This window comes from Pseudoalteromonas rubra (assembly GCF_004212645.1).
GTDB classification, from domain to species: Bacteria; Pseudomonadota; Gammaproteobacteria; order Enterobacterales; family Alteromonadaceae; genus Pseudoalteromonas; species Pseudoalteromonas rubra_G.
The window spans coordinates 1-57,215 of the sequence record NZ_PPUZ01000011.1 but is presented as its reverse complement, the minus strand read 5'-3'; the positions used below and the strand labels follow the sequence as shown (position 1 = coordinate 57,215).

Below are 57,215 nucleotides of genomic sequence, written 5' to 3'. Positions count from 1 at the left end.
ATGGCGCAAAACAGGAAGATATTAAGCATTTATTATCCCCGCCATTCGGCGAATTGTCCTATTCAATGTCTCCTCATATTATCAAGCATTTAGAAGGTAAAACTGACATTAGCATGAGGGGAAGAAGCTTCAACTTCCTAGCTATGGCGGTACTTGGTATATCAGCCTTAAGAAATGCTAATTGCGATAGCAGTATTGAAACTATTGTCGTCCCTGAGAATGGCTATATTTCTATAAATCCACCGCTTACCAGAAGACGGATTGGTAGCCATAGTACTAGAACTACTCATCCTAATTTTCTAAGCAGGCTTGAATCTTTGCTTAGAGACACTGGGTTTCATGTCAAATTTGTAAACCCCTATCAATTCAAAACTAAAGGTGAAATGTTAGCGGAATGTGTTGATCAAGACGCAATTAGAAAAGCAGTTCCTCTGAGTGTTTCTTGTAGTCATTGGCACAGAGAGCATAAACAGTGTGGGCATTGTGTACCTTGCCTTATTCGAAGAGCGTCAGTTTTTCATGCTGGTTTTACACAAGATGCGCCATACAAGACAAAGCGGTTGAGAGGTCTTATTAAAGAAAAAGATACTCGCGATGATCTCCAAGCGGTTCAAACTGCCATTATCCGGTTGAAACAGACTGACAATTATCGTTCTTGGCTTCGAAAGTCAGGACCAATACCACAAGATAAAGATATACGAGAAAAACTAGAATCAACTATTAAGCGAGGATTAGCAGAGGTTGAATTATTTCTCCAAGCGGATAAATCATCATGATGGATCTTCATTGCCATGTTGATTTATATCCAGATCATAAAGAGGTATTGAACGACATAAAAAGCAGTAATTATTACGTGCTATCAGTAACTACGGTGCCTTCAGCTTTTGAAGGTACTGTTCAGTTAACAAGTGGCATAAAACACTGTAAAACGGCTTTGGGGCTTCACCCTCAACTTGCTCATTTAAGGAAAAATGAACTACCTCTATTCGATAAGCTAGTTGATAGAACTAGATATATTGGAGAAATTGGGCTGGATGGCTCAAAAGGTTATGCTGATTACTTTGATGATCAATTAGAGGTTTTCACGCATATTTTGAAAAAATGTGAAGACTTTGATAACAAAATACTAACTATCCATAGTCTTAATGCGACAGGTGAAGTACTTGAACAACTTAAGTTATACCCCAATGCTGGTACTTCTATTCTTCATTGGTTTTTAGGTACTAAGAAGCAAGTTCTAGAAGCCGTCGAGCTAGGCTGTTTCTTTTCTATTGGGCCAGCCATGCTTACTTCAGCCAGAGCTAAAAAAGTAATATCGTGGATACCTCAAGATAGGATTTTACTCGAAACTGATGGCCCTTTCGCCAAAGTGGCGGGGAATATTCTGTTTCCTTCAAGTGTTGGCACTGTTACTGAATATCTGGCTGAAATTTGGTGTAAAAATAAGGCTTCGATAATTGAGCAACTGTCAGCAAACCTTAGGTGTTTAACATCAGTCAAGTAACTAATTATACGTCACGTAATCTTATAACAATTTTATTCAGGTTTAATCGATTTGTTTGAAGTATTTGTATTAGCTATAGCACTCAGTATGGACGTGTTTGCAGTATCCATAGGCTTAGGTTCTAAAAAAGTAGCAAATGCTGAAAAACTCTTTATTAAAGCCGTTGCTTATTTTGGATTTTTCCAAGGCTTTATACCTCTTTTAGGCTATTACAGCGGTAAAGGATGATCATCTTGGATTGAAGATTATGCACCTTGGATAGCTTTTATTTTGCTATTATTTATCGGTGGCAAAAATGATTTATGAGTCCCAATCTGAAGGAATTGAAGAAGATATTGCTAATGTTACTCATCGTGTGCTATTTGTTCTTGCTATTGCCGCCAGTATTGATGCAATGGCGGCAGGTTATGCAATCACATTGCTTGAGGTAGATATAGCCGTAGCTTGCTTGATAATAGGCGTCACGACGTTTGCCTTTAGCTAGATTGGTGTGAATATCGGCGAAAGAAGTGGCGTATGGCTGGAGTCTAAAGCTGAACTATTTGGTGGTTTAGTGTTAATCGCAATCGCATTTAAGATATTACTTGGTTGGCACAGAACCACCGAATACTAGGCTACTTACCTGAGCAACATGCATTGCCTTCTTGAATAGGAGGACACTTAACTGTTCCATAAGAGCAGTAAACGCAACAATCACCTTTGAACGGTTTAAGTAGTGCTTTACAGCTTTCGCATTCGTAATACCATTGGCAAGCGTTTGTAGGCATGGTTTCAACTTTGCTAAATCCACATTCAGGGCAAGTTATCTTAGATTTTAATTCTATACCTTGCATACTGGTTCCTTAATGGGCTTAACAATATCTAAAATAGACATTACGACCATCCAAATGATCCCAAAGTAAAATAAGTAAGTGCTCCAGTCGTATTGCCATAAAGGATAAAGGGTCAGCAATACTGCAATTGGGCCAATGACACTTAAAATGCCTCTTAATGACTCTCGATGTTGATACCAATTATAGAAATTAACTAACAACGCTAGTGAAGCAAATAATGGCAATAAGGTGTTCACCGCTATCCCTTCAAAATGTGAAAGAAAACCTAACCCAAGAGCAGATGCCAATGAGCCGAGCGCAGGAAAACATGCTGTGCAACTAAGGGCGGCTAGCCAAACGCCACCAGAACCTACTTTATCTAGAATTTTATTGATCATAACTATCTACCTCAATTTTTAAGGTAGTATAAACTCCGTACATAAGTACGGGGTCAATAGCTATTTAAGTGAATTTATTACCGGGCAGGATTGAGGGTCTTGATTGGCCTTGCAAGAATCTGTCATATCTTGAATTACTTTCTCTAACCGCTGTAAATCAGCAATTTTATTACGGATGAGATTAAGTTTTTGCAATCCCATCGATTCTATATCAGCGCAACTGCCACTTTGTGACATCAGTGATTCAATTTCTTTCAGCGTAAACCCTAATGCTTTAGCTTTCAGAATAAATTTGAGTTGATTAGCGTGTGTCTCGTCATACTTTCGATAACCTGATTCGGGTTTTGGAGGCTGCTCTATTAAACCTTGGCGCTCATAAAAGCGGATCGTTTCAACATTGATATCTAAATCTTTTGCCAGTTTTCCAATGGTTCTCATAAACATACTCTTTAGAAGCAGAGACATCATTATACAATTAATGCGGATTGCCTAAACTCAATTTTATTGCATGAACGGGGTCGCTAAGCGTCCGCTTTGTAGAATTAAGTTCACATATCCAGATCACTCTGACCGTCTCTTGTTCGCTCTTGCTGCCTGTCAGGTGAAGTCTAAACCTAATCAACAAAACTGTAAGATGAGATATGAGCTACTACATCTAATCTATTGTTTCGTTGAAACTAATTCAATAATTTCACCAGTAGACGTATCCACTCTTATTTCTGTATGTTGCCCTGAGTGCTGAAGTTGATTTTTTAAATCAGCATTAATCAGTTTGAGCTTATCTATTTCAGCGTACATTTCTTGTAATCGCACCAGTAGCTTTTCAAAATCCTTATCGATTTCCTTAGGGTCAATCTCGTTTTTTTGCTTTTCTTTAGCAAGCTTGCTTTTTAGTTCGGCTACCTTTGTTCTGAGTTGTTTTATTAAATTATCTTTATTTTTTTCTTCCCAAGTTAATTGAGCTTTTTCAATATTTTCTCGTAACTTTACCCATTTTTCTTCTTCTTTAGATAGATTTGCAATATTTCTTTTAGCTCTCGTTGCTACTGCATTTTTGGTTATCTTGCTGCCATCAGATTTCATCTCTTCAAAAGCACGTTTTATATCATCGTATGCGCTACTCATGCTTGTTCTCCTTGGTTTGTATGCGCTTTGCCTTCATCTAATACATAGTCAGCTGCTGCTATATTATTTTTCCAGTGAATAGCAAATAGCTCGTAATCTTCTTGCTCTTCTTTGGTTAATGCCGCATATGCCTCTAGTTTCTGCGTTGCTTCTTTTTTTATTATTTGCCAATTGACCTTGTGGCGTTTGGTAATGATTTTACTACCACAATACACACAGCCACTAGGGATTCCTGCTCCTTTTATCTTGCAAGCTTCTCCCGCAGTGCAGTACCCCGTAGGTAAGCCACGTATGTTTTTAATATTTTTGACGAGAAATTTTTTCAGTTCTTCAATTGAACTGAAATGGATCTGCTTAATCACAGTCGAATCTTTACTTTGACTATCAGTAATACCTATTATCAGATCTTTAGATGTTTTATTAATTTGCTCACCAGCACCACCTTTAAGTGATTGTGACTCGGCTTCATCTATTAACTCTTCTGCAACACGGTCAATTAAAATCTCATTAAACTCTTCAGTAGTTTTAATTAAAGTTGTTGAGGCCAAAAATGCTCTTCGAGTATAAACAAACGTCATTAGGCTAGTTAAATGTTTAAATTGATATCTAATATCATCAAGCTCACCTAATTTATTGGCAATGACAAAGTAGGCCAACGTATGTCGAAACATGTGAGCGGTTAATCTAAACGTATCGCCTTCTTCGTATGGGACACCTCTATTCTCTCCTCTAACTTCTTTGTAGTTAGATTCAAGGCGTTCAAGCTCTGCTATATCATCATCGTCTAGAGTTAAGTCAAAAAGCTCAATGTTTTCACTGTTTTTAACCTCAAATTTTGTGAATCGCCCAGCATCGCTAAAACTAACACTACAGCTACTATGTGAAACCCCGAAAAGACGGTTTCTTTCTAACCCTTCTTTCAAATTGTGTGCTTGACTACTTGTTATATTGGCTCTGCATGAAGAAAGTACAGCTTTTGCCCTTTCTTGCATACCGATCACATATTTTTCGTAAATACCAACACACTCATGTACTTCAGCGTTTGAAAACCATTCCATCTCAACCTTACTGTTGTCGGTTTTGGTCATAATTGCCGTAATGTAATAAATATCATCTTTGTAATTGGCACAGCCAACCTTGCATGTAAGTACTTCGTTATATCTCATACCTGTATAGGCCAAGATATTAATGTATGTGGCTAATTTTAAATCTTCTAATTCTTCGGATAATTGAATGAATTCCTCTTCATTGGGTAAGTTTCTTACATGTTTTGCTATTAGCTCACCTGTATTCATTTTGGGCGGTGGTTCAATGGAGCCTTCATGTAAACTATCTATTAAGCGTGCATTTAATTCTAGCCATCGTTCTATCTTATCCTTAGAGTTTTCAACTATTTTTTCTGCAAACTTCAGAATTTTTTTCATTACTTTAGTAGGAATGACAGGGTGCGAATAAGTGACTGGTCTCGGATGGTGTAACTCGTTTAGTTGGTTAAGCACATCAATAAAAACACTACACACCTTAGGGCCAAAAAGACGAAAGCTTCGTTGCACGTCAAATAGTTTAGTAAATGAGTGTGATTGTCTGTAAATAGCTATTTTCCCGACTTCATATAAATAGTCTTTTATGAGATTCCTAATAACTAAGTCAGATTTGAACTCCAACTCATGAAATGAGTGATAACCTCTTTGTCTTAAGAAGGCTGCAATTAAATTTAGATATGTTACATCATTTTGAAGTGTAGAGATTTTTAGAGGTTTACCGCCTACAACATCACCATGTGTGAGTTTAATTAGTGAATAAATTCGAATTTGATATGCTAATTCATCAACACCTTTAAAATTCACATTTCTTTGCGTTTCTTCATAGCTTATCCAAGTGTCATCGCCAAAGTGAATAGTGCCATGTTTAGCAATATTCAATGCTCTGTTTTCCCACAAAGCAATCGAATTAAAAGCGCTAGTATCATCAACTTTAAAATCTTCTAACACCTGAACCAAAGGTTTTATAGTGATTTGACCTGTATGTGTTTTTACAACAGCGATATCAAGTAGTTTTGTTTTAGTTATCTCTTTGGTCATAGCAAACCTGTGTTTTTCCAATGAGGATGAATACCCTCTGTTCTCAATAATTCTTTTCCATCAATCACAGCTTGAGCATTAAGCTTGGCAATATCAGTTAATATTTCGTTAACTCTATTTTTCAACTGCTCTATGTTTTCCAGTTGCTCTGTTACAGAGTCAAATGTTGCGGCTGAGTTTTCCATATCAGCAACAACAAAATCCCGGTATGACAAAAGTTTCCAAACATGCAATGCGTCAGCAACACAGCGATAGAACGGACACCACAAGCATGCGTTAAAGTCGGCACATGCATGCTCGTTTGTATCTCGCTGGTCTAATAATTTCCTGTTTTGAGATTCGAATGCCACTACTGCGGATTTATCTTTTGAGTTAATGCATGTGCCATTCGGGACTTTTTTACCGTCTTCTGGTGGAGTCTGCAAAATGATTACTTTGTCGGTAACATCGCGAACAAAATAGTCTGCCATTGTTTTTGTCGCTCTGTTGATTGTCATTGCAACATCTTTGTTATCTTGCATTAAATAATGACGCAAGAACGTTTCATAAGAGTGCTTGCCAGCTTTTTGATACCACTTAAATTCTTTGGCAACTTTTCGGTAAATGTAGTTAAGCCCTGATTTTCTGATCTTTTGCGAATTAAATACGATATCACACCCAAGCTCAGTCAATATCCTATCTATAGTGGTCTTGAAACGTGATGCTGTTAATAATTGAATCTTTACTTCTCCAATACTATTTACTTTGGGAAAAACAAAAATTCTTTTTGATAGGTTCTCAATAGAAGGGCGGTAAATAGACGTAAGTCTAGTCGCAGCCTTAATATCAAATATTACTGGTTCGACAACGTCGCCGTATAAGACGCCTTCTTTTTCTAGATCTTCGGCTTTAATTTCAAATTTATGCCATTGAGTTTGATAATTAGCTCGGCGTTTAAATAAACGAAGAGCAGGAGTTTTACTTGAATGTAATGGCGTGTTAAAGAAAAATAAGTCGTCAGTATCAAGCTCTAGCGTAGGAGTTGAATTCCAACCAGTTTTCAATATGACTTTTGCTGCATAAAGTGTAACTTTGTCTTTAATTGTGAGTAAGGTCTCAGAAAGCCCTTTTTCTATGTAATATGCTAATTCTACTACTTCTCTATATGAGTAGAGTTTATCTTGATTCTGAGATAGTTGCTCTTGATGTTGTGCAGTTAATTCGGTGTTGACCGGAAAGCTTTTAATAGTATCTAGACCATAAAACGATAGTAATTTGTCGATAGCGCTCTGATATTGATTACCAACAAAAACCGACAAATCGCCTTGTTTTGATTTTAGTTGAATTGCCTCTCTTATAGCCTTTAGTATCTCACAGTTATTTTCAACAAAAGCATGAACCCCATGACTGGCAATAAGCTTCATTTGTTCATCTGTTAATGATGATGCATTTTCTTTCAATGCTCTAGCCATACTACCTATGTAACCTTTGAGAGTGACGATACCTATGCTCTCGCCATCAATTCGCTTTGTAAAAACTTTATGGTATTCGACTAGGTTTTGATAAAATTTATAGGCATTGTCATATACCCACTCATGCTTCTGCCATTCGGTAGTGTCACTTTCTTTAAGGTAATAGCCCAATGAGTAGGGTAATAAACTTTCCTTTGCGATTTTTTCACCCGTAACAAAGTGGTAAAGGTCCAATGCAGCGTTTAGTAGCAGTAAAAACTGCTGGTTATTTTGAGTTTCTTCTTGGTAATGCTTATAAAGGTATTTAAATCCCTGAAGGCCATTTTCTGCAAACCCTTGAATTCCACGCTCACTAAGCAGCTTAATTATTGGTGATGCTACGCTACCAGCACTATTCAACCACCTTGGAAATGATAAAGTTGAGGATCTAACTCTTGTTGTATTAGCTTCCGAAGCGCTTGCTATCTGATTTTTCAAAAAAGCATCAACTTCATTGCCAAATTTGGATGATATGCTTTGTGCATACCCTATTACTTCGGCTTCAGTTTTAAATTGATTGACTCTAGCTTTACCCCACACATCGGGTAGTATAAATTTTAAAAAAGTACGGAAGTTGTGATTGCATATAAATGATGAAACGAATTCCCTATCCTGTAATGTTGCCAATAATGGCAGTTTGACGCGTTCAGTATTCTTAAAAGTATCATGTAGACAAAGATTTATAATAGCTGTCGCAGTTTTGAGGATATTGTCCCTAATAGAAGAATCTTTGAGGCTTAATTCTGGAAGGACGAGATAGTCCAGATATTTATTTAGTAATTTACGAATCTCTTTTACTTGATGGAATTCAAGTTCGAATAATTTAGTTATGTCGATTGAAGTAGCCCCATTTACTAGCCTAAAAGGAGCGTTGATAGCGTTATCATAAAAATGAAACTTAGCTAAGTTTTCTAAGGCTTCTTCTATACGAGTAGCATAACTAGGTAGCTTGACATCATTTATTTCATTAATGCAAAAGTATTCCAGTTCTTGCCAAATTTCAAAGTCTGATAGAGCATTTAATCCCGAAGTTTGAATTGATGTCGCAGTATCTGTACTAACCTTATTAAGGGCTAGAGGAAGAGTGTGTTGTAAACTGACACAAGCATTCCGCAAGCGACTCATTGAAATAGCAGTGTCGTCATCTGCGCTAATATTGTTTTCTTTGTCATATGCCCTGTTAAATAAAACGTCTAACTGTTTGGCTAGAACAATTGAATGAGGTTTAAATCTAGCAGGAATACGATTGGACTTCCGCGTTTTAACTTGCTGCTGCATCTTCAGCCTCACGCATCAGTAATTCGTCAACATCACCGTAGATATCTTTCACCCACTCTGACATTGCTCCGTATGCATCCACTGCTACACTTTTGGCAAAGTCGATGTAACGTTTGGTTGTTTTAAAACTTTCGTGACTCATCAAGGTCATTAGTGTCTGTCTGATGGAACTCTCCGATTCACCTTTGTCAATTAGGTATTTAGCGACATAAGTAGCAAAGGTAGCGCGTAAGTCATGGAATGTGCGTAATAGTATTTCTAATCCCTGCTTCCTTTGTTCTTTTCTAACTATGGAAATAGTATTCCCCGGTGTATCTTCGCTTATCCGCGATCCTGAACTATTCATAAACAAAGGAAGCGGATGTTCACTATTGTCCATACCATGATTAGTCTCATGTTTGGTACGTCGCTTCATATTTTGAATTGTCAAAGTGTGATTGTACAAAAGCTTCATTAGAACTCGCGCTATTGTTAATCTCACTGGCTTATGTCCTTTTCGTACAATGTTCAATTTTGGAATACGTTTCTCGTTTTCTTTTTCATCAGGATCAAAAAGGTCTTTCTGGTCGATGGCTGAAATCTCAAAAGAACGAAGTCCACCTAGCAAAGCACATTGCAAATAAAGCTTATAAGTCTCTTTTTGAGCCGTATCCGTCTCCAGCAACTGTTTAAGTTCTTTTGGAGAATATGGTTGTAGATCTTTTTCGGGTGAGTCTTCCTTTTGTTTCAATGTATTTGGAATGCTCAAATTACTAACCCACTTCCATAAGCCTCCAGAACGTGTGTTGCTAGTAGGTAATTGAAACAATGAACTTACACTTGATTTAGCTTTCGATTTAATACGTACCTGTTTGTATTCAAGTGAGAAGGGGAGGCTATCTATAGCCCCGCGCTTATGGCTCCATATATAGAATGCTTTAACAGCTCTAATTCGTTCTTGAGCGCTGTTAAAGCTTATGCGTTTAGACTTATCTTTGGTTTCGACTCTTTCACATAAATGTTTGTGATATCTCCACACAGGTAACCTAGAAATATCATCATCTACAGATTGTTTTGAAAGTGGTGCAGCTATTACTTCAAAATAGGATGCATCATCTTTATCCAACCAATCTAAGAAAGCTTTTAAGTGCTTAGCTATACTGCAAACAGACTTAACATCTAATGGCTTTCCCGGTTGGCTGGCATGATAAGCGTCACTAAAAGCCTCATTGTCTATTTGATTCTTTTTGAGACTGAAATGACCTTCAAAGCGGTGCATTAAAAATAAGTTCATTTCTTGGCATTCGGTGAAGCGAGTCGGGTGATATAGCACTGGAAAATTAGGTTCTATTTTATCGTGCCTATATGAGTGAGTTCTGATGCCTTTTTCAGTCTTAATAGGTTGCCCTGATTTATCGAGGTGAAAAGACATTCCTTTTCCAAAGTTGACTGATGTTTTAATTATTTTAGTTTTTGTTGTATTTCGAAGTATCATTTTCGTTCACCTTTGATTCTTAGCTAGAGTATGTGTGTAAAAGCTTTTTTGTTCAAGTTTATTAAGGGTATGATAGTATTATATCAATTCGGGGGTGATCCTGGATGAAAGCCAGAACCTTACGGCCTCGCAACTGAAAACCATTATTACCCGCTGTGGTGAAGGCACTAAACTTATCTGTACTGGCAACCTGGCACAGATAGACAGCAACTACCTTACCCCGGTTACCTCGGGGCTGACCTATATCGTGGAGCGCTTTAAGGACTTTGAAGGCTCTGCCACCATTAACCTTAACGGCGTGGTAAGAAGTCGTCTGGCTTCATTTGCTGAGCAAAATTTATAACACCGGGCGGGCCAGAGTGGCCCGCTTTTTTCGCTTTGTGGCGAACCAAACTCACTTGAAAGATTGGCAACTGCTCGTTACTCTTGCTAAAACAAGGAACTAACGTCGAGCTGCTGCGTGCCGCAATTTCTCCCTCTTAAGAACTATCGTAAGGCGATCAGTATTGCCTTGCTGGTGCCTATGTTGCTGGCCGTGGTGCTGTGCTTCCACCTTTATCAGGTTAAGCTTGAGCGCCAGTATCAGGTCTATCAGGCGCAGTTTTTTGTGCTCGCCGGACAAGTTGAGCAGGAAACCCTGGCCGCACAAACTGTGATCACCAGTATTCGTAACAGCCTGGCAGAGCCTATCCGCTATGAGCTGGATGCCGATTGGCAGCAGAACATTCGCCAGCAGGCCGGTTATTTTTATCGTCAGCTGCCCGATAATGGTGGCGAGGTAGTCGGGCTTGGCCGCTTTGTCCCAACCCCGGAGTTGGTTGCGCAGTGGCAGCAGATCATGGCGCTGGGCCCCAGTTTTAACACCGCACTGGCACTGATCGATGAGCTCGAAGCGGTTGTTTTTGTTCAGGACAATGGGTTTGCCTTTGTGAAACGCCGTGATACCAGTCAGAGCAATCTGCTGACGGCCATTGTCGAGTCGCGCTTCACACCGCAATTCAGTCAGGGGATCACCGCCACTAGCATGCCAACCCGGGTTTTTGGTAACCGCTATTTTGCACTGGGTCAGCGTCTGGCCAGTGGCTCGCTGTCGCAAATTTTGCTGATTTACGATGTAGATAAATTGGCAGGCCGGTTGCAACATATGGCTTTTGGCGGTGGAGGGTTGGCGTTAAAGGGCACCCAGCCGGGTGTGGTACTGGCCACCAGTAAAGACTACCGGGAGCTCGAAGAAGCAGAAGTACGCGCGGCGAAATTGCCCTGGGACGGCGGTGTGCAGTTTAGTTATCGCCCCGCGGCTCAGCCGTTCACCCTGAACTTTGCGCAGGAAGAAGCCAGCTTTTCTGCACCGGCTCGATACGAAGCGCTGCTGGAGCTGGGCTTTCTGATCCTGTTTATTGTATTCACGTTCGCCGCTTATGTGTGGCTTAACGCGCAGGTGTTTATTCGGCCACTGAAGCATTTTGTCCGATATTTGACCTATCAGGAGAATACCCCCCAAGCGACCATGAATTATGCGGTTCCCAAAGACTGGCAGCCCTGGTTTTTAGAGATTAAGCGGGTCGTGACACAAAAGCGCGATGCGCTGCAACAATTGCAGGACAACAACGCAAAGCTGGATGAGCAGGTGCAGCAGCAGAAGAAAGCCCTGTCTCGCAGTTTAGAAGCGAAAGAGCGCCAGGCGGCTTTACTGAAAACAGTACTCAACTCAGTGCCTGATCTGGTTTACTACAAGAATATCGATGGTTCGTTTATTGGCTGTAACGAGGCCTTTGAGCGCTTTATCGGAGTTTCTCAGGTTGACCTGGTGGCCCGTGAACATCAGGAAGTGACTGAGCGACATCTGGCTTTGCTGGATCTGGAACAGACCATGAATCGCCAGGGACAGAGCCTGACCGATACCCTGTTGCTGGAGGGCAGTAGTTACCTGATCACGGTGTCGCCTTTGTATAATGACTTGCGCAAGCGCATTGGTACTTTGGGGGTTGCGCGGGATATCAGCGAGCAGCAACAGGCTTTGACTGCGTTGCGGGCATCGGAGCAGAATTTTAAAGCCGCTATTGAGTATGCGCCTAACGGGGTGATCTTATTGTCTGTCGATCGCCTGGTGCTTGAACTGAATAGGGCGGCGCGTAAATTATTCACGCGCGTTGAAGTTGGCAGTAGCCTGTATAGCGTGTTTGAGGATGCCGATGTGGAGGCGCTAAACGATGTGCTGGATCATTGTTTGCAGGAGCGCCAGGGCGCCAGCGAGCTGAGCCTGGCTCAGCAAGACCCAAAACGCTGGCTGCATCTGAGTGTCTCTTTGGTGTGGGACAAGCAAAAGAACCCCAAATATTTTGTGATTCACATTCAGAATGTGACCGCGCTGATCCGCGCCCGACTGGATGCTGAGCGGGCCAACCACGCCAAAAGTCGCTTTATTGCCAATATCAGCCATGAGATCCGTACACCCATCAATGCCATTTTAGGCATGGTGAGCATTCTAAAAAGCGAGCTGGACGCCAGCAAAGAGCAGCAGAAACTGGAGCAAATAGAGCGCGCCGCCCAGCAATTATTGGCGATGCTCAATGATATTCTCAATTTTGCCCGGCTCGAAAGTGGTCAGGGGAAGCCCAACAACCAGCCGTTTTGTCTGGTCGACTTGGTAACCAGCCTGAGTGGTTTTATTACCCCGCTGAGCAGTGCCAAACAGCTGGCATTTGAGATAGAAGTAGACCCGTTCATCTGGCCAAGATTGATAGGTGATGAAGCGCGTATCAAGCTGGTGCTGATGAACCTGTTGGGCAATGCAGTAAAGTTTACGGAACATGGCCGGGTTGGAGTAAGCCTGTCCTTACAGCCTGACTTACAAGCGTCCGGGCAGGCCATTAAATTTTGCGTCTGGGATACTGGCCCAGGGATCAGCGAGCGCGATCAGGCGCGTTTGTTCGATGCCTTTACACAGGGCAATGAAAGTAGCTCGCGAACTCATGAGGGGATAGGGCTTGGTCTGGCGATAGTGAAGCAGGTGATCCAATTATTGGGAGGGGAAATTACGCTATGCAGCAAGCCTGAGGTTGGCAGTCGCTTTGAGTTTACCCTGCAACTGGAGCGCGCCGCATTGCCCGATGATGAACATCACAAGTCCCTGTTTGTGATCTCAGACGAGCAGGCACCTTTGCCCTACCTGACACATCAGGGGAGCCGTCAGGGCAGTGTGGCTGATTTCAAGGCGCTCAGTGCACCGGCTTCAGTTCACTACCTGGCCTGTGACAATCCTGCCCATGTAGCGGCACTGAGTCAGACTGAGCCTGGCCTGAATGCACGCTGGCTGGTACCCGACACCGCCGCATGCACTGACGTTTTGCCAGCAAACACCGACGCTCTGAGGTTATTCGCTCCGGTGTTCTATCAAAGCCTGAGTACCTGTTCAATGGAAGCGCCCAGAGCGGCGCTGCCAGAACCCTGCTTGTTATCACCTTTGTTGTGTATTGTGGTCGATGACAACCCGGTGAACCTGGATATCAGTACCACAGTTTTGCAGCAGCGCGGTGCAACTGTGGTTGCGCTCAGCAATGCAGAGCAAATTGTCGATATTTGTCAGAAGCTGCGCCCCGATGTGGTGCTGATGGATTTATACATGCCCAATATCGATGGTTATGAAGCCAGCCGCCAGCTGCGTTGCTACTTTGACCGCGACACTTTGCCCATTATTGCCTTGACTGCCAATGCCCATGAACAGGAAAAGCAACAAGCCATGGCGACCGGCTTAAATGGCTTCCTGGTCAAGCCGGTGACCCCTGCGGACTTGTGTGCGGCGCTACAGGACTATGTGCCGGACAGCGAGATTATCTTTGATCACCCCTTTGCACTGGCCCAAATGATGGGGAAAGAGGCGCTGGTGCGCACTATGCTGGAAAAGTTTGCTAAGCTTTGTGAAGAGTATGTGACCACTTTGCACAACACACACAGTGCGCCTGAACTGGTTAGTCTGGCACATACCATTAAAGGCTCGGCAGCCGGACTGGGGTTGCGCCGTTTAGCTGCTCAGGCGCGGGAGTGTGAAACCGCTGCAAAGCAAGAGCAGCAAGCGGCAATCGAGCAGGTATCTGATGAACAAGCGCGGTTACTGGCAGCCGCAGAACAAACTTTGTGTTTTATTTCGTTTTGGTTAAAAGGATAAGAAAATGCACAAATCGGCTCATATTCTGGTCTTAGATCCGGACCCCCTTAACCGGGTAGTGCTGCAAAATACCCTGGAAGAAACCTACCTGGTGACGCTAAGTACAACACCAGAGCAGGCCCTAAGCCAACTTAAAGGTGCGGGGGTTGATTTGATCATCATGGACAATCAACAACTGGGTGATGCTGGCGAAGTGTTTTTGCAGGCGTTAAAAGCCAATGCAGAGACCGCTCAACTGCCTGTGATAGTGATCTCCGCAAGTGCCAGTTTTTTGGATGAAGCGCAGAGCCTTCAGCAGGGCGCTGTCGACTATATTACTAAGCCGTTTAACCCCAATATCGTAAAAGCCCGGGTAAAAATTCATCTGGCCATCAAGCAGCGTAATGATCAGCTCAGCCAGCAAGCGCTGATAGATGGCATGACATCACTGCCCAATCGCCGGGCACTGGATCAAACCCTGGCAACCTTCTGGCGACAATGCGCGTCGGGTGTTCGGCCGTTGGCGGTATTTGTGTTGGGGGTAGATCACTTTGAGCGATACAACCAGCTGTTTGGCCATATCCGGGGCGATGAATGTCTGTATAAGATTGCTCAGGTTGTTGCCGGGCTCATCAGCAATATGGATGGGTTTACTGCCCGTTATGATGGCGGACGCTTTGTTGCATTGCTGCGTGATATCAGTGAAACAGAAGCACAAGAGGTCGCAGAGGCCATGCACAAGGCAGTGGCTGCACTGGCTATTCGCCATCCTCAATCGCCAATTTGTGCGCATGTGACTGTGAGTGTCGGGATTTGCTACACCAAAGCAGACTTTTCAAGAGCACACCGGGATCCGCTTGATTTGGCTGCAACCGCACTGAACGAAGCGCGCGAACGGCAACAAAAGGCGGTGCTCAGTGTAGTGTGAGTGGTTCAGAGCGCGTTTACTCTGAACCGACAGGTGATTTAGGTTACAGCAGGTGTGCCAGTGCTGTATCGCCAAATCCAACGAGTTTGCTGTCTTTAAACAGTAAAGGTGTACACTCGTCTTTAGTAACAACGCCGTCTGAGTGTTTACTGTTGGTGGCAAAGTAAAGTACCTGATAAACGCTATCTCCCTTAGACACCATGTCTGTGTATTCAGGTGTGCCTAACTTGTTCAGTACGCTCTGGTATTCAGTGCCGATTGTTAGTTGGCTGATCTTTTCGCGGTTTTCTCTTTGTTCTTTCTTCCAGCTGTGATGACCGTTATATTCGCCATCAGTGACCGCAACGACACAGCCTGTCAGTGCGGTTGAACTTAATAGCGCAGTTGCGAGTAGTAATTTTTTCATCTTTATATCCCAGGCTTAGCCGTCTTTATTTTCTTTGAATTATAGTTAGCAAAGAATTTGCCATATTTTAAATTATTATAAATCAATACCTTATGCTTTACGGCAAAGCCATAACTATTGTGTGGCGCTAAATTTTGAATAAATTAACCATTTGTTAGTTAAAAGTACGAAGTGGTCACCGCATCTCATCAAGCGCGATGCGGGAACGATTAACAGGCGACTTGTTGCCTAAAAGATATACCTGTGCTGAATCCAAATAGTTCCCGGCTTGAAGGCCGGGATGACGGAGTGTGGGCATGCCGATTAGGAGTGATAATAGATAAAGCGCAAGAGAGCCTGACGACTCAATGCTGCCTTTAAGCTACAACTCTCGCTTCCAACTCCAGTCATCCCGCACTCGATGCGGGAACTACCAACAGGCGACTCGGTGTTGGCTGGGTACACACTCGTTGTATTCGAGCAATTGCTGGTTCGAAGGCCGACAATACGGACGAAGTCCCCAATTATCAGACACTCAAAGCCACCGGGCTACACCAGGCGGTTGTGCTCGCGCCCCTGTAAAAAGCTATCAATATTATCGGCAATACCCTGGACCAGGCGGGTGATAGACTCCTGGCTGGCCCAGGCCGTGTGTGGGGTCAGTAGCAAGTTATTGCCCTGATACTGTACCAGTGGATTATCAGCTGCTGCCGGCTCCACGCTGAGTACATCTACACCGGCGCCGAGTAGCTGCTGGTTAGCCAGCGCATCCGCCAGTGCCTGTTCATTGACAATGCCACCGCGTGCCGTATTCAGTAAAATGGCATGCGCCGGAAGCAGCGCCAGTGTGTCGGCATCAAACAAGTCGCGGGTGGTGTCGGTCAAAGGGCAATGAACAGAGACAATATCGGCACTGCGCAGCGCCTCGGTAAATTCAACGCGTTCGGCACGTACCGTCTCTTGCCCCGGGCGCTCTGCAATCACGACTTCGGCCCCAAAGGCGCTGGCAACCTTAGCGACCGCCTGACCAAGGTTACCATAGCCGACGATCACAAAGCGTTTGCCCGACAAATCATGGATAGGGTAGTCCAGACGGCAGAACAGTTCGCTGCGTTGCCAGGCACCATTAGCACAATCCTGCGCGTAACGATGAATATTACTCATTAAATTGCCAAGCAGTGTAAAAGTATGCAAAACCACAGATGGCGTAGAATAGCCTGCCACATTGGTCACCGCGATATTGTGGGCACGTGCAGCCTCCAGGTTGATATTATTGGTGCCGGTTGCGGCCACACAGATCAATCTGAGGTTCGGCAGCTGGCTCAGTGTATCGGCATTGAGCACCACCTTGTTGGTCACAACCACCTCTGCGCTCTGTATACGTGACATCAGCTGCTCAGCTGAGGTGGTATCGTACTCGGTGACTGTGCCAAATTTTCTAAGCGGATCCAGGCTAACACCCGCCAGCGTGGCGGCATCTAAAACAACAATATTCATGGTGAGCAAACATTCCTTACTAACAGTTAGCGCCGAGTGTATCATTTTTATTGGCAAAGTTTATCTTTGTGCTTGACCTTGAACTCAACTCTAAGGTTTATACTGTGATCAAATTCATAAAGGACGGCAAAACTGACTATGTATAAGATTGGCCATATTGCAAAACAATTGAATGTGTCTACCGACACACTGCGTTATTATGAGCGTCAGGGTCTGTTGCAGGCCAGTGTTCGCAGCCCGGCAGGTTATCGGTTATATGACGATAGCGCGCTTGAGCAGATGCGTTTTATTGTGCGGGCAAAGGCGGTGGGCTTTAGTCTTAAAGATATTCAGGAACTGCTGACCATTAAAATTGATAAACACAATCACAGCTGTGAAGAAGTGAAATCACTCACGTTACAGAAGCTAACGCAAACCCGGCAAAGAATTGAAGAGTTACTGAAATTCGAGCGCTCACTGAGCGTGCTGGCCGAACGGTGTTGTGGCGGCGAAGAAAGTGCTGATGATTGTTCCATTTTAACCGCGTTGGAGGATGTAGATGGCTCTGCTTGATAATTTTTGGCAACTCTTTTTGGTTTCAGCGCCCTGGCTGATGCTGGGTCTGTTGCTTGCCGGTTTGCTTAACGTATTTATTCCCAAAGATTTTTTACAAAAGCACCTGGGTAAAGAAGGGCTCTGGACAACCATCAAGGCGGCCCTGATAGGTGCGCCCATGCCGCTTTGTTCCTGCGGAGTTATTCCGGCTGCCATCGGGTTGCGTCGTGCCGGCGGGTCCAAAAGTGCCACGACTGCTTTTTTGGTATCCACACCTGAAACGGGGGTCGACTCCATCTCGGTTTCTTACGCGCTGCTTGGGCCATTTATGGCCGTGATCCGGCCCATTGCCGCAGTAGCCAGTGCGATCACCGCCGGTGTGCTGGTTGGTAAAGACGAGAGCAGCGCACAGTCTGCTCCGTCAGACGCATCAGACAGCGGGTGTTGTGGTAGCACAGCTAAAAAAGTAGAAGCGGAAAAAAGCAGTTGCTGTGCCACTGAGCCTAAACCGGCGTCAGTGCAATCCAGCAGTTGTTGCGCAAGCCAAACTAAGGCAGAGTCTGCACCGCAAAGTAGCTGTTGCGATAGTCAGCCTGTACAAAAGCCCGATGAGCAGGTCACATCCTGCTGTGCATCAGCGCAAGCCAAGCCCGGGCTGTGGCAAAAGTTAGTGTCTGCTGTGCAATTTAGCTGTAACAAATTATTAGCCGATACTATGCAATGGCTACTGATTGGTCTATTCTTTGCGGCCATAGTACAAACCTATGTTCCCGAAGCCTTTTTGGCTCAGTGGGGCAATGGCATTCTGGCCATGATAGTGGTTATTCTGGTCAGTATTCCGATGTACATTTGTGCCACAGCGTCAACGCCCATTGCGGCCGGTTTACTGCTGGCGGGTGTCTCTCCCGGTGCGGTGTTGGTTTTTATGCTGGCAGGCCCCGCGACCAACGTTGCCACCATTGGCGTGGTCGCTAAAGAGCTGGGCCGTCGTGCCGTGTTTGCTTATCTTGGCGCGGTGATTGGTGTGGCAATTATTTTTGGATTTTTGACCGACTGGCTGGTGGCACAGTTTGGCTTTACGGTGGCGCCTATGATGGGGCACGACCATGAAGTGCTGCCATACTGGCTGACATTGGGTGGTGGTGTTGTACTGGCTCTGCTGATGGCAAGGTTGATGCTGTTGGGTATAAAGCAGCGCTTTTGGCCTGCTCAGGCGTCGGCGTAATCAGACGAGGTGCCTGCATAATGTCGCAAGTGATGTGGGCACTTCTGGTCAGACTTGATATTCTTAGCTTCCGATCCGGGCACACGATAGAATAAGACGTTTTGATGACAACCACCAATAATAAAAGAGTAGTTTAGTGGATAAATACGCAGATATCAGACCTTACAATGACGATGAAGTCCCCGCAGCTTTGCAGCGCTTACTGGACGATGATCAGTTTATTGATGTGATTGCGGAGCATAACCTGCCCAAATGGCTGGCAGGATGGGACCTGATATCCCGGCCACTGGTGCGCAGCCGGTTGAAGAAAAAGTGGCAGTCTGTCACCAATGTTGAAGCGGTTCAGAATGAAGTAGCCGGTTATCTGTCTATGCTGATTGAGCGTACCACCAGCAAGGTAACTTATTCGGGTCTGGATAAGCTCGACAAGCAGGGTGCCTATCTGTTTATCTCCAATCACAGAGACATAGTACTGGACCCGGCGCTGGTCAACTGGGGCCTGCATCAGCAAAAAATGCAAACTGTGCGCATTGCCATTGGCGATAACCTGCTTCAGGTGCCTTACATCACAGAGCTGATGCGCCTAAATAAGAGCTTTATTGTGAAGCGCTCGGCCAAAGCACCAAAAGAAATGCTGCGTGCCTTGTCTCAGCTGTCTGCGTATATTTATGATTCGCTGGATGAGGGTAATTCAATCTGGATTGCGCAAAAAGAAGGCCGTGCCAAAGATGGCGTCGACTTTACCGATCCGGCATTGCTGAAAATGTTGCAGTTGAATGGGCGTAAGCTAAAACTGCCGTTTGCGGAATATGTGCGCCAGCTCAAAATTGTCCCTGTGTCTATTTCTTATCAGTACGAGCCCTGCGCCGTGTCAAAAGCTCGTGAGCTGTACCATAAACAGCAGTTCGGTGAATACGTGAAAGCCGAAGGCGAAGACATCAGCAGCATCATTGAAGGGTTCAGCAGCGATAAGGGCCATGTGCATGTGGCGTTTGGCTCTCCCATAGACGAAGAATTCGAAACGCCGGAGCAGCTGGCCGAAATCATCGATCAGCAGATCGTCAGCAATTATTATTTGCATTCGAGCAACTACCTGGCTGCCGGCGATGAAAGTCAGAGCAGTGAGCTGGAAAAAAATCGTTTTATGGAAGCGCTGGAGCAAGTACCGGAAGAGTTACGACAGCTGGTGCTATCTATCTACGCGCAGCCCGCCAAACGCAAATTGTCGCAGTAATCATCTAAAGCGCCTTTCGGGGCGTTTTTTATGCTTGGTTGGTTTTTAATATCTGAATGATGGTGCTAGGTGTGGGAAAGTTTTTGCTGCAAAAAGAAAAGGTGTCCCCGGCAACGCGGATGCAGATGTCAGTCCTTGAACCCTAAGGTTCAAGGCGGAAAGCAACAGCCTACCGTAGGCTTCTCGGTACCTGCCGAGCCTGCGCAATAGTAAGCAAACTGCGTTCCTAAGAAAAAGTTATCGGCTCAGGGACATCATCCACTGTCCAACGTGCTAGGGAACGATTTCAGTATATAAGACCAAACCGCATCTAGAAACCTTTATCGGCAAATATCCGTAAAAAGTCGTTCGACTGGCGGTGATTTATGCACTTTTTGTATGGCATCTGAACAACCCCAAAAAGTGCGTAGATTATTTGTACACAAACCGACAAGTCGTTGCTGTTGCTATACTTCGGGTGGTAGCATTAACTAAGCAGATCAAAGCAAACGAGAACATTATCCATGAGTGAATTAAGAGATTATCAGCAAGCACAGCTACTGCTGGAACAACACGATATCTACATTGCCCCGGCTGAAGTGCACGGTACCATCAGCGGCTTACTGGCATGTGGCCTGAATATCGAAGAGCAGGAGTACCTGGGGCTGCTGAGCGATGTCTTTAACGATGGTCAGAAGTTTGCTGCGCCACTGAAAGAATTTTTTGCCGAGCTATATAAACTGGTCGTTGCGCATTTTAATGATCCAGAGCACCTGTTTGAGCTGTATTTACCCATGGAAGAAAGCCTGAGCGATCAGGCCAATGCCTTGGTGGCCTGGGTGTCCGGGTTTTTACTGGGCTTTGGCCTCAAGCAAAAAGACTATGGTAAGTTTTCGGCCGACGTAAAGGAAGTGATTGGTGACTTTAGCGAAATCACTAAACTAGATACCCATTTCGACGAAAGTGAAGAAGACAAACAGGCATTACATGAGGTGATTGAATACATCCGCGTGTCGGCCCTGTTGTGTTTTGCTGAGCTAGGCAAAGACGCCGCTTCACCGACCTCTAAAACAGTGCATTAATTATGATGATAGCCAACCAGGAATTTGTAACGCGCCGCACCGAGCTGCTGGCGCAAATGGATAACAATGCGGTGGCGGTGATCCCCGCTGCCGTTGAGTTGACCCGCAGCCGTGATACTGAGTATCCGTTTCGCCAGGACAGCGACTTTTTCTACCTGACCGGGTTTAAAGAGCCCGATGCGGTACTGGTGCTTTGCAAAGACAAAGACGGCACCACACAGCAAACGCTGTTTTGTCGTAATAAAGACAAGCTGGCCGAGATCTGGCACGGCCGCCGCATGGGTCACGAAAAAGCCAAAACCGCTTTAGAGCTGGACCAGACCTTTCCTCTGAGTGAACTGGATGAGGAATTGCTGAACCTGGTCAATGGCCGTAAGGCACTTTACTACGGTCAGGGCACTTATACCGCGTTTGACGATAAAATCTGGGCCCTACTTGGCACTTTGCGTGGCGCGCCGAAAAAAGGCTACCGGGCACCAGAAATCATCAAAGATGTGCGCCCGTTACTACACGAAATGCGCCTGTTTAAATCAGACGCTGAAATAGCGGTGATGCGCAAAGCGGGCGAGATCAGTGCAGATGCCCACAAGCGTGCCATGCAGTTTGCAAAGCCCGGTGCCACCGAGTTCCAGCTGGAAGCCGAAATTCACCACCATTACGCCATGAATGGCGCCCGTCATCCGGCCTATGGCACAATAGTGGGTTCGGGTAACAACGCCAATATTTTGCACTATACCGACAATTGCGATGAATTAACCGACGGCGATTTGATCCTGATCGACTCAGGCTGTGAACTTGAAGGGTATGCTGCCGACATTACCCGTACTTTCCCGGTAAATGGTCGCTTTAGCGCGCCGCAAAAAGCTGTGTATGAGTTGGTACTGGCCTCTCAACAGGCCGCTTTTGAACAGGTTAAGCCAGGCGGCACTTTGGTCAAAGCCAATGAAGCCGCAATGCGGGTGATGACCGAAGGGCTGATTGAGCTGGGTATTTTGGCCGGTGAAGTCGATGAATTACTCGACAAGCAAGCCTGTAAAGCCTTTTATATGCATGGCCTGGGCCACTGGCTGGGGCTGGATGTGCACGACGTGGGCGAATACAAACTGGATGAAGCCGACAGACCATTTGAGCCGGGCATGGTGCTGACCATAGAGCCGGGCCTGTACTTTGACGAAGATGCTGAAGTACCTGAGCAATTTAAGGGCATTGGCGTGCGCATTGAGGATGACTTGCTGATCACCGAGGATGGCTTTGAAAACCTCACCGCTGGGGTGCCTAAAACCATTGCTGAGATTGAAGCCTTAATGCGCTCAGGCGAATAAATACAAGCAGGAGCAACACTTGCAACACTTTGATGTGTTAATCGTGGGTGGTGGTATGGCCGGTGCCACCGCTGCCGTCACGATCAAAAAACAGCTTCCCGACAGCCGCATCGCGGTGATCGAAGCCTTTGAGCCCAAAACAGCTCATCACCCCAGCTTTGACGACCGCAGTCTGGCACTGGCTGAGCAGTCGGTCTCTTATTTGCGTACTCTCGGGTTATTTGACCCGCACTGGGACTTTGCAGAGCCAATCACTCAGGTGCATGTTTCAGACCGCGGCCACTTTGGCAAAACCACCATCACCTGTGATGAGTTCGCGGTTGAGGCGCTGGGTTATGTCGTTGAAGTGAATCCTTATGGCGCGTATTTGCATCAGCAATTGGGCAAGCTGGATATCGCACTGTATTGCCCGGCCAAAATAACTGGTTTGAATCAGCAGCAGGCACAGGTCGATGTGGTGCTCGACAGCGGTGAAACGCTGTCGGGTAAGCTATTGGTGGTGGCCGATGGTGCGCAATCGCCGACTCGCAGCAAGCTGAATATTGGCTTTGACAGTGTGGCTTATGAACAGGGTGCCCTGATAGCCAATGTGCAGATAAGCGATAAACATCTGGGTCAGGCGTTTGAGCGTTTTACCGAGCATGGCCCGATGGCCCTGCTGCCGATGAGCAACAACCGCTACTCTCTGGTGTGGTGTATGCCGCAGCAGGACCTCGATACGTTGCGAGAATGCGATGAGGCAAAGTTTCTGGCGCGTCTGCAAAGCGCATTTGGCTATCGAGCCGGGATGTTTGAACGGGTTGGCAGGCGCACAAGTTATCCGCTGGTTTTAGGCCGCGTTGAGCAGCTGGTGCATCATCGCTGTGTGCTCATTGGCAATGCCGCGCATGCCATTCATCCCATTGCCGGGCAGGGCTTTAATCTGGGATTACGCGACATTCAGGCGCTGGTTGCGCAGCTGCAACAGACAGACCGCGAAAAGTGGGGCTGTCATGCGTTCACACAAGGCTACAAAACCGCGCGCGAGTCAGACATAAACCGTGTTATGACGCTGACCGATTCTCTGGTCAGACTGTTTTCTAATGATTCCCGTATGCTGGCACTGGGGCGCAGTTGTGGCCTGCTGTCGATGAGCCTGTTCTCACAACTGAAAGCGCCACTGGCGCGACAACTCATGGGACGAACCCTGTAAGGAATAATCATGCAGCAAGTACAAGTGTGCATAGTCGGTGGTGGGTGTGTCGGCCTTGCTTTAGCGCTGGGTCTGGCAAAGAACAATATCTCTGTGATGGTGCTGGATGCCGGTCCTGAACCTCAACCACTGAGCGAGGCCTATGGCGCAAGGGTCAGTGCCATCAGTTTGGCCAGCCAGAGCCTGTTTGAGTCGTTAGGCGTGTGGGATGCCATAAAGGCGCAGCGAGTCACAGCTTATCGTAAAATGTCGGTGTGCGACGCCGACAGCTTTGGCCGTATTCAGTTTAACGCGCAGCAGCTGGCCTTGCCTGAACTGGGCCATATTATCGAAAACGACGCCATTCGTTTTGCCCTATATCAGGCCTTACAACAGCACAGCCAGGCGAGTTTACTGTTTGGCAGTCGTTACCAGTCTATCCACCAGACCGACAGCGATGTGCTGATCACGCTGGAGCAGGGCACGCCGGTGATGGCCAAATTACTGGTTGCAGCAGACGGTGCAAACTCCGGGGTACGCAGTCAGTTTAACCTGCCGATCAGCTTCTGGGATTACGATCATCACGCCATTGTGGCCACCATCAAAACCGAGCAACCGCACGATGCCACAGCGCGTCAGGTTTTTTTGCCGGATGGTCCGCTGGCGTTGTTGCCTTTATCTGATCCCCATAGTCAGTCAATTGTCTGGTCCACCGCACCTGAACATGCCCGCGAGTTGATGGCCATGGATGAGCAAAGCTTCAATAAAGCCTTGAGCGCGGCCAGCGATCTACAATGTGGGTTATGTACGGTGCAGGGCGAGCGAGCGGTATTCCCGCTGACCATGCGTTACGCACAGCAGTGGCTGACGGGCAAAGTGGTGTTAATGGGCGATGCCGCACACACCATCCACCCGCTGGCAGGGTTGGGGATGAACCTGGGCCTCAAAGATGCCGCACACCTGATCAACGCACTCAGCGAAGACAACGAGGAGTTCGCCGCTCACCGTACACTGCGAGAGTACGAACGCACCCGCAAACTCGATGCACAAAAACACATCGCGATGATGCAGGGCTTAAAAGAATTGTTCAGCGGCAGTCACCCGCTGAAAAAGTTAGTCCGTGGTGTGGGTCTGAATGTGGTAGATAACCTTGGCCCGATCAAAGACTTGTTTGTACAACAAGCCATCGGCGAATAAAGGTTGCGTAAGGGCTGCTTCATACCAAACAAGCAGCCCGCTTATACCTGTAGGGTTGAGCATCAAACACAAGTTTTCAAACTCAACTCCCGTCATCCCGCACTTGATGCGGGATCTGCTAACAGGCGACTCAGGAGTGACACTAATTACACCCATTCCCATATACGCCACCCATCATCCCGCAGGTCTCAAATGTAGTGCTTACCCCAAGCGCAGTGCAATAAACTCGGCCAGTTTATTCACCGCGTGGGCGGATTCCTGAGTATTTTTCACCAAGCTGATCCCAATCTGACCCAGCTCGGGCAAAAATGCTGTCTGGGCCTGGTAACTGAGCGTAGCCGGCACGGTACTTTTAGCCAGTACCGTAATGCCCAGGCCTTCTTTAAGCGCGGCCGTCAGCCCCGTTAAATCGGCATTACTATACACAATACGGTATTGCAGCCCGGCTTGTTGTAGCGCCTCAATGGCACGGCGGCGATAAATGCAGCCCTCCGGCGCCGTGACTAAAGTGACTATCTGCTGTTGCGCCAGAGACAGGTCGCCCACCCATACCAGCTGATCCTGCATAAACACTGGATAATTCGATGAATTGAGATCTTCGTTCAGCGCCAGCACCAAATCGAACTGGTCCTGTCGTGAGACCGACAGCAAATGTTTGCTAAGCCTGGATTTCACTTCCAGCGCCACGTCCGGATATAAAGACACAAAGTCGCCGATGATGGCGGGCAGAATGCGCGCGGCAAACTCACTGGGAATGCCCAGACGCACCCGGCCGGTAACGCTCTCTGAGGTAAATTGCTGAATGATCCCATCGTTGAATTGCAGCATTTGCTTGGCCTGAGGCAGCAGTAGCTCGCCATACTGGTTGAGCACCTGTCGCTGGCCCTGCTTTTTAAACAGTTTACAGCCCAGCTGCTCTTCAAGGCGTTTTATCTGCAAGCTCACCGCCGGCTGAGACAGGCCCAGCAGCTCGCCAGCCTTGGCAAAACCACCCACTTCAACCACAGTCACCAGGGTACGCAGACCATCAATCGATAAGTTTTTCATATTAATAAAATCAATTTATAAAACCCAAATACATTAATATTATTTATCAAACGATAAATAAATACAATTTGTTGTTGCGATAGTGGATCCCTATACTTTTGGCATCTTAATTTCATCAGGATAGTCGCATGATGAGCACGCCAATCATCTTCGCTAAGCACCGTTTAGGTACGGTGGCGGCGGAAAATCACATTTTCTCGCCACAGGATCTGGTTGTACTGGATTTCAGCGGATTTGAAACCACACCTTTCCTGAATCAGGAGCTGGGGCTGAACCTCAACAAACTGATGGCACCCGGGCTGGGTGTACAGGGTCTGCTGGCAGGCGGCCAGTCATTTGCTGTGTATTACTTCAGCGAAACGGCCTACCGTTTTGTGCTGAGCGAAGACGCCGCACAAGCACTCACTACGCTGGTAAGTAAACACGACGGCGACTACGACATTGAATTGGTGCGCCGCAGCGACCTAGCCATTACGCAACTGAGCGGAGAGGCTGCCCTCGAGACAGTGCTGAGCAGCTTTTCGCTGACGCCGGGTCTGCAAATTTCAGACATGCAGGCTTGCTATGGTAAACAAAGCGGCGACGTGTTCGTTACCACTTTGGTCCAGCAGGATCAGCAGCAGTATCAGCTGATCGCACAGCAAGACACACTGAGCCTGTGGCAGGCTCGACTGGCTGAGCAGGGTTTTGCTCACTCAGACGAACACGCCCCAAATTAACCCCACTCACCGGTGTTGCACCGGTGAACACGCACCCGGAAAAGACCGGATGAGTGATGACAATAAAGTGAAGGAAGAGTATGACTTCTAAAACAGTACTGCATGCCAAGCACCTAGAAGCTGGCGCGAAAATGGTCGATTTCCACGGTTGGGAAATGCCAATCAACTATGGCTCGCAAATCGAAGAGCACAACGCCGTGCGTCAAGACGCAGGTATGTTTGATGTGTCTCACATGACCATAGTCGATGTAAAAGGTGCGGATGCTCAGGCATTCCTGCGCAAGCTGGTTGCCAACGATGTGGCAAAACTGAAAGTAGCAGGTAAAGCACTTTACACTGGCATGCTGAACGAGCAGGGCGGTGTGATTGATGATTTGATCATCTACTTCTTCACAGAAACTGAGTATCGTCTGGTTGTAAACTCTGCAACGCGCGAAAAAGACTTAGCACACATGAATGCGGTTGCTGTCGACTTTGATGTGGCTATCACAGAGCGTCCTGAATATGCGATGATTGCGGTACAGGGTCCAAATGCCAAAGCCAAAACAGCCACTATCCTGAGCGATGCACAAAACGCCGCAGTAGAGGGCATGAAGCCGTTCTTTGGCGTGCAAGCTGAAGAGCTGTTCATTGCCACCACGGGCTACACAGGTGAAGACGGCTACGAAATCGTGGTACATAACGATGACGCAGCGCAACTGTGGCAAAAATTATTAGACGCGGGCGTGAGTCCGGCTGGCCTAGGTGCACGTGATACGCTACGTTTAGAAGCGGGCATGAACCTTTACGGCTCAGATATGGACGAAAGCGTTTCTCCACTGGCTGCTAACATGGCGTGGACCATTGCGTGGGAGCCGGCAGAGCGTGACTTTATCGGTCGTAAAGTGATTGAGCAGCAACGTGCTGACAAGAGCACAGACAAGCTGGTTGGCCTGGTACTTGAGAGCAAAGGCGTGCTACGCGGTGGCTCTAAAGTTATCGTAGAAGGTGGCGAAGGTGTTATCACTTCTGGTACATTCTCGCCGACGTTAGGCTTTAGCGTAGCTTTGGCCCGTGTACCTCGCTCTACGGGTGACACAGCTCAGGTTGAAATGCGCAAAAAGCTGGTAGACGTTAAAGTGGTTAAACCTTGCTTTGTACGCAATGGTAAGTCGGTTCTGTAACGCACAGAGCACAATAGAATAACGGGCGATGGCCCACATAAATCGACCAAAGGAACAAAAAAATGAGCAACATTCCTAGCGAGTTAAAGTACGCAACGTCTCACGAGTGGGTTCGCGCTGAAGGCGACGGCACTTACACTGTTGGCATCACTGAGCATGCGCAGGAACTTTTGGGTGACATGGTATTCGTTGACCTGCCTGACGTAGGTGACGAAGTTGACGCTGGTGAAGACTGCGCGGTTGCTGAGTCTGTAAAAGCGGCTTCTGACATCTACGCGCCAATCGGCGGCGAGATTGTGGCTATCAACGAAGAGCTTGAAGACTCTCCGGAATCAGTCAACAACGACCCATACGGTGACGGCTGGTTGTTCCGTGTTAAAGCGTCTGACGAAAGCGAACTTGAAAACCTGCTTGACGCAGAAGGCTACGAAGCCAACATCGACGAAGACTAATTCGTTGTAGATACTATAAAAGCCCCCTGCGTGGGGCTTTTATAGTTGTGCCACGACGTTAAGGCGTGGTAACACCGTTAAACTCTGTGACTGTTACCAAGGTATTTTCGTCGCGCTGTACATCAAGGTGCAGGTCGTCGAGCAACAGTGACACCCCCATTTTTACTTGGATCATAGGAATCTGGACACATGTCAAACGCCAAATCTCTTGAACAACTAGAGCAAAAGCAAGACTTTATTCGTCGCCATATCGGCCCGAGCCCGGCTCAGGTGAGTGACATGCTTGCTGCGCTTGGAGTATCGAGTGTTGAAGAGCTGATCGGTCAGACAGTACCTAGCTCAATCCGTTTAGAGCAAGGCCTGCAAATTGGTGAAAGCCGTACCGAAGTAGAAACGCTGAGCTACCTGAAATCAGTAGCAAGCAAAAACAAAGTCTTCAAATCTTACATCGGTCAGGGTTATCACCCGACACACGTGCCTAACGTTATCTTGCGTAACGTACTGGAAAACCCAGGCTGGTATACCGCTTATACACCGTATCAGCCAGAGATTGCACAAGGCCGTCTTGAGTCTTTGCTTAACTTCCAGACTATGACCATGGACATCACCGGCCTTGACCTGGCCAGTGCGTCATTGCTTGACGAATCAACCGCAGCAGCCGAAGCCATGGCGCTGGCTAAGCGCGTGTCTAAAGCGAAAAAAGCGAACCTGTTCTTTATTGCACAAGACGTGCACACACAAACCATCGACGTAGTTACAACCCGTGCCGAGCAGTTTGGTTTTGACGTGGTAGTTGGTCCTGCAAGCGAAGCGGCAAACCACGAGATCTTTGGTGCCCTGTTCCAGTATCCAACCACATCAGGTGAAGTGGTCGACATCACAGACATCATCGCACAAGTACAAAGCAAAAAAGCGATTGCCTGTGTGGCTGCTGACATCATGAGCTTAATGCTACTGAAAGCACCAGGTAAACTGGGCGCAGACGTGGTACTGGGCTCTGCACAGCGCTTTGGTGTTCCTATGGGCTACGGTGGTCCACACGCTGCGTTCTTCGCAACACGCGATGCCTACAAGCGTTCACTGCCAGGGCGTATCATTGGTGTATCAAAAGACCGTTTAGGTAACGACGCGCTGCGTATGGCAATGCAAACGCGTGAGCAACACATCCGCCGCGAAAAAGCCAACTCAAACATTTGTACAGCGCAGGTACTGCTGGCCAACATGGCTGCATTCTATGCGGTGTACCATGGTCCACAGGGCCTGAAAACCATTGCCGAGCGCATTAACCGTTTCGCCAGCATTCTGGCAACCGGCCTGAAAGCCAAAGGCGTGGCACTGAAGCACGATACCTGGTTTGACACCATCACAGTGGTTGCTAACGACGCAGATAAAGACGCAGTCGTCGCGCGCGCCGTTGCAAACGAAGTCAACTTTGCCATTAACCACGCTGGCGAGTACTCGATTGCACTGAACGAAACCACTACTCGCGGTGACATCGCTGAACTGTTCGACATCATCCTGGGCGAAGGCCATGGCTTAGATGTGGCAGCACTGGACAGCGAAGTTGCTGCAAACAACATCACAGGTATTCCGGCAAGCCTGGTACGTGATGACGAAGTACTGACGCACGACAACTTCAACAGCTACCACAGCGAAACTGAGATGCTGCGTTACATCAAGCGTCTTGAGAACAAAGATTTGGCACTGAACCACTCTATGATCTCACTGGGTTCTTGTACCATGAAGCTGAACGCGACCGCTGAAATGATCCCGGTCACCTGGCCTGAGTTCGCTGAACTACACCCATTCTGCCCACTAGAGCAGGCACAGGGTTATCAGGTCATGATGACTGAACTGCACGACTGGCTGGTTAACATCACAGGCTACGATGCAGTATCACTACAACCTAACTCAGGTGCGCAGGGTGAATACGCGGGTCTTATCGCGATTCGTAAATACCACGAGTCACGCGGCGAAGGTCACCGTAACGTGTGTCTGATCCCAAGCTCTGCGCACGGTACTAACCCGGCGTCGGCGCAAATGGCAAGCATGAAAGTAGTTGTGGTTGGCTGCGATAAAGACGGTAACATCGACCTGGATGACCTGCGCGCGAAAGCAGAAGATGTGTCTGAGAACCTGTCTTGTATCATGGTTACTTACCCGTCTACCCACGGTGTATACGAAGAAGCTATCCGTGAAGTGTGTGACATTGTTCACCAGCACGGCGGCCAGGTTTACATGGACGGCGCGAACATGAACGCACAGGTTGGTGTAACCAGCCCGGGCTCAATCGGCTCTGACGTATCACACCTGAACCTGCACAAAACATTCTGTATCCCGCACGGCGGTGGTGGCCCGGGTGTTGGTCCTATCGGTGTTAAATCACACCTTGCGCCATTCATGCCTAACCACAGCGTGATCAAAGTAGCGGGCACCAACGAAGGTAACGGCGCAGTTTCTGCGGCACCTTACGGCTCAGCAGCCATCCTGCCAATCTCATGGGCCTACATTGCCATGATGGGCAGCGAAGGTCTGAAGCAGGCCACTGAAATGGCCATCGTGAACGCCAACTACCTGACAGAGCAACTGAGCAAGCACTACCCGGTACTTTACCGTGGCCGCAACGACCGCGTTGCCCACGAGTGTATTATCGACCTGCGCCCGCTGAAAGAAGCCTCTGGCATCACAGAGATGGACGTAGCTAAGCGTTTGATGGACTACGGCTTCCACGCACCGACTATGTCATTCCCGGTTGCTGGCACGCTGATGATCGAGCCAACGGAATCTGAGTCTAAGGTAGAAATCGACCGCTTCATCGAAGCCATGATCTCTATCCGCGCTGAAATCGCCAAAGTAGAAAACGGCGAATGGTCAGTAGAGAACAACCCACTGGTGTTCGCACCACACACCCAGGCAGACGTACTGGGCAACGAGTGGGATCGTGCCTACGACCGCTTCTACGCAGCCTTCCCGGTTGCAAGTGTTGCAAAAGACAAGTTCTGGCCAACGGTAACCCGTATCGACGACGTATACGGCGACCGTAACCTGATCTGTTCTTGCCCGGCGGTGGAGACTTATGCTGAGTAAGATTGGTTTGTAAGCCTTGTAATTACAGGGTTGGAAAATGTGAAAACCGCTCGTTTTAGGACGAGCGGTTTTTTTGTGTCTGTGATCAGGCGATAAGTCAGAGAGCAGGCAAAACTGCGTGTTGTGGCTCAATCAATGCCCTGGTGGGGGTAAATGAAGTACCGTTGCGAATTCATAAATAAACTAATTTGTGCTTTGAGCAGAGTAATGTTAGAACACTTACAGCTATGTGCTGTGTATGCAGCAAGCCTTTTGATTGAGCTTGCCTAATCTTTTCAATAAGTTAGTTTGCTCTTCAAGCTTTGTCGGTGAACCGTTTTTGACCTCTTTACATTATACGGTTGCAATGTAACTTCGCATTGTTAGTATGTTGGTTATTAATAAATTCATGAATGTGAGGTTTGTTGAAATAAAGGCTTTTATTATTAGTTAGTTAGATTTATTTGCTTGACAGGTTACGCTTGCTGATAGGTTACTTCAGTGATAATCTTTTGGTTAACATTTGTTAATTTAACTGCGTATCGGTCAACATTTGAAAGGATAGCTATGAAAGTCAGAATACGGCGAGCGGGCCTCTTTGCTGCCTTGTTAAAAGAAGCTGCGAAGTCGATTAAATCAATGCGGATAGATGCTGGACTGAGTCAAAGCGCATTAGGGAAAAAATTAATGCCACCAGTTGACCAAGCCACGATCTCCAATTGGGAAACCGGCAAAACACATATTCCTTTTTTAGCATTTATGTATATTTGCTTTGTCTGTGGCGTTTGCCCTGAGCAAAAAACGAAGGAAATTCTGGACTCCCAATCGGCTGAGGATAACACCAACAAGAAGGATGCATCTGATGTTTAGTTATGAAAACTTCAAGTTATTTTATGATCTCATTGAAAACATGCTATTGCCGTTATTTTTGATTGCACTGTGTATCGGATGGAAAAATATTAATGTTCGTTACTTGATGATTGTGCTTGTTGTGTTGGAAGTGCTCGACAATATGACATATGAAATTGCACTTGGATGGGGAAACCCCTATTACATCTGGTCAATGCTTATGTGTGTTTTGTTTATCTTTCCTGTTGTTGGCAGACGCTTGTTGGCCGAAAGATTACAGAGCCGTTCAGCCTTTTTTAGGCAAGTAAACAAGCACTATTATGTGAGCAAGCAGGAAGGTGCATTTCTGTTCGTTCATTTTATATCTTTACTCATCAACTTGGTTACGTATATTGAAGTGACACTGTATACGCACTATGTAATTGATAGCTACCCAATAAGAAACAACTTATATAGCCCGGTGCAATCATTCGTGCATATTGCGGAGGGTATATTAGTTCTGACAATCGCAAATCGATTTAGAAAGGAAAGATATGAAACAACTGACGGAGCAGCAGCAAAGAGCTGTTAGTGGACATGGTGGTGGCACAGGTTCTCCTATTCCTGATCGCCGTAGTTATCAAAAACCGGTAAAGCCTGAGGAAAACGGTGATTAAGCATTAACTATCAGTCTTGTACTTGAGTGCCAGCCTGGTTTACTGGTTGGCATTAATGCATAACCGTTAAGCAAAACTGGAGAGTTTCACCCTTAGGTTTGTTCTCTGGGTGTTTTTGAGTTGGCTCTATATCGTCATAACCTGTAGCTGTTAGGTATCTCAGATTGTTAAATTGAATAGGAGCAGCAGTCCATTTTAAGTACACTATAATGGTGCGTTTGGCATAACGTCGTAGGTACATCTGCTCTTGCAGCATGAGTAGAAAAGGTGATTTCATGAACGTTCCATTTGGCAAGCTGGTTACTGGATGAATAGACAGTATTTTGGTTATTGTCCAATAACATTATTACACCCCAATTTGTCCAAATTCCACATAGCTGTGGCTTTGTCAGTTGCAACATATTGTTTATTTTGAGTTTGTTCTATAGGATCATGAGGTTATGTAATACAGCCCGTTTTGTCGGTTTATGTTCCGACATTTTGGGGTAGAATAAATTGTTAGAATGCCACACATATAGCATCCCGCTCCCGCTCAATTGGATTGATTTTAGGGCTCAAAAAGAATACTATAAGTACCATTTTTTTGATCCTAGTTAGAGCGAAGATGAGTTTAGAAAATTTTAATGAAGTAAAGAAAATTTTAGGTGAGCCAAGCTTGGAAAGGGAAGGAGTGGCGATTTATCAAATGGATTGCCTCGAGGCAATGAAAAGAATCCCAAGTGATTTAATCAATTTAACTATTACATCACCTCCATACAACATTGGTAAAGAATACGAAGAGCTAGCTGAACTAGATGCCTACCTAGACTGGTGCGAAAACTGGATTAAGGAAATTCATCGCATAACAACAAGTAATGGTACCTTTTGGTTAAACGTTGGATACCTAGAAGTTGAGAATGAGGGTCTTGCTGTGCCAATACCCTATTTGCTCTGGAATAGGACTCCCTTTTATATGTTACAAGAGGTGGTATGGAACTATGCTGCAGGAGTTGCATGCAAGAAGCGTTTTTCGCCAAGAAATGAAAAATTACTTTGGTATGTAAAAGACAGGAAGAATTATACATTTAACCTTGATGATGTTAGAGATCCAAACGTAAAGTACCCTAATCAAAAGAAGAATGGAAAATTAAAATGTAATCCTTTAGGGAAAAACCCAAGCGATGTTTGGCAAATAGCAAAAGTAACATCAGGTAAGAACCGAGCATCAGTTGAAAGGACTCCTCATCCTGCACAGTTCCCAATGGAATTGGTTGAAAGGATGCTTAAATCATCAAGCGATAAAGAAGATCTAATCTTGGACCCTTTCATGGGCTCTGGAAGTACAGCTGAATGTGCACTAAGAAATGGTCGCTATGTAATTGGGTTTGAATTGAAGAGTGAATATATTGGCTATGCAAAACAGCGGATTGATCAGTACCTAGAAGATACAGATTTATCTTCTAGGCAAGAGAGTTTGGCAATCTAAAAAGAGTTAAGAAACGGCCTATTGTCTTGAAGCGTTTTAAGAATCTTTGGCGAGAATCCTGAGTAGTTTTTTAAATCGCCAAAAGTGTAAACTCCTTCATTGTGAAATTGGATAACTGATTTTGGTCCAATCCCATTTAAGAGCTCGATTGGGCTTGCATACCTATATGGGCCATTAATTTCCAGAAGTTTATATTGATAAACTTCTGGTTTTAGCACCGCAGCTTGACCCGTTGCAGCTCCTTGTGGTATCCAATCATCTTGATCAATCCAGCCGATTCTTAGCAAGGTGATGGCTTTTCGGTAAAAGTTTACCGTAATATAAAATCCAGATTTGTCTTTTCCGCTTGTTGTTGAAGACTCAGAAAGTTGGTTGTAACTCCTGTTTCCAAAAAGTGCATACCCAAGCTGACCTGAGCTCTTCATCTCGGTTGAGAAATTTGGATTTTGAATGTTAACTAAATCTTTATCACTTTTGAGCTCTTCACCTCTCCAGACATTGGGATATCTTACTTTTAATTCGTGTGCAAAAAGCTTTTGGAAGAAGTATCCAACGACTGTTGCAGGAAGTTCTACTTCATCTAAACTAATTTGTCCGCCAATTTGAGAAGCCCACAATCGATCCCAAGAAAGCATTGCAACATCCAATATTTCTTGAGGGTGAATTGGGTATTGGGAAATTAGACTGTGGGTAACCTGAAGCCAATCTGTAACGGGTTTACCAGTATATGGGGATGCAGCCATACTATTCTATTCCTTTTAGTAATTCTGCAGGTAATACTTTCAAAGCACGCGACAGAATAATAATATTTTCTAGACTAATATTTCTCTCTCCACGTTCAACGGAGCCAATATAGGTTCTGTGCAACGAAGAAATATCAGCTAACTCTTCTTGTGATAATTCTGCTTTTAGGCGAAGCTCTTTTAAGTTGCTACCTAACTGTTGTTTCTCTGTTTTCATGTAGACATATTGAAATAGTGATGACAATGAGTCTACAGACTATAAGTAGCATTCCAATGTATAGTTTTGGGAGACCCCCCCTATGGCAGGATGGAATTTTGAAAAAGAGATTGCAAAAAAAGAGATTGCAAAGACACCGATTGCAAAGACACCCAGCCAGAAAAAATTTTAGGAGGAAAATTTTAGGAGACACCTACCGATATCCGTACCCGTTTTGTGGAGGATAGTAACAATTAACAAGGACAACCATCTAAAACGGACAGAGCTGGTAGAACTTGAAAGTGCCTGTGACGGAATTCACAATCGCTGACACTCACCCGATACCAGCACCTTCTTAAAGTGATCATGCTTTAAATTAAATAGGAATTATTAAAGAGTGGCTGTGATGAGTACGGTCTCAGCTATAGAATAAATTTTGGAGGACACCCTCCATTGTTCGCGGAACAATTTTGGAAGACATCCACCATTGTCCGTACCTTTTTTAGCGGAGATCACATCAGAAATCATTTCTCTACATAGCATTTAGAAGTTTACCAGCAAGATAAAAGTATCCAGCACCCAAGAGCGCAGCAATCTCACCCAAAAAGTGGGGTGATAATCTAGCACTTTTCTATTGTCCTTCCTGAAAAGGTGAGTCACAAAAATGACATATAATTCACACTTGTAATACAGTGTAATAGATGAGCTTAGTTTATTGATGTAATTTACGAAACGAATTGAAAGCCAGTATTCATGCTTTTTAGCGTCGTGTAATTAAACAATAGAAATTTGGAGTAAATTATGGGTTCACGAAAAGGGATCGTAAATTCAGCAATGGTCGCTTCCGTGGTGGCCGGCTCTATGGCCATGACTAGCCAAGTAAATGCTTTTGGCTGGGGTAGTATAGGTGACTTCTTTACAGACCCGATTGGAACTGTTGGCGGTGTTGTTACACAAGCAGCACACGTGGTTAGGCATGTTACCAGCCCCGTGACAAATGTTGCAATTGACACACTTAGACATGGTGCAAATGTTGTGAATGATGCAACTAACTTGGTTGGTGTTGACTCCACAGCTATTACAGATAAAGCCATATCACTGGCCCAGCAAATGGCCACTTTAGACAACATGGGAACATTTGTAGCTGACCAACAACAAAAGCTCTCTGAACTTGAGCACTTTGCGACTGTGGCTGTGACCAACGCACACTACCTTGGTCAACTAGAAGCATTGGTCGACGGCGTCAATGAAAACAACGTAGAGCTAGCTAGAAACATCGTGCACAGCCTAATAAAAGACATTGACTACAATACGTTAAAGCGGGTTGTAGATCAGGTAAAAACATATGACGGTGCACAGTCTTTGATGTTTATGGTCAATAAAGGTAACCTGGGAGTAGGAGTTGCTGTTGACGTTAACGAGCTTGAGCGCATCAAGTATGGTCATCATTCTAACCGTCACGAACCAATCATGAGCTTTTTTGTTCAGGCTGTGAATCCAGGAACGCCTAATAACCAATTAAAGTTCTCTGTTGGCTACCATAAAAACCCACCTTTACAGGTGTCAGGAAATAGCGTTAGCTTATCAAGCACCATTAAAAAAATGAAAGTGAGCCTTGCATTTGCATCGTTGAATAAGGATGACTTCCTTGCACTAGTCGATGTACAAGCTTTGCGAAATCAACATAAAATGACCGCTGTTGGCGTCAGTGCAAATCCTGTTAATTTGGAAGCAGGAAGTGCATCAAGACAAGTTGTATTCAAAGAGTGTCAAAACGGCAAATTACAAGCGAACGGAGTAGATTGTAATCAACAAGGTTTGTCTATCAGTGCATTAACCGGCGTATACGCTATGGACCAACACACAGCGCTTGGTGGTGTATCATTTACATTTAAGTCATTTGGTATAGTCGATGGCATGTACTGCGTGCAAACAGTCGAACCCTCAGATCCGCATACATGGCAAGACAACTACTTCTGCTCATCAGAAGACATTGGCATGAAATGGTCTTTTGCTGGGCCAATTGATGGTATGCGTTGTACGCAGATCCTCGAATTGGCAGATCCGCATACATGGCAAGACAATTATCTATGTTTACCTAATGACTCAGACTATTTATTTTCTTGGAATAGCGCTGGTAAAGGTAATATGAAAAATACGGTAAGATGGCTTGAAGCCGCAGATCCACATACCTGGAATGACAACTACCTGGGCATTGAAAAACACGTAGAGCTGAAGATATTCGACAAGTGCTTAGATATTAATGCTTTTGATACAAGCAATGGTCAAGACATCATATTGTACGACTGTCTCGCTGGTCCAAATCAGAAATGGTTATTCACTACCGATGGTAAAGTGAGAAGCAAAATGGACTATAACAAGTGCCTTGATTACAGAAACTCAGCGACGAGCAATGGCGAAAAACTGATGATTTGGGACTGTAACACCAGCCCGACACAACAGTTTCAATATATCAATGGCCAATTAAAAACTGTATTGCAACCATCTCGCTGTGTCGACTCTCCACGGCCACATAACCTCACAGTAACACACTTGTGGGATTGCCCCGTGTTAACACGGCACAACCATGTAGTTGTTTCAAACTAATAAACATGCTCTTTGCTGGGAAGTGATACGCTTTCCAGCAGATTTCTTAATTGAATGGGGTGCATGAGTTTTTAGTTCGCTCTAAATCTGATTAACCTCCTTAAAGGGGTCCCCGTTTTGTGGAACGAAATTTGGAAGACACCCACCCATATGCCCATATCTGAGCAGAGCACACAAGTATTTAATTGGATGTCTAGGCAATGCATTTGCTCGCCTTGTAACCAAATGTTCAATTCATACGCCGAAAATACCTCGGTAGTGATGCTAGGCTAAAGGCTGCTGAAGACATTCAAGGCAAATTCAGAAACGATGAATAGATCACAAAAAACGGCTCAATTTCGTCCTAAAATGCATGAGGGTGATAAATGCTGGCTTTGCCTGAGTGCTGCCAACTATCAACACTCCCAAGCAAAGCGCTATAAACCAACGGAGATATGCTATGAAAATTACAGATGTATTTGAGTATCTTGATGCTCACCCGGAGGGCTCGTTTCTACGTCTTGCTGATTTTAATGGATATAACTTTGGTACATGCAATATTAAGGGGGTGTCACCTGGTTGGGAGATGCACCCTGACACAGACGAATTTTTCTTTGTTATTGAAGGTTACCTAGAGATCTTATTACTTCAGGATACGGCCAAATCATATAGAGCAAATGCGGGGAGTGCTTTTGTTGTTCCCAGAGGGATCTGGCATAAACCTGGTGCGCCAGAGGGGGCAAAATTCATTCATTTCACACCTGGTCAATCATTGTATTCTGAAAAAGATGACCCACGATTTGAAGTTGACATGCAGCAAACCACCTCAGAGAGCTGAGCAGATATGGATTGTTATTGCCCTCTGGCTTGACTGGAGGCAAACTTTAGAATGGATGTCTTGATAAAAGTTCTCAGTGTAATGTGCTGTATGGTGATGCCATACTCGACTTTGTTATGCGCCTGACTGTTTACGAATTGGAATTGATAGAGCAATGCTGTGCGTATTCATCACATTGATTTAAAACAAGTATTTTTGGAACTCTAAGAACGAGCGTTACTTTTAAAACTGATAGCTGTAAATATATGAAGTATTTTCGAAAAATGATCGAACAGCATATCCCTGTCAACGATGACGAGTGGAACTCTGCTTGCAACCTGTTTGAGGTAAAACATGTCCAGAAAGGAGCGACGGTACATCGCGCCGGTGATGTCTTTAGTGAGATATGGTTCATTAAAAGTGGCCTCGCCAGATCATATTTCAGTGATATCAATGGCAAAGAGCATACCTGGCAGCTCTATTTTCGTGGAAAAAGTGAGCATGGTTTAAATCACTTTATGGACGACAGTGTCAGCTTTTATGAAAAATCAGGCTCAATACTCAATTTTGAAATTCTCGAAGATTCTGTGTTTTACGTGACGTCTTTGGAAGAGCTTAATAAATTTATATCACGAGAAAAAAAGTGGGCGCTTTTGGCTGGAAAATGGATACATAACACTTACTACTCGGCCACATATAAACGTGTTCTTTCTCTGATGTCAGAGACAGCTGCCCAAAGATATGCGCGTTTGCTTGTTGAGTATCCTGCCATATTTAAGCAAGTCAAGTCATATCATATCGCTTCTTATCTTGGCGTTGCTCCCCAAACTTTGAGTAAACTAAAAAATGAATCTAGGTGAATGAGTTATCATATTTCATTGTTTACCATGTGTTTTTTCACTGGAAATTAACAATGAATACCTATCAAAAATTTAAAAATAAAGCCGAACAAAATTCCCCGGATTATACCGACTATGGCTGTAATGTAAGCAATATCGCTGAGCCTGACGCTGTGTGTACACAGGGAGCATTATGATGGAAATTACACAAATAGGTGCACAACTCATATTTATTGGTATTGTCCTCTTCCTTGTCGGTTTAATACAGGGTGCGCTGATCCCAGCAGTAAAAAACGCCCGGATGGCGCTTTCTGGACACCTGACAGCTGTGCAATGTGGCATGGCAGTGGCGCTTTTCGGTGTTATCTGGTCGCTGGTTGAGCTGTCTTTCTTCTTAGCGATTTTTGCTGCCTACGGCTCTGCATTTGGGTTCATACTTATTTGGCTGGGCATAACAATCGCGTCAGTGACAGGTGCGAGTAAAGCGCTGCCAATCGCGGGTGCTGGATTTTCAGCAAATTTCACAACAGAAATGACGGTCAAGGTTCTGGTGCGTTCAGGGTCAATACTATCACTAATCGCATGTACCGTGCTGGTTTTCGGGTTATTGCCGATACTTGAGTAATTTTTTGAGACAACCACTTCAGGTTTGAAGTTTTTAGGGATATTTATTTCAAATTCGGGACTATATTTTTGGGTGACACCCACTTCAACTTAGAGCATAGCACCAGAACTAGTGGAGTTCGGAGGGACTGTGTTGGATGACACCCAACTTTAAACTTTAAACTTTAACTGTTCCAAACTTGTGCCTTTCTGCGTCACTTCGTAAAGTGTTCAGATTGAAAGCATTTGCTTGTCTCAGTTACATTTATTGAGCTGGCCAGTAGAATTATCGCATAGCGCTTGTTGCTGGTACGATGAGTTGATACCCTCAAAAAATAATCAGAATTAAAGGCAAGAGCATGCAGGAATTTTTTGATAAATTTGAAGTTCATACCAAAATTAATGTGGTTTGGGGTGAAATGGATGCGTTAGGGCATGTGAATAACGTATCGTACTTTCGCTACTTTGAGACCGCACGAATAGACTTTTTAAAACAAACAGGGCTGCTTTCGATATTGTCGGAACCCACTCATAGCCCCGTGTTGCGTGATACTTATGCGCAATACAAACGCCCAGTTACTTTTCCTGATACTTTGTACATTGGTTCATATATTACTGATATCAAAGAAGATCGATTCACAATGCGCTACGAGGCATTTAGTGAGTCTCAGCAGGCAATATGCACAACAGGTTATGCAAATGTGGTGATGTTTAATATGAAAACAGGGCAAAAGTCGCCAATTCCAGAGAATATGCTGGCCATACTAAAGCAATACGAGTTGGACAATAACCAATAAAGGTCTCTGTTTTTGTGGGTGATGACACCTATGCGTTTTGAGCGACACCACCTATCAATTTACGTAGATAGCACTGGGCAGACAATTTTAAAGTGGGTGTCTGCCAAACGGCCAAACGCTGCCAAACGCATTTCTAATGCACCGTAATAGGTTGATCATTCACCACCAGTGATTGACCATTTTTCTTGGCACGAAGAAAACTGGATATCAAAACGTCATTAGACAAAGTATTAATGTCGTCAACCTCTTCAACCATGCAAAACGTAATGGATTCCCACCCCAAATCTTTAATAAAGCTTTTAAGCTGATCAATGTTGCTCTGATAGTTTGCATCGGTTGTTAGCAGGCCGATGGAGTGTTTATTGCCAAGTTTGTACTTGCCATGCTGCGCGCTCGAGCATTTAGCGTAACCGCTTAACACATAAACTGTATCTACGTTTTTATTCATCTTGGTGACATTCTTAAATTGGACTCTGTGTCCCTCATGCATTTTTCAAACCAAGCTTGCAATTGCTTCCATGTTGACTGTTAAGCTATTGAAATTAAATATAAAAAACAATGTTTTTTAATTTTCTGTCAACGTCACGTGATGCGTCAATTTTATAACGTGCCATGCTAGAAAAGCGGATTAATAAAAAAGCGATACAGCCAGTAAATAATCCAGATCTCTAGTACAAAGCACAGGCACTCAGCAGCAATGGTGCACTTCAATATCGAGCATAGCTGTTGTGGGAAATTACTTTTTAAATGGATGTCTGCATAAGTGTCTGCATCTGCATAAGTGCAGCATAAGTGCATAAGCTTACAGTTGCGGAAGAAAAACCGTATTTGTTGTCCAGGATTAGTTGACCACCGTATCTTTACTAAAGGATAGGAGACAAAAAAAGGCGAGATGTCGGTGCCTTTTAGATTATTGCACTGCACATAGATATGTTAGATGTAGTCAAAAGAGTAATTGAGCGTGGCGCAGCTCAGGCTCAAAGCACAACGGTTATGCTGAGTTTGGCCCGGCATAACCGTTAGTGGTTTAGGGCAAGTGAGAAAAAGGTGTCACCTGATGCTCAACTTACTCTTCATCAAATAAATCATTCGCTTTTCTGACCGCTGGTTTCGCCAGGATCTCAACATAGAATGAGGTGAGGTTTTGTTCCTGAGTTTTGTCGATCAACTTATTCAGTTGCGATACGTGCACAGGCTCAGCTTCTGCTTCTGTGTTGCCAAATTTACAGTCAAAATCCCAATAATCAGCGCCAGCTGGCAAAGTTTTGTTGCGCTCGCGCTTAAGGTATTTTTTAAGCTCGTGCTTTACGGCGTCAACACGTCGTGCAAGTTTGATTTTTGGGTGAGTTAGTTCAAATGTTTTTTTCATAGTTGCCTTCAAGCAGAAAATACTCAGCCGGCAAAAAAGCATGCCTGAGTAAGGGATGTGTATTTATTAAGCGTAAAGCTTATCTGTGGATAAATACAGAAATGTAATATGCTATTTTACGTTATATTCTGCGAGCAGGCGAGGGTTGTAGACACACTTTTTGAACGCATTTACATAGCTGCTGTTTGAGGTAAATCGCCTTTCCCTGTCTGTTGTAATGTTGTACTGGTTAGTGTTTGCAAGTATTTTGTCGGTTGCAAATTTACCCTACTACCAGACGGTTATTGGTATCCCGGCTGGTCAGTATCTGGCTCGCGTCAAACCCGTTTGAGCGCTTCGCCATACGGTCGTATAGCAATACATTCACTGTTGCAGCCAGGTTCATACAGCCAGTGGTAGGTACATACACGACGGCGTCGGCTGCATCGACAATGTCCTGTGGCAGACTGCCATCTTCGGGACCAAAAACGTATATCGCATTGTCGGGATGCACAAATTGCGGCAGCGGTGTTGCGCCTTCCACCAGCTCAACGCAGACAAGCGATCGGCCCGGTACTTTTAAAAGGGTAAGATCTTCGACCTCTTGAATAGGGATATTGTCGGCGATATTTTTGGTATCGGTATGGTACTTAGCAGCCTTTGCGTAGCGATTACCTGTAAAGTACACCGCCTGAGCGCCGTAGCAACCCGCTGCGCGCAAAACGCCACCCACGTTAGTCGGTGATTTGGGGTTGACCAATCCAATCGCGGCAAACGACTCACTCATATTTTTTCACTCTCAATATGCAGGCAGTATGGCTGCCAAAAATTCTGACGCGCGATTGTACCATGCAGGTAATTTTGTGCCAGCCACGGTGCAGGTGCCATCTTCATTTATTTAGTAGCAGTAAAGTAAAAAATAACAGGTACCAAGTTCGTGTCATAAGTGTATTCGCGTGCAAAGTGCAGTCAGAAAATGCCAACCCGGCCCCGTAGTTGTGTTGCAGCGAGCTTTACCTGCCTTTCCATGATTATGTACTGCCTGTTGTTTGATACAACGGCTTAACAAACTTATCTGACGGTAGTGCCTATGCCCGGAGTTTTTGAACGGGCAGGTTTACTGTGAGGCTGCAACTTATTGAAAATGAAACTGTGAAATATCAGCTCTCAGGGCCTTCCAGTGTAAAGGTCAAATGTTTGCGCATGTCTTTGAGGATCACACCTTTTTTGAGCATCGCGGCGCTCAGGCGTTTTTGCCATTTGAGCAGGTCGGGCGTAGCTGCGTCCAGCGCGCTTTGACTTTCAAACTGAAAACACAATAGTAAAGAGCCTGGGAAAAGGTGGTACTCCACATCAAACCAGCATTGCACCATACCGGGGATCTCAGCACGTGCTTGTTCTTCTAGTGCATCGGCAACGCTGAGCACCAGCGCTTGTTGTTTTTGTTGAACTTTAGAGAGCTTTTTCATGGAGTTTCCGGGTTAAGGAATAAGTAAAATTGTTCTCAATTATAACCAGACGGCGGATACGATGGAATCAAGCATATATTGAAGGGAGGCAGTTTTTATAGTGTATAAAAAGGAAGGCGCAGAAAGTAGCTTGCCGCTGACTGGCGGATGTCAGTCGCGCGGCAAGCCTGTTAAAGAGTTAGTCCTTTTGCTGTTTTAACAGTGCATCTAATTTGGCTTCAACTCGTTCAATATCTTCGCGGGTTGCCAGTACTTGATCCGGTTTGCCTTCTTCTTCATGCATGACCTGCATGGCGTCCACTATGATACCAATAAAGAGGTTGAGTACCGCGAAACTGGTGATAATAATAAAGGGCACAAAGAACAACCAGGATTGCGGAAACAGCTCCATAGTCGGACGTACAATGCCCATCGACCAGCTCTCCAGCGTCATAACCTGGAACAGGGTGTAGGCTGATGCCCCAATGCTGCCAAACCACTCTTGCATGTTTGGATCAGGATGCTGGCCAAATAGTTTCGTGGTCAGTACCGCAGAAACGTAAAACACAATACCCAGCACGCCTATGACCGATGCCATCCCCGGTAGTGAGTGGCCAAGCGCACCAATTACCCGACGCATTTGTGGCACGACCGAGAACAATCGCAACACCCGCAGGATCCGAAAAGCACGTAGTACGGAGAGCGGGCCACTGGATGGTGCCCAGGAAACGGCAACGATGATTAAGTCAAACCAGTTCCAACCCGACTTAAAGAATTTAAGGCGATATACCATCAGCTTAAGTACCAGCTCAATGGTAAAAATCATCAAAATAACCAAATCAATTTTATGCAGGACTGCGGCATTAGCTTTACCAAACTGAGTGGTCTCCAGACCTAACGTAAAGGCGTTGAACAAAATGACCGCGATCAAAAAGTTCTGAAACCACCGGGCTTCGACAATCGCCGTCAGTTTCGACATTAAAGAGTTAGAAGATGTCATGGTTCTTTTTTAGGTAATTTTAAAAGTAAAATATGATGTCGGGAAATTGCGGTTTTTTCAAGGTTTGTGGTGCTTGCCAGCTTATAAAATTACCCTCAGGCTTGGCTTTGTAAGAACCTGTGTCCAAGTTAGCTAGATTTTGAAAGGGGTGTCTTTGTTTTCCTTCGTGCCGAAACAGCCTCTGCATGCAATTAAGTGCACCAATAACAATTCACTTGAAACTCAGCTACTATAGGCTTGCTGATTTGACCGTTAACTCAACAGGATAGTTATTTGATGTATTCTCAATTTAAACTCATTGTGTGCCTTTTCCTTTGTGTGTTGGTAACCAACTTGGCCGCCTGTGGTGGTGGTTCGGATACAGGCACTGCACCGCAGGGGTCATCTGAACAAGCCGCACAGCCCTTTTTGCCTGGTGAGCGATTACAGTTGGAGGCGTTTTCTTCGGGCATTACCGGCGTGTCGTATCCGCTAAAGATTTATCTGCCGCAAAACCGTGCCGCCAACAAACGCTATCCGGTGATCTATGTATTAGATGCTGAGTGGCGTTTTGATACCATTGCCGACAGCCTGGATGATAATAAAATGGCCGTGATCCTGGTCGGGATAGAAAATTATGCTGATGAAGGTTATCAGCATCGGGAGGCATACTCACAGTGGCCGCTGGCCAAGGACTACTTCGACTTTATCCGCAAAGAGCTGGCGATGGAGGTAGAAGCCCGTTACCCGGTAGATCAAACCGACAGAACGATTATGGGCCACTCTAACACCGGTTTGTTTGTCGGCCTTGCATTATTAATGGATGATCCGCAGCAGCCTTTCTTTCATCGTCATGTCTCATTTGATGGTAGCTTCTGGGCACATACCGACACTACTTCTCAGCTGATAGATGACAGGCGGGCACAGAGTTCAACATTAAAGAGCCGTACTATTTTGGTTGGAGCCAATGGCAAAATCGGCAATGTATTGTATGTGCGCGAGTTTGATGCGCAACTTACACGTGCCAATTTTGCCCAGCTGGATATGACCTACCTGGAATATAAACAAGACCATATACCGGTAGTCGCCCACTCGGTGGACGAGGTGCTGAGCGCTTTATATCGCAAATAATCGTGAAGGATTGAAAACCGCTCAGATTGATCTTTAAAAGCGGTCTTACAATGAGTATTAAACGAGGCCATGCTTTTTCACATATTTGATTCTTAAAACTGGTACTGGCCTGAGAAAAACTGTGTAAGTCAGGTTTAGGGGGCGACCTTCGTAGCGACTGGCAATCGCATTAAAAAGGGCCTGTAATTAGGCCCTTAGTTTGTAAGTTTATTTAATATAATACGCCACGATCCCTGCGGTATAGCCGCCACCGAATTCCCATTTACTGAAAACACCGGTGAAGTTATATGCGTGCGACCAGCCCTCATTAATGATGATTTCACTGTAATCACCGCCTGAGCCACCACAGCCAGAGTTCTCCGTGTGCCAGATACGGCCATAAGGCGCTGGATTGTAGGCGATAGAATCTGTTTGATTTAGAGAGATACAGCGACCGTTTAGCAGCGCCTCTTTCTCAATAATGCCCACACGACCAGCACTGTCGACCACCATCATGCCATATTGCATGGTGTCTCTGACTGCCTGCCAGTTGGTATCAGTCATTACAGAATAGGTATCCAGGCCTACGACGTCCGCCACCTGGATTGGGTTAACTGCCGTGTTGTGCGATGCAAATAGTGTCCAGCCACCCGTTTCTTTGTCCATCTCACAGTATGCTTTGATAGCCTTTGCACCCGCCGGGGTAATGGTATAGTAGCCTGTTTCAGCAAGCGGGTACTGTGATTTGATCTCTGCGCAAGATTGGCCGCTTGGTGCCTGAGCAAAATCACTGTTCATTCTGGGCGCAATTGTATCGCGGCCAAATGCGGTAACATCCTGAGCGAAAACACGCTGACCAAAATTAAGCACGTTTACATGCTCAGTAATGTGTGTGATCTCAGAGTCTTTTGACTGCTCTTCTTGCAGGTACAAGCCATAGTCTGCCGCGCTGCCACCAGTATGATCCAGTTTGATTTGATCCAATACAAAGCTACGACCAGCGAGTGTTCCCGTATTGTTTGGAGCGTAAATAGCCAAGTACGCCACAGTTTCTTTATTGGCGGCATTGACGGCTTTTTCCTGCCCTTGCTTAAGCGCGGTAAAGCCATGCTGCGTTACCCCATGTACACGGGTAGCATAAGCGGTGTTGTTATTAAACGACTGTCCACTTAGGAACAAATGCGGCGTGTGTTCAAACTTATCTGCAAAGCTGATGTGTGTTTCACCATTACCCAACGCAAAAGTACCAACTTCGATAATGGTGCCATCTTCCAGCGTTTGGCGGCCAGCAGGCAAAGACAGAACGGCCATATTTTCATCGCCATGTGCGCCATCCAGATAAGGCCACTCCTTAAAAGCGATTTCCATGGCACCATTGTTGTTTTGCAATGCAACCACACCAGCATCTGCTTCATTGTCGGTAGGTGCGCTCGCAAAGACTAAGCTGCCCTGGGTGTGAGCAAGAGTATTCCATGCGTCATTAACCGAGATCTCGGTATATTCATTTGCGGCAAAGGCGCTTGTGCAAGCTAGTAGAGACAGGTATAACGGGGTTTTAAGCATAATAATTTCCTTTATTGCATTATTTTTATGTTGCCTGCGTAAAGTACAATACTTTCCCGAGGGAATAAATTATATTCTTGCAATGATACTATTTCTTCATAGTTTATTGATCTGGGTCGCAAAAGGGCGGCTTTAAAAGAAATCTATGTGGTGTTAATTCGATCAAGGAGTGGATATGGCAATTTGGCAGTTACTCTTGTTTATTCCGGCCTGTTTTGCACTGAATATGGCGCCCGGTCCAAATAACTTATTGAGCCTGAATAATGCGCGCTGTTACGGGTTTCGTTCAGCACTATTTGCCGGTTTTGGGCGGATAGCAGCCTTTTCAGTGATGATTGCGCTGGTGGCTTCTGGCCTGGCGGTTATTTTATTTGCGTCCGAAACGGTGTTTTTTGCTATTAAACTGGCAGGGGCAGGCTATTTACTTTGGCTTGCGATTACACTGTGGCACTCTGAGGACAGCCCGGTGGCTGAGGTAAGCTCAGCTAAGAGCTTGCTCTGGCTTGCCAGACAGGAGTTTATGCTGGCTGCGGGCAACCCAAAAGCCATCCTGATTTTTACCGCATTTCTTCCACAGTTTGTAGATAGTACAGGCCCAGTTAGTACCCAGTTTTTTACGTTGGGCGCGACGTTTCTGGTGCTGGAATTAAGTGCCATTGCCATTTATGCCCTGTTTGGCATATATCTAAGACATTGGTTTTGCAAACCGAGCAGGGTGAGACGTTTTAACCAGGCATGTGCGACATTTCTGGCTGTATCCGGACTTAACCTGCTGTTTAGTAAGCAAGCCTAGCGCACTGTTGATTTACTCCGTCCAGCCAGCCTGCAGACATTTTGAATTGAGTAAGGGTCTGGTCATCGTCATCGCCAGTTCGGTAACGCCGACTGCCAGTATAGTGGCACTGAATTTGAAAATCACAAAGGGAGTGAAGGCCAGGATCAGTGCCATGTTAATCAAGCAAAGTACGGCAACCAGCCACACCATTGCAACTTGTTGTATATGAGTTTTGTTTGTTTTTAACGTGTTAAACATCATTTTCTCCCGATCGTGTACCGTTTCATTTTTGACTTCAGGGAGGTTAGTCGGGGTGGAAGGGCGGTTATTACAAGAAATTTTATCTTTTTACATTTCCCCTTATCTGATTGATTAGTAATGAGTTATTTTTCTTTCTATATGTTCAAAGGCGGGGGCAGAAAAATAGTGAGATTTCTTGTAATGATCTGAGAATTGCTCCGACTAACAGGGAAAGATCAACTTAAAAACCGCTATGGCAAGGTTAAAATGGCTGCCGTTTTGGCTTATCCAAATCGCCCGGCTCAACAGATGCCAATAAGCAAGCTGCGTAGGTGTTCGCATTGCTAACCCACTCGAAGACATCTATTACACAGGTTTATTGTCAATGGAGCAGTATACAGTGACTGAGCAAATCAAGGAGCTGGACAGACAGCAAGTTGTTGAAGCGTTCTGGCCGCAGATCAGGCGGGCGGCAAAGGGCTATGAGCGACGCGCTGCACTGTGTGAAGAACTGTCACAGGATATGGCCTTTGCGCTGTGGCGGGCGCTGGACAAGTATGGTGGACAATGCAAATTAAACACTTATGTATACCGAGTGATCCATAACGTGGCGGTTGACCACATTCGCAAACACAGCAAGCAAAATGAAGATGAGCTGGCTGATGAGCATGCCCACAGTCCGGATTCACCCGAGTCAAATATGCAAAAACTGCAGCAACAGCAACGGCTGGAGAGGGCCATTCATCAGCTTCCTTTGAGTCTCAGGCAGGTGATGATGCTCAAGCTTGAGGGCGTAGACACGGCCGAGATCAGTGATGTTTTGGGGATCAGTGAAGCCAACGTGGGGATCCGGCTACACCGTGCCAAAACACAACTTACCGAACAATTGATGGAGAAAAATTAATGGATAATCAAGAGTTTGCGGACTTGGCGCAGCTATGGCAGTCGACGCCTGCATCACCACCACCAGCATTAGAGCAGTGCATACAGCGCCATAGAAAGCAACGGCTTAGGCTCTTTGTGGGGATTGCCATCGAGACCCTGATCATACTGCTAGTGAGTGCCTGGTTTGTACAGGCTTTATTTGAGCCTGCCCCTTTGGTGACACAACTTTGGCTTGGCTTTGGTTGCGTGTGGGGCACGAGCATGTATGCACTGGTGAATAGGAGTCGCATTACCAGTTTACGCATATTAAGAAATCAGCAGCTATCACAGGCGCTGGAAGTGCATCAGCAGCTGCTCAGGCAAGAGATCTTGCGTTGGGACCTGAGCATAAAAGCCACTTTGCTATTTGCGCTGGTGCTCGTGCTTTTTATTCTGGTTCAGTACGCAATGAGCTCGGTATTTTTGCCTAACGGCTTGTTAGGCTTGCTGATCGTGGCCATCATGCTACCTGTGTTTAAGGCCAAAAAGCGCCGGGCAGAAGAGGTGTTGAAAACATTGAGTGAGTAAATGGTCACTCGATTTTTTTCGTAGTTATAAAGCGAAAAAGTTTACCCAGATTAGGTTTGTCAGGCGTTATTTTTACCTGAAAAATAATGCCTAACAAAAACATAAGTGTAAAACCCAATTAAAGCTAGAAACACGAAACTAATTATTAAAGGCCAGTTGACCAAAAAGGATGAATAAGCTCTTTCCATGTGATGTGGCGATGGCGCATAGCCATTGCCGAAGTAACTTTTAATCACAGCCAATGCTTTATCATGATCCAAGTTACAGTAGCCCCTAGGCGATTCCATAGGGCCATTTGCTTCTATTCGGTTTGTAAATAGCAGCGAATGCTCTGTGCCTCCGCTGACGTAAATATGTTGACCGACGACACCTTTCCAGACAGTCAGGACTTTGTGTTTTGTAGTGCTAGTTTCAGTTGGTTCACCTTGTTCAACCAAAACAACTATTTCGCTAGTCTGTATTTGACCAACAACCAGTTCTTTAAACTCGGTTTCAGTCTCTATTTTTTCACACACGATACTGAGTGCATTGGCATCGATACAATACACAGAAACTAGAAATAGAAATACATATTTATTCATAAAGCAAAACTCGCAAGGCGGCAAAGATACCAATTTGTTCGACTGGCCTAAATTTGACTGAACGCCTCCGTATCTTTGGTGCCTATTGCTATGGACTTTTAAGGGGGCTAGCTTGCTGCTTTACTGCTAAATTCACTTTTAGCAACTCTGCCATTTTTCAGCTTAAATACGATAATTGCATTATAGAGAGGGTCATGACCATACCAAACACCAATCTTCTTCATATGACTTTTGTGTTGCTGGTAAGCTTGCTCAGTAAATCTGTAATTAATTGACAGCTTCGCAACCTGAATGTCGTTTATAGAGACACCGCATGTGGTAGTAATGATTGAAAATGCTTTTTCTTTCAGCTGAGAAATTTCTTGGTCTAGCTCTGGAGTATAGCTATCGTATGAATTTAGGATATCTATCTCTAAAACTTCTTTGTTTTCATGTGCACAATAAGCATACCCTTCAGCTAAAATGTCACAAAGACCACTTACTGCATGGTGCCCTATATTATGAATTGCTGATTGAAATCTGCCCATACTCTTCGCACGCTTAGCTGTGTGTTAACGAAAACGCAGTGTTAAGCTGCTATCAGAAACAGCAAAACCTCATTGTTTTCTAACACTATTTAATTAAAGGAGAAGTAACCTATCACTAATACTTTTGTTGCTCAAGGCTAATCATCGATAGAAACCGACCGATACTCACAATAAGATCTGTCGACATTTAGTCGCCGACTTCATACACAAATAAGTCGACGGGCACGTCGGGAATAAACGCCACATTGACGGTTTTTTCCTTTTTAAACCCAAATTTTGACAGGACTTTTTTAGAGGCTTGGTTGTCAGGGTGAATGCACCCTACCAAACGGGTACAGTGTTTTTCTTCCAGTGCCCAGTCGAGGACGGTTTTGACAGCTTCGGTTGCCAGTCCTTTGCCCCAGAACGCGGGTAAAAACCGGTATCCTATTTCAATTTCATCGATCTCATCCATATACTTTAATCCGCAAAAACCAATCAGCTGGTTAGACTTTTTATCAATACATGCCAGTCTGCCAAAGCCGGTTTCCCGGTAGTCGTTAAGAGGGTGAGTTTTCAAGTAGTTTTCAGCGTCAGCTAAATGTTTAAACGGTGTATTACCGACATATTGAATGATCTGGGGCATAGAGCCGAGCAGGTACATATCGGGTGCGTCTGTTAATTCAAAAGGTCTTAAAATCATTCTGTCGGTTTCTAACGTTTTTACCATAAGGGTTCCTAATTTATATATTTTATTATTATTTTTTATCACTAATTTGCTTGGCCTGCTGGCAAACTTAAAGTGAGTAAGTCGCAGCAATCAAATATAAGTGTCGGCAAATTCCCAAACTGGCCGATCCAAGGTGCTCAGGTTTTTTAAACTAAGCAGGGGTCTCTGATCTTCTCTGTCCGTATTTAATGCGCGGGCACCTTGCTGCGTTGATTTTGCGAATTTATCTGTTCTGCCGATTGAATCGTTGTGGCTATCAGCTCCTCAAACAAGGCTAGCTGCCCTGCGGGTATCAATTGATTTTGTATGGCTTTGCGTTTGCTTGAGTCAAATAGCCGCTCGGCCAGCCAACCTATTAAATACATCAACGAAAGACAGCCACCAGCCGTTGCTATATTGCCTTCTATTACGAGCGGTGTGTCCTGAACATCTCCGCCTAAACTTTGCAGAGCAGTCTTAGCATCCGGGTTTGTTGTTAAGGGTTTACCTTTCAGTAAACCAAGCTCATGAAGGATAAATGAACCCGCACAAATCGAACCAATGAGCTGCTTTTTCGGGTCAAGGTTCAATGCCGACATAAATTCAGTATTCTTCATGGCCGCTGGAATACCGCGTTTGCCGCTTGTGATAAGCACGACATCTTGCTCAGCCACCGCACAAATGTGTCCGTCCGTTTTAACTTTTATACCAAGGTGGGAGCGATGTTCAGGTTGAGTGCCAAGTATGCTAACCGTCCAGCTATCGGCTGTTCGACCTAACAAGTCATACATCAAAAAGAAGTCCACATCCGTGAAGTCATCAAACAAAACAATCCCAACTTTATACATCATACTTGCTCCCTTGCTGTGCCTTGTTATGTATTTACTGACCAGGCCGCTATTACAAAGCAAGCCGAGGAGACTAAAATACCCGTGAACGGTACTTTAAACCAATATTTTTTTGCCAACAGGAGGTAACTAACACCTACAATTGATGGCAAAACTGAAAACCAGACAGTGCCCGCAACAACATCAAAGTGGTTGATGCATAGCGGAATGTAAAAGGCGGCAAAAAACAGCGCACCAAGGCTATGGCTGGCATTAAAGCCTACCCAGGCCTGCCACATATTGGTTTGTTTTGTGATTCTGGGCGAGGTATTAAGCATGGCTTCTTTCACTGCCAGGTTGTAGGGGTCGAACTTTTTAGAGAAGAAGGTGTAAATCAAGTGGAGCAGTCCCAAAAAACCAAAAATTGATGCACCGATAATAAATAGTATTTTTTCCATAGCTTATTGTTTCCCTTGCGCACAATACTTTGCTCTGAGGCACTCCCTCAGAGATTTGTATCTTAAATCAATATAATGGACACACGCGGCATGGTTTAAGCGAAGTTTATTTCGCCAAAACTAACTTAACAACGGCACCAAGCGTGATGCCACTATCCTACAGGATACGCTCAGAAAAAGTTGTCCCAAATCCAGAGATATGTTGCTGGGAGGGAGCTGTAACGTCCCGCTATGTTCTCCAATCTTAGGGTTGAATTCGGGCCGATTTAGGAGCGTCCATCTCAATCACCCACCACATTATAGATAAGCAGCTGTTTGGTATTTTCGGATTTGGCTGCATGCTTAACTGAGTTGGAGGCTAGGAGCAGTCGGGTTCAGCGAGTGCTGTATACCCAGAGTGAATGACGCCTTACTCAGCGCCACGCACAGCAAACACAAACTCGCTGCCTTCACCGAGTTGACTGTTGACCTTAATGTCTGACTTGATCAGCTGTAATAATCTGGCTGTAATTGCCAGGCCGAGTCCGGCGTGGGTTTTCTTGCAGCCTTTGCTGTTGCAGGCCTGGTAACGTGCTTCAAAGATATACGGCAGCTCTTTTTGGCTGATCCCAACCCCGGTGTCCTGCACCGCAATGTCGAAGCTGCCTGCTTTGGGCGTCACAACAATCGCAATAGAACCACCAGCGGGGGTATGACGCAGCGCATTTTCCAGCAGGTTACTCAGCACTCTTTCCAGCTTGGCGATATCTGAGTAGACCACAAAGTCGCATTCGGTGGGTGTCACTTGTAATGCTATTTCAGCCTGTTGCGCCCTGAGTGCAAATTTGGCAAGCACGTCGTAAATAAGCTCCCCCATATTGAAGGTTTCAAAGTGCACCTGGGTTTGCCCTGACTCCAGATGGGCCAGCTCAAAGATCTGGTCGATAAGGTTTTTCAGTTGTGTGCAGTTTTTTAAAGCGATATCCATGTAGCGCTGCATGTCGCCCGATGTGTCGCATTGGCGCTCGACCAGCTCCAGGTAACCCTGTAAAGAGGCCAGTGGCGTGCGCAGGTCGTGTGATAGGTGCGCCAGTAGTTGGCGGCGTTGTTCATCTACTGCTGTCAGCTGTGTCATTTGCTGATTGATGGTTTGCAGCATAGCGTTGATGCCGTTGCCCAGCTGATGAATTTCATTGTTGTGTTGTTGCCAGCACAGCAGTGGCACCTGCTTAATATCAAATTTATGCTGCTCCGTGCTGCGAATATACTGAGTCAGGCGTTTCAAGGGCTGAGTCATAAAGCGGAATAACAGGAGCAAAGTAATAAACAGCAGAAGCAGAAAAACGCCCAGCCACAGGGCCTGTTTGACCAGCTGATCAGAGCTGTTAAGTTGTGCCACTATCGAGTCATAAATAGAAGAGCCAATAATGACATACAGGTAGCCCTGTAATTTTTGCTCGTTATACACCGGGGCAACAGAAAATATTTTCTTGCCGTCTGGCGAGCGAGGATCGTCTCCGTATACCGGGAGTTTAGTTGGCGTTTTAATCAGTTGCACCAGAGGGCTCAGATCAATTGACGCGCGTTTTACCGCGCCGGGTTTGGCCGAGTAGGTGAGCAACTTGCCGCCGGGGTCAACAAAATAAAACTCAAACGCCGGGCCCAGCACCATCAAGGTATGAAACAGGTTTTCCAGCGCTTCATAGTCATAGACGCCTTGTTGTAGCAGTGGGTTATCCTGGGCCAGATGCGCCGCCAGACCGATATGCAGTTGTTGTTCCGCCTGAGCGCGCGAGACCGAAGAGAGGTTTTGCGTCCACCAGACGAACACCGAAACGATAAGCATAAACATGGCCGTGATTGTCAGCGCCAGACGGTGATAAAGAGACAGTGTCATTGCATTTCCTGCTGAAGTGGTTTGGCATTAAGCTTGTAGCCCACGCCCCACACGGTTTCTATGATGGTGTGTTCGGTGATCTGCTCAAACTTGTTACGAATGCGATTGATATGGGAGTTGACTGTGTGCTCATAACCGAGATGATCATAGCCCCAGACCGACTCCAGCAACTGAGCCCGGGAAAACACCTGATTGGGATGACGGGCAAAAAACAACACTAAATCAAACTCTGTGGCAGTGAGGTCCACCGGCGTTTGTTTGAGTGTCAGCTCATGAAAATGCGGATCAATTTGCAGCTGACCAATTACCACCGGGCTGGCTGTGGTTGCCGTTTGTGGTTGTGGCTCGTGCAGTAGTTTGATGTGCCTCAGCTGAGCCTTCACTCTGGCCTGAAACTCTCTGTAACTAAACGGTTTGCAGATGTAGTCGTCGGCGCCCATTTCGAGGCCTATGATGCGGTCCATTTCACTGCTTTTTGAGGTCATCATGATCACACTGATTTTGGGGTAACGGGTTTTAATCTCCCGACACAGTGTCAGGCCGTCGACTTCAGGCAGCATAATATCGAGTATCACAATGGCATAATGCTGGTGGGTCAGTTGTGGCATAACCTTGTCTCCACTGGCAAGGTGATCAACGTCGAGATCTAACTCGTTCAGATGAACGCGTAGCAGATCGGCAATATCGGCATCGTCTTCAACGATAAGCACTTTTTGCTGCATAGCAGGTCTCCGCTCCGGTATGGATTACCGGCTGTTGTTGCTCCGTCACCACAACGGTCACGGAGCGGCTCGGAGACTACTTGGTTCTGGTTATGGTAACCGTCATCAATGGGTTGTCGAATTTATGGCTGCTCGTGAGCACCGACGTTGTCAGCCCGTCGTCCACGCCAACCACACCCGGGTGCATGGCTACCTTGTTTAACGCTTCTCTTTCGGCACTAAACCCTGTGCCACCATCAGCCGGACCAGGGATCGTACCCTGAGCTTCGCTATTGGCTTCTGTGCCTGCGTCATAGGCATGTGTCGTGTAGGTCATCGCCTGACCCACAGTCATTGCAGACACATCCAAAGCATTAAGACCGGTAAAGCCGTCGTTTGTATTCACCATCATGGAAATCAATGACAACTTTTGTCCATCCAGGGAGTCATGGGTCAGAGTCAGTTCGGTTTTTTGTCCTGGTGCTAAAGGTGCCGCAGCAGAGGTCTGGCTTTGCACTACATCCAGTGCGAGCAATCCACTGTTGTCGCCGCCTTCAGCCAGTACTTCTAATGCATCGCTTGCAGGGGTGCCCAGTTGCCAGAACTGTCCTTCCTGATGCAGCGCTACAGCAATGGGAGACAGCGGCTGAGCGTAAGTCAGATTCGTTGCTGTGATCATTAACTCCACAGTGGTTGGCGTGGGGTCGGTCGGATCCGTTGGATCAGTTGGAGCCGGGTCCGCAGGATCTGGATCAGCAGGAGCCGGCTCATCAACCATGCTCATATCATCATCGGGCATTGTGATTGGCATGTTATCGTCGTTATCGCTGCCACAGGCGGCCAGTACTAAGCAAGCCGCGGGCAGGGTGAGTCTGAATAATTTCATGGCAGGCCCCTTACTTAACGGTTACGGTAACTTTGGCAACGGGGTTCAACCAGCGATGGACCGTATTGTGCAGGTCGCTTTTTCCACCGACCTGTTCATCATCGCCCAGATTTCCGCGATGAATATGTACGTTTGTATTTTCTTCCATCTCTGTCACGCCCATCCCCTGAGTACCTGGTGCAACGCCAGGCGATGCGGGTATCCCCGGTGTGCCCGGTGCACCTGAGCCCTCTACAACTAACTCATTGTTCGCTTCAGTGCCCGCATCATAGGCGTTCAGGTAGATATGGTATGTACCCGGCGTGGTCGGGATTGGCCAGCTGTTTAGACCGACAAAGCCATCATTAGTGGGCAGCATCATGGCCACAATAGACAAGCGGTCATTACCTGCGTCGGTTTCCAGGCTGGTCATGGTCGAGGTCACTGGGGCAAGTAAACCGCCAGCCGGGTTTTCCATGGTGTTAGCATTGATACCTGTGAGTATTTCACTCAAGCCAGTCAGCGATCCGCCTTCTGCCATAGCAGCAAGTGCGCTTGAGGCTTTTTCGCCAGCCTGAAACAACATGGCGTCGCTGGTATGTGCGCTCACCAGTAAAGGGGTAAAGTAGATCCCCTGCGTCAGATTGGTTACTTTCACATCAAGTGATGCCGCGCTGGCGGTGCCGGATGCCAATAAAATACCTGTGATGAGGGGGAAGATGCGTGTTTTCATAATTTACTCTTGTTGTTTGGATTTGACCCTGACAAGCATGCAGGTAAATTATTGAGGAATGCTCGCACAGTTATCACAAAATCATCACAAGAGCGTGACGTTTTATTCCCGGGCAGTATTTTTTGCTTAAACGGGCATGCATACGATCATTCTAAATGAGAAATCTTTAACGCCGTTAGCGTCATA

General features: G+C 45.7%; 55 protein-coding genes, 1 other RNA gene and 2 pseudogenes (1 of these 58 running past the window's edge). 29 read left to right on the top strand and 29 right to left on the bottom strand.

The genetic code is table 11. The features are described from left to right. From qatC to C3B51_RS04605, 3 genes and pseudogenes are all read left to right on the top strand, one after another. On the top strand, positions 1-776 hold the 3' portion of the coding sequence (qatC, locus tag C3B51_RS04615) for a Qat anti-phage system QueC-like protein QatC (protein WP_130244327.1). It extends 559 nt beyond the left edge of the window; only the last 776 of its 1,335 coding nucleotides appear in the window; its start codon lies beyond the left edge, outside the window; it ends in the stop codon at positions 774-776. Continuing rightward, on the top strand, positions 773-1,504 hold the full coding sequence (gene qatD / locus C3B51_RS04610; RefSeq protein ID WP_016708224.1) for a Qat anti-phage system TatD family nuclease QatD: 732 nt from the start codon (positions 773-775) through the stop codon (positions 1,502-1,504). The genes qatC and qatD overlap by 4 nt, the downstream gene beginning before the upstream one ends. A 51-nt stretch (positions 1,505-1,555) precedes the next feature. After that, positions 1,556-2,117 (top strand): annotated as a pseudogene (locus C3B51_RS04605) (manganese efflux pump MntP family protein). 1 nt (position 2,118) lies between these two features. Here the strand turns inward: C3B51_RS04605 and C3B51_RS23875 are convergent. From C3B51_RS23875 to C3B51_RS04570, 7 genes are all read right to left on the bottom strand, one after another. Further along, the gene (locus tag C3B51_RS23875; RefSeq protein ID WP_062566147.1) at positions 2,119-2,337 is read right to left on the bottom strand and encodes a GDCCVxC domain-containing (seleno)protein; all 219 of its coding nucleotides are present in this window, start codon (positions 2,335-2,337) and stop codon (positions 2,119-2,121) included. Next, entirely contained in the window at positions 2,325-2,714 is a 390-nt protein-coding gene (merC, locus tag C3B51_RS04595) for an organomercurial transporter MerC (RefSeq protein WP_016708222.1), read from the bottom strand. The genes C3B51_RS23875 and merC overlap by 13 nt, the downstream gene beginning before the upstream one ends. A gap of 60 nt (positions 2,715-2,774) precedes the next feature. Beyond that, positions 2,775-3,152 (bottom strand): MerR family transcriptional regulator, encoded by a 378-nt coding sequence (locus tag C3B51_RS04590; protein WP_075594020.1) that lies wholly within the window; start codon positions 3,150-3,152, stop codon positions 2,775-2,777. Between the two features lie 222 nt (positions 3,153-3,374). Beyond that, positions 3,375-3,839, bottom strand: a complete 465-nt coding sequence (locus C3B51_RS04585) for a hypothetical protein (RefSeq protein ID WP_016708220.1) — start codon at positions 3,837-3,839, stop codon at positions 3,375-3,377. Then, positions 3,836-5,920 (bottom strand): hypothetical protein, encoded by a 2,085-nt coding sequence (locus tag C3B51_RS04580; RefSeq protein ID WP_130049666.1) that lies wholly within the window; start codon positions 5,918-5,920, stop codon positions 3,836-3,838. The genes C3B51_RS04585 and C3B51_RS04580 overlap by 4 nt, the downstream gene beginning before the upstream one ends. After that, positions 5,917-8,688, bottom strand: coding sequence for a hypothetical protein (locus C3B51_RS04575; RefSeq protein ID WP_130049665.1), 2,772 nt, complete (start codon positions 8,686-8,688; stop codon positions 5,917-5,919). Before C3B51_RS04575 ends, C3B51_RS04580 begins: the two co-directional genes overlap by 4 nt. Then, entirely contained in the window at positions 8,672-10,162 is a 1,491-nt protein-coding gene (locus C3B51_RS04570) for a site-specific integrase (protein WP_016708217.1), read from the bottom strand. The genes C3B51_RS04575 and C3B51_RS04570 overlap by 17 nt, the downstream gene beginning before the upstream one ends. An 85-nt stretch (positions 10,163-10,247) precedes the next feature. Between C3B51_RS04570 and C3B51_RS04565 the strand changes: the two are divergent. The 3 genes and pseudogenes from C3B51_RS04565 to C3B51_RS04555 all read left to right on the top strand — a co-directional run. Then, positions 10,248-10,505: pseudogene (locus C3B51_RS04565) on the top strand (PhoH family protein); the annotation flags it as partial. 117 nt (positions 10,506-10,622) lie between these two features. Continuing rightward, the gene (locus C3B51_RS04560; protein ID WP_130244325.1) at positions 10,623-14,327 is read left to right on the top strand and encodes an ATP-binding protein; all 3,705 of its coding nucleotides are present in this window, start codon (positions 10,623-10,625) and stop codon (positions 14,325-14,327) included. Positions 14,328-14,331: 4 nt separating this feature from the next. Then, the gene (locus tag C3B51_RS04555) at positions 14,332-15,234 is read left to right on the top strand and encodes a GGDEF domain-containing response regulator (protein ID WP_130244324.1); all 903 of its coding nucleotides are present in this window, start codon (positions 14,332-14,334) and stop codon (positions 15,232-15,234) included. Between the two features lie 43 nt (positions 15,235-15,277). On the opposite strand, the gene C3B51_RS04550 is transcribed toward C3B51_RS04555, so the two are convergent. Both C3B51_RS04550 and C3B51_RS04545 read right to left on the bottom strand, forming a co-directional pair. Next, on the bottom strand, positions 15,278-15,640 hold the full coding sequence (locus C3B51_RS04550; protein WP_125721067.1) for a DUF3192 domain-containing protein: 363 nt from the start codon (positions 15,638-15,640) through the stop codon (positions 15,278-15,280). A gap of 528 nt (positions 15,641-16,168) precedes the next feature. Next, positions 16,169-17,116, bottom strand: a complete 948-nt coding sequence (locus tag C3B51_RS04545; protein ID WP_125722133.1) for a D-2-hydroxyacid dehydrogenase — start codon at positions 17,114-17,116, stop codon at positions 16,169-16,171. A 138-nt stretch (positions 17,117-17,254) separates the two neighbouring features. Here C3B51_RS04545 and zntR point away from each other — a divergent pair, with 138 nt between their 5' ends. The 3 genes from zntR to C3B51_RS04530 all read left to right on the top strand — a co-directional run bounded on the left by zntR (position 17,255) and on the right by C3B51_RS04530 (position 20,109). Next, positions 17,255-17,668 (top strand): Zn(2+)-responsive transcriptional regulator, encoded by a 414-nt coding sequence (gene zntR / locus C3B51_RS04540; protein WP_054016471.1) that lies wholly within the window; start codon positions 17,255-17,257, stop codon positions 17,666-17,668. After that, entirely contained in the window at positions 17,655-18,875 is a 1,221-nt protein-coding gene (locus tag C3B51_RS04535; RefSeq protein WP_130244323.1) for an SO_0444 family Cu/Zn efflux transporter, read from the top strand. Before zntR ends, C3B51_RS04535 begins: the two co-directional genes overlap by 14 nt. Before the next feature lie 136 nt (positions 18,876-19,011). Next, on the top strand, positions 19,012-20,109 hold the full coding sequence (locus C3B51_RS04530) for a lysophospholipid acyltransferase family protein (protein ID WP_130244322.1): 1,098 nt from the start codon (positions 19,012-19,014) through the stop codon (positions 20,107-20,109). 100 nt (positions 20,110-20,209) lie between these two features. Here C3B51_RS04530 and ssrS read toward each other — a convergent pair. After that, positions 20,210-20,392, bottom strand: a non-coding RNA gene (ssrS, locus tag C3B51_RS04525) — 6S RNA. Positions 20,393-20,612: 220 nt separating this feature from the next. On the opposite strand from ssrS, the gene C3B51_RS04520 reads away from it, so the two are divergent. Genes C3B51_RS04520 through C3B51_RS04505 form a run of 4 tightly spaced genes read left to right on the top strand, consistent with a single transcriptional unit; the run spans position 20,613 to position 24,860 of the window. Further along, on the top strand, positions 20,613-21,170 hold the full coding sequence (locus C3B51_RS04520) for a UPF0149 family protein (protein WP_046005547.1): 558 nt from the start codon (positions 20,613-20,615) through the stop codon (positions 21,168-21,170). 5 nt (positions 21,171-21,175) lie between these two features. After that, a complete protein-coding gene (gene pepP / locus C3B51_RS04515; RefSeq protein ID WP_125722135.1) occupies positions 21,176-22,492 on the top strand; it encodes a Xaa-Pro aminopeptidase in 1,317 nt (438 codons plus the stop codon). A 19-nt stretch (positions 22,493-22,511) separates the two neighbouring features. After that, positions 22,512-23,684: a 2-octaprenyl-6-methoxyphenyl hydroxylase gene (gene ubiH / locus C3B51_RS04510; RefSeq protein WP_130244321.1), complete on the top strand. Its 1,173-nt coding sequence runs from the start codon at positions 22,512-22,514 to the stop codon at positions 23,682-23,684. A gap of 9 nt (positions 23,685-23,693) precedes the next feature. Then, complete coding sequence (locus tag C3B51_RS04505; protein ID WP_130244320.1) at positions 23,694-24,860, top strand: FAD-dependent oxidoreductase; 1,167 nt, start codon at positions 23,694-23,696, stop codon at positions 24,858-24,860. Between the two features lie 201 nt (positions 24,861-25,061). Here C3B51_RS04505 and C3B51_RS04500 read toward each other — a convergent pair whose 3' ends face one another. Further along, positions 25,062-25,907 carry a LysR family transcriptional regulator gene (locus tag C3B51_RS04500; protein ID WP_046005551.1) on the bottom strand — a complete coding sequence of 282 codons (846 nt, stop codon included), beginning with the start codon at positions 25,905-25,907 and terminating at the stop codon, positions 25,062-25,064. A gap of 128 nt (positions 25,908-26,035) precedes the next feature. Here C3B51_RS04500 and C3B51_RS04495 point away from each other — a divergent pair, with 128 nt between their 5' ends. The 7 genes from C3B51_RS04495 (at position 26,036) to C3B51_RS04465 (ending at position 34,277) form a co-directional block, all read left to right on the top strand. Further along, positions 26,036-26,626 (top strand): hypothetical protein, encoded by a 591-nt coding sequence (locus tag C3B51_RS04495; protein ID WP_125722114.1) that lies wholly within the window; start codon positions 26,036-26,038, stop codon positions 26,624-26,626. An 80-nt stretch (positions 26,627-26,706) separates the two neighbouring features. Further along, entirely contained in the window at positions 26,707-27,789 is a 1,083-nt protein-coding gene (gene gcvT, locus C3B51_RS04490; RefSeq protein ID WP_130244319.1) for a glycine cleavage system aminomethyltransferase GcvT, read from the top strand. A 62-nt stretch (positions 27,790-27,851) separates the two neighbouring features. Then, a complete protein-coding gene (gene gcvH / locus C3B51_RS04485; protein WP_054016478.1) occupies positions 27,852-28,241 on the top strand; it encodes a glycine cleavage system protein GcvH in 390 nt (129 codons plus the stop codon). Positions 28,242-28,430: 189 nt separating this feature from the next. Beyond that, entirely contained in the window at positions 28,431-31,328 is a 2,898-nt protein-coding gene (gene gcvP / locus C3B51_RS04480) for an aminomethyl-transferring glycine dehydrogenase (RefSeq protein WP_130244318.1), read from the top strand. 546 nt (positions 31,329-31,874) lie between these two features. Beyond that, the gene (locus tag C3B51_RS04475; RefSeq protein ID WP_058797546.1) at positions 31,875-32,177 is read left to right on the top strand and encodes a helix-turn-helix domain-containing protein; all 303 of its coding nucleotides are present in this window, start codon (positions 31,875-31,877) and stop codon (positions 32,175-32,177) included. Beyond that, positions 32,170-32,727: a hypothetical protein gene (locus C3B51_RS04470; protein ID WP_125561966.1), complete on the top strand. Its 558-nt coding sequence runs from the start codon at positions 32,170-32,172 to the stop codon at positions 32,725-32,727. The genes C3B51_RS04475 and C3B51_RS04470 overlap by 8 nt, the downstream gene beginning before the upstream one ends. A 689-nt stretch (positions 32,728-33,416) precedes the next feature. After that, positions 33,417-34,277 carry a DNA-methyltransferase gene (locus C3B51_RS04465; protein WP_130244317.1) on the top strand — a complete coding sequence of 287 codons (861 nt, stop codon included), beginning with the start codon at positions 33,417-33,419 and terminating at the stop codon, positions 34,275-34,277. Here the strand turns inward: C3B51_RS04465 and C3B51_RS04460 are convergent. Next, the gene (locus C3B51_RS04460; RefSeq protein WP_130244316.1) at positions 34,274-35,020 is read right to left on the bottom strand and encodes a ScaI family restriction endonuclease; all 747 of its coding nucleotides are present in this window, start codon (positions 35,018-35,020) and stop codon (positions 34,274-34,276) included. The two genes, C3B51_RS04465 and C3B51_RS04460, sit on opposite strands and share 4 nt — an antisense overlap. 1 nt (position 35,021) lies before the next feature. Beyond that, on the bottom strand, positions 35,022-35,237 hold the full coding sequence (locus tag C3B51_RS04455) for a helix-turn-helix domain-containing protein (RefSeq protein WP_130244315.1): 216 nt from the start codon (positions 35,235-35,237) through the stop codon (positions 35,022-35,024). 780 nt (positions 35,238-36,017) lie between these two features. Here C3B51_RS04455 and C3B51_RS04450 point away from each other — a divergent pair. The 5 genes from C3B51_RS04450 (at position 36,018) to C3B51_RS04430 (ending at position 40,858) form a co-directional block, all read left to right on the top strand. Further along, positions 36,018-37,823, top strand: coding sequence for an RICIN domain-containing protein (locus C3B51_RS04450; RefSeq protein ID WP_130244314.1), 1,806 nt, complete (start codon positions 36,018-36,020; stop codon positions 37,821-37,823). A gap of 439 nt (positions 37,824-38,262) precedes the next feature. Continuing rightward, positions 38,263-38,640 (top strand): cupin domain-containing protein, encoded by a 378-nt coding sequence (locus C3B51_RS04445; protein ID WP_125722104.1) that lies wholly within the window; start codon positions 38,263-38,265, stop codon positions 38,638-38,640. A gap of 263 nt (positions 38,641-38,903) precedes the next feature. Further along, positions 38,904-39,479, top strand: coding sequence for a Crp/Fnr family transcriptional regulator (locus C3B51_RS04440; protein ID WP_240701850.1), 576 nt, complete (start codon positions 38,904-38,906; stop codon positions 39,477-39,479). Positions 39,480-39,651: 172 nt separating this feature from the next. Continuing rightward, entirely contained in the window at positions 39,652-40,083 is a 432-nt protein-coding gene (locus tag C3B51_RS04435) for a hydrogenase (protein WP_130244312.1), read from the top strand. Between the two features lie 337 nt (positions 40,084-40,420). Further along, on the top strand, positions 40,421-40,858 hold the full coding sequence (locus tag C3B51_RS04430) for an acyl-CoA thioesterase (RefSeq protein ID WP_125781734.1): 438 nt from the start codon (positions 40,421-40,423) through the stop codon (positions 40,856-40,858). Positions 40,859-40,991: 133 nt separating this feature from the next. Here C3B51_RS04430 and C3B51_RS04425 read toward each other — a convergent pair whose 3' ends face one another. The 5 genes from C3B51_RS04425 to C3B51_RS04405 all read right to left on the bottom strand — a co-directional run bounded on the left by C3B51_RS04425 (position 40,992) and on the right by C3B51_RS04405 (position 44,654). Then, complete coding sequence (locus C3B51_RS04425; protein WP_125781736.1) at positions 40,992-41,306, bottom strand: hypothetical protein; 315 nt, start codon at positions 41,304-41,306, stop codon at positions 40,992-40,994. Positions 41,307-41,924: 618 nt separating this feature from the next. Beyond that, entirely contained in the window at positions 41,925-42,227 is a 303-nt protein-coding gene (locus tag C3B51_RS04420; RefSeq protein ID WP_125720126.1) for a DUF6172 family protein, read from the bottom strand. Positions 42,228-42,489: 262 nt separating this feature from the next. After that, positions 42,490-42,993 (bottom strand): RNA methyltransferase, encoded by a 504-nt coding sequence (locus C3B51_RS04415; RefSeq protein ID WP_130244311.1) that lies wholly within the window; start codon positions 42,991-42,993, stop codon positions 42,490-42,492. 373 nt (positions 42,994-43,366) lie between these two features. Continuing rightward, positions 43,367-43,675: a hypothetical protein gene (locus tag C3B51_RS04410; RefSeq protein WP_130244310.1), complete on the bottom strand. Its 309-nt coding sequence runs from the start codon at positions 43,673-43,675 to the stop codon at positions 43,367-43,369. Between the two features lie 178 nt (positions 43,676-43,853). Further along, positions 43,854-44,654 (bottom strand): ion transporter, encoded by an 801-nt coding sequence (locus tag C3B51_RS04405; protein WP_125781744.1) that lies wholly within the window; start codon positions 44,652-44,654, stop codon positions 43,854-43,856. Between the two features lie 276 nt (positions 44,655-44,930). On the opposite strand from C3B51_RS04405, the gene C3B51_RS04400 reads away from it, so the two are divergent. Next, on the top strand, positions 44,931-45,764 hold the full coding sequence (locus C3B51_RS04400; protein WP_240701854.1) for an alpha/beta hydrolase: 834 nt from the start codon (positions 44,931-44,933) through the stop codon (positions 45,762-45,764). A 207-nt stretch (positions 45,765-45,971) separates the two neighbouring features. On the opposite strand, the gene C3B51_RS04395 is transcribed toward C3B51_RS04400, so the two are convergent. Continuing rightward, positions 45,972-47,306 (bottom strand): fibrinogen-like YCDxxxxGGGW domain-containing protein, encoded by a 1,335-nt coding sequence (locus C3B51_RS04395; RefSeq protein WP_130244308.1) that lies wholly within the window; start codon positions 47,304-47,306, stop codon positions 45,972-45,974. Between the two features lie 175 nt (positions 47,307-47,481). Here C3B51_RS04395 and C3B51_RS04390 point away from each other — a divergent pair, with 175 nt between their 5' ends. Further along, positions 47,482-48,099: a LysE family translocator gene (locus tag C3B51_RS04390; RefSeq protein ID WP_130244307.1), complete on the top strand. Its 618-nt coding sequence runs from the start codon at positions 47,482-47,484 to the stop codon at positions 48,097-48,099. A gap of 12 nt (positions 48,100-48,111) precedes the next feature. On the opposite strand, the gene C3B51_RS04385 is transcribed toward C3B51_RS04390, so the two are convergent. After that, positions 48,112-48,339, bottom strand: coding sequence for a hypothetical protein (locus tag C3B51_RS04385; protein WP_130244306.1), 228 nt, complete (start codon positions 48,337-48,339; stop codon positions 48,112-48,114). A gap of 367 nt (positions 48,340-48,706) precedes the next feature. On the opposite strand from C3B51_RS04385, the gene C3B51_RS04380 reads away from it, so the two are divergent. After that, positions 48,707-49,225, top strand: a complete 519-nt coding sequence (locus tag C3B51_RS04380) for an RNA polymerase sigma factor (RefSeq protein ID WP_125720109.1) — start codon at positions 48,707-48,709, stop codon at positions 49,223-49,225. Then, positions 49,225-49,773, top strand: a complete 549-nt coding sequence (locus C3B51_RS04375) for a hypothetical protein (RefSeq protein ID WP_130244305.1) — start codon at positions 49,225-49,227, stop codon at positions 49,771-49,773. The genes C3B51_RS04380 and C3B51_RS04375 overlap by 1 nt, the downstream gene beginning before the upstream one ends. A gap of 59 nt (positions 49,774-49,832) precedes the next feature. Here the strand turns inward: C3B51_RS04375 and C3B51_RS04370 are convergent, their stop codons facing one another. The 9 genes from C3B51_RS04370 to C3B51_RS04330 all read right to left on the bottom strand — a co-directional run bounded on the left by C3B51_RS04370 (position 49,833) and on the right by C3B51_RS04330 (position 57,029). After that, positions 49,833-50,354 (bottom strand): hypothetical protein, encoded by a 522-nt coding sequence (locus C3B51_RS04370; protein WP_125720105.1) that lies wholly within the window; start codon positions 50,352-50,354, stop codon positions 49,833-49,835. Positions 50,355-50,461: 107 nt separating this feature from the next. After that, positions 50,462-50,881: a hypothetical protein gene (locus C3B51_RS04365; RefSeq protein ID WP_125720103.1), complete on the bottom strand. Its 420-nt coding sequence runs from the start codon at positions 50,879-50,881 to the stop codon at positions 50,462-50,464. Positions 50,882-51,068: 187 nt separating this feature from the next. Then, the gene (locus tag C3B51_RS04360; RefSeq protein WP_130244304.1) at positions 51,069-51,590 is read right to left on the bottom strand and encodes a GNAT family N-acetyltransferase; all 522 of its coding nucleotides are present in this window, start codon (positions 51,588-51,590) and stop codon (positions 51,069-51,071) included. Between the two features lie 185 nt (positions 51,591-51,775). Beyond that, entirely contained in the window at positions 51,776-52,420 is a 645-nt protein-coding gene (locus C3B51_RS04355) for a DJ-1/PfpI family protein (protein ID WP_240701849.1), read from the bottom strand. A 23-nt stretch (positions 52,421-52,443) separates the two neighbouring features. Beyond that, a complete protein-coding gene (locus C3B51_RS04350) occupies positions 52,444-52,854 on the bottom strand; it encodes an LIC_13387 family protein (protein WP_130244303.1) in 411 nt (136 codons plus the stop codon). Between the two features lie 409 nt (positions 52,855-53,263). Further along, complete coding sequence (locus tag C3B51_RS04345) at positions 53,264-54,730, bottom strand: sensor histidine kinase (RefSeq protein WP_130244302.1); 1,467 nt, start codon at positions 54,728-54,730, stop codon at positions 53,264-53,266. After that, positions 54,727-55,452, bottom strand: coding sequence for a response regulator transcription factor (locus tag C3B51_RS04340; protein ID WP_130244301.1), 726 nt, complete (start codon positions 55,450-55,452; stop codon positions 54,727-54,729). Before C3B51_RS04340 ends, C3B51_RS04345 begins: the two co-directional genes overlap by 4 nt. Before the next feature lie 76 nt (positions 55,453-55,528). Beyond that, a complete protein-coding gene (locus C3B51_RS04335) occupies positions 55,529-56,317 on the bottom strand; it encodes a spondin domain-containing protein (RefSeq protein ID WP_130244300.1) in 789 nt (262 codons plus the stop codon). 10 nt (positions 56,318-56,327) lie between these two features. Continuing rightward, positions 56,328-57,029 carry a spondin domain-containing protein gene (locus tag C3B51_RS04330; protein WP_130244299.1) on the bottom strand — a complete coding sequence of 234 codons (702 nt, stop codon included), beginning with the start codon at positions 57,027-57,029 and terminating at the stop codon, positions 56,328-56,330. Positions 57,030-57,215: the final 186 nt, after the last annotated feature.

Excerpts from the sequence above, each read along its gene's own strand:
- qatD (WP_016708224.1), top strand. The coding sequence starts at position 773 with ATGATGGATCTTCATTGCCATGTTGATTTATATCCAGATCATAAAGAG.
- C3B51_RS23875 (WP_062566147.1), bottom strand. The coding sequence starts at position 2,337 with ATGCAAGGTATAGAATTAAAATCTAAGATAACTTGCCCTGAATGTGGA.
- merC (WP_016708222.1), bottom strand. The coding sequence starts at position 2,714 with ATGATCAATAAAATTCTAGATAAAGTAGGTTCTGGTGGCGTTTGGCTA.
- C3B51_RS04590 (WP_075594020.1), bottom strand. The coding sequence starts at position 3,152 with ATGAGAACCATTGGAAAACTGGCAAAAGATTTAGATATCAATGTTGAA.
- C3B51_RS04585 (WP_016708220.1), bottom strand. The coding sequence starts at position 3,839 with ATGAGTAGCGCATACGATGATATAAAACGTGCTTTTGAAGAGATGAAA.
- C3B51_RS04580 (WP_130049666.1), bottom strand. The coding sequence starts at position 5,920 with ATGACCAAAGAGATAACTAAAACAAAACTACTTGATATCGCTGTTGTA.
- C3B51_RS04575 (WP_130049665.1), bottom strand. The coding sequence starts at position 8,688 with ATGCAGCAGCAAGTTAAAACGCGGAAGTCCAATCGTATTCCTGCTAGA.
- C3B51_RS04570 (WP_016708217.1), bottom strand. The coding sequence starts at position 10,162 with ATGATACTTCGAAATACAACAAAAACTAAAATAATTAAAACATCAGTC.
- C3B51_RS04555 (WP_130244324.1), top strand. The coding sequence starts at position 14,332 with ATGCACAAATCGGCTCATATTCTGGTCTTAGATCCGGACCCCCTTAAC.
- C3B51_RS04550 (WP_125721067.1), bottom strand. The coding sequence starts at position 15,640 with ATGAAAAAATTACTACTCGCAACTGCGCTATTAAGTTCAACCGCACTG.
- C3B51_RS04545 (WP_125722133.1), bottom strand. The coding sequence starts at position 17,116 with ATGAATATTGTTGTTTTAGATGCCGCCACGCTGGCGGGTGTTAGCCTG.
- zntR (WP_054016471.1), top strand. The coding sequence starts at position 17,255 with ATGTATAAGATTGGCCATATTGCAAAACAATTGAATGTGTCTACCGAC.
- C3B51_RS04535 (WP_130244323.1), top strand. The coding sequence starts at position 17,655 with ATGGCTCTGCTTGATAATTTTTGGCAACTCTTTTTGGTTTCAGCGCCC.
- C3B51_RS04520 (WP_046005547.1), top strand. The coding sequence starts at position 20,613 with ATGAGTGAATTAAGAGATTATCAGCAAGCACAGCTACTGCTGGAACAA.
- pepP (WP_125722135.1), top strand. The coding sequence starts at position 21,176 with ATGATAGCCAACCAGGAATTTGTAACGCGCCGCACCGAGCTGCTGGCG.
- C3B51_RS04505 (WP_130244320.1), top strand. The coding sequence starts at position 23,694 with ATGCAGCAAGTACAAGTGTGCATAGTCGGTGGTGGGTGTGTCGGCCTT.
- C3B51_RS04500 (WP_046005551.1), bottom strand. The coding sequence starts at position 25,907 with ATGAAAAACTTATCGATTGATGGTCTGCGTACCCTGGTGACTGTGGTT.
- C3B51_RS04495 (WP_125722114.1), top strand. The coding sequence starts at position 26,036 with ATGATGAGCACGCCAATCATCTTCGCTAAGCACCGTTTAGGTACGGTG.
- gcvT (WP_130244319.1), top strand. The coding sequence starts at position 26,707 with ATGACTTCTAAAACAGTACTGCATGCCAAGCACCTAGAAGCTGGCGCG.
- gcvH (WP_054016478.1), top strand. The coding sequence starts at position 27,852 with ATGAGCAACATTCCTAGCGAGTTAAAGTACGCAACGTCTCACGAGTGG.
- gcvP (WP_130244318.1), top strand. The coding sequence starts at position 28,431 with ATGTCAAACGCCAAATCTCTTGAACAACTAGAGCAAAAGCAAGACTTT.
- C3B51_RS04475 (WP_058797546.1), top strand. The coding sequence starts at position 31,875 with ATGAAAGTCAGAATACGGCGAGCGGGCCTCTTTGCTGCCTTGTTAAAA.
- C3B51_RS04470 (WP_125561966.1), top strand. The coding sequence starts at position 32,170 with ATGTTTAGTTATGAAAACTTCAAGTTATTTTATGATCTCATTGAAAAC.
- C3B51_RS04465 (WP_130244317.1), top strand. The coding sequence starts at position 33,417 with ATGAGTTTAGAAAATTTTAATGAAGTAAAGAAAATTTTAGGTGAGCCA.
- C3B51_RS04460 (WP_130244316.1), bottom strand. The coding sequence starts at position 35,020 with ATGGCTGCATCCCCATATACTGGTAAACCCGTTACAGATTGGCTTCAG.
- C3B51_RS04455 (WP_130244315.1), bottom strand. The coding sequence starts at position 35,237 with ATGAAAACAGAGAAACAACAGTTAGGTAGCAACTTAAAAGAGCTTCGC.
- C3B51_RS04450 (WP_130244314.1), top strand. The coding sequence starts at position 36,018 with ATGGGTTCACGAAAAGGGATCGTAAATTCAGCAATGGTCGCTTCCGTG.
- C3B51_RS04445 (WP_125722104.1), top strand. The coding sequence starts at position 38,263 with ATGAAAATTACAGATGTATTTGAGTATCTTGATGCTCACCCGGAGGGC.
- C3B51_RS04440 (WP_240701850.1), top strand. The coding sequence starts at position 38,904 with ATGATCGAACAGCATATCCCTGTCAACGATGACGAGTGGAACTCTGCT.
- C3B51_RS04435 (WP_130244312.1), top strand. The coding sequence starts at position 39,652 with ATGATGGAAATTACACAAATAGGTGCACAACTCATATTTATTGGTATT.
- C3B51_RS04430 (WP_125781734.1), top strand. The coding sequence starts at position 40,421 with ATGCAGGAATTTTTTGATAAATTTGAAGTTCATACCAAAATTAATGTG.
- C3B51_RS04425 (WP_125781736.1), bottom strand. The coding sequence starts at position 41,306 with ATGAATAAAAACGTAGATACAGTTTATGTGTTAAGCGGTTACGCTAAA.
- C3B51_RS04420 (WP_125720126.1), bottom strand. The coding sequence starts at position 42,227 with ATGAAAAAAACATTTGAACTAACTCACCCAAAAATCAAACTTGCACGA.
- C3B51_RS04415 (WP_130244311.1), bottom strand. The coding sequence starts at position 42,993 with ATGAGTGAGTCGTTTGCCGCGATTGGATTGGTCAACCCCAAATCACCG.
- C3B51_RS04410 (WP_130244310.1), bottom strand. The coding sequence starts at position 43,675 with ATGAAAAAGCTCTCTAAAGTTCAACAAAAACAACAAGCGCTGGTGCTC.
- C3B51_RS04405 (WP_125781744.1), bottom strand. The coding sequence starts at position 44,654 with ATGACATCTTCTAACTCTTTAATGTCGAAACTGACGGCGATTGTCGAA.
- C3B51_RS04400 (WP_240701854.1), top strand. The coding sequence starts at position 44,931 with ATGTATTCTCAATTTAAACTCATTGTGTGCCTTTTCCTTTGTGTGTTG.
- C3B51_RS04395 (WP_130244308.1), bottom strand. The coding sequence starts at position 47,306 with ATGCTTAAAACCCCGTTATACCTGTCTCTACTAGCTTGCACAAGCGCC.
- C3B51_RS04390 (WP_130244307.1), top strand. The coding sequence starts at position 47,482 with ATGGCAATTTGGCAGTTACTCTTGTTTATTCCGGCCTGTTTTGCACTG.
- C3B51_RS04385 (WP_130244306.1), bottom strand. The coding sequence starts at position 48,339 with ATGTTTAACACGTTAAAAACAAACAAAACTCATATACAACAAGTTGCA.
- C3B51_RS04380 (WP_125720109.1), top strand. The coding sequence starts at position 48,707 with ATGGAGCAGTATACAGTGACTGAGCAAATCAAGGAGCTGGACAGACAG.
- C3B51_RS04375 (WP_130244305.1), top strand. The coding sequence starts at position 49,225 with ATGGATAATCAAGAGTTTGCGGACTTGGCGCAGCTATGGCAGTCGACG.
- C3B51_RS04370 (WP_125720105.1), bottom strand. The coding sequence starts at position 50,354 with ATGAATAAATATGTATTTCTATTTCTAGTTTCTGTGTATTGTATCGAT.
- C3B51_RS04365 (WP_125720103.1), bottom strand. The coding sequence starts at position 50,881 with ATGGGCAGATTTCAATCAGCAATTCATAATATAGGGCACCATGCAGTA.
- C3B51_RS04360 (WP_130244304.1), bottom strand. The coding sequence starts at position 51,590 with ATGGTAAAAACGTTAGAAACCGACAGAATGATTTTAAGACCTTTTGAA.
- C3B51_RS04355 (WP_240701849.1), bottom strand. The coding sequence starts at position 52,420 with ATGATGTATAAAGTTGGGATTGTTTTGTTTGATGACTTCACGGATGTG.
- C3B51_RS04350 (WP_130244303.1), bottom strand. The coding sequence starts at position 52,854 with ATGGAAAAAATACTATTTATTATCGGTGCATCAATTTTTGGTTTTTTG.
- C3B51_RS04345 (WP_130244302.1), bottom strand. The coding sequence starts at position 54,730 with ATGACACTGTCTCTTTATCACCGTCTGGCGCTGACAATCACGGCCATG.
- C3B51_RS04340 (WP_130244301.1), bottom strand. The coding sequence starts at position 55,452 with ATGCAGCAAAAAGTGCTTATCGTTGAAGACGATGCCGATATTGCCGAT.
- C3B51_RS04335 (WP_130244300.1), bottom strand. The coding sequence starts at position 56,317 with ATGAAATTATTCAGACTCACCCTGCCCGCGGCTTGCTTAGTACTGGCC.
- C3B51_RS04330 (WP_130244299.1), bottom strand. The coding sequence starts at position 57,029 with ATGAAAACACGCATCTTCCCCCTCATCACAGGTATTTTATTGGCATCC.